The following is a 57671-nucleotide window of genomic DNA, read 5'->3' on the forward strand; positions in this document are numbered from 1 at the left end:
CTCTGGGATGAAGTCCGCCCGGCACACACCCGTCTGATCAACACCTATGGCCCGACCGAGGCAACGGTGTCCTGCACCGCCGCCTATGTCACCCACGATGCACTGGCCGGCAGCGAAGGCAGCGGCAACGCGACCATCGGCAAGCCGATGGCCAACACCCGGATCTACCTGCTCGATGCTCACCAACAGCCCGTACCTTACGGCGTGGCCGGTGAAATCTTCATCGGTGGCGACGGCGTGGCACGGGGTTATCTGAACCTTGAACAGGTCAACGCCGAGCGTTTCCTGATCGATCCATTCGGCACCAGCGCCGATGCGCGCATGTACAAGACCGGTGACCTGGCGCGCTATATGGCCGATGGTCGTATCGAATACCTGGGTCGTAACGACTTCCAGGTCAAGGTCCGTGGTTTCCGTATCGAACTGGGGGAAATCGAATCGCGTCTCGGCAATTGCGCCGGGGTCAAGGAAGCGGTGGTGATCGCCCGGGAAGATCGTCCGGGAGAAAAACGCCTGGTCGCCTATGTGGTCGCCCAGCCTGAAGCAAGTCTGGATGCCGCCGGCCTGCGCGCCGAGCTGGCGCCGCAACTGGCCGAGTACATGCTGCCAAGCGCCTTCGTGATTCTCGACGCGCTGCCGTTGACGCCCAACCGCAAACTCGACCGCAAGGCCTTGCCGGCCCCGGCCGACGATGCCTTTGCCAGTCGCACCTACGAGGCGCCGCACGGCAGGATCGAACAGATTGTCGCGGGTATCTGGCAAGACCTGCTGGGCATCGAACAGATCAGCCGTCACGACCGTTTCTTCGAACTCGGCGGCCACTCGCTGCTGGCCGTCAGCCTGATCGACCGCCTGCGCAAGCAGGGCCTGAACGCCAGTGTCCGCACCGTGTTCACCGCGCCCAGCGTGCAGGAAATGGCCCTGGCCATCAGCCTCGACAACCAGACCCTGTTCCAGGCGCCGGCCAACCGTATCCCGGCAGACTGCACGCACCTCACACCGGACCTGTTGCCGCTGGTGGAACTGAACGCCAGCCAGCTGGCACAGATCGTCAGCGCCGCTCCTGGCGGAGCGGCCAATATCCAGGACATCTACCCCCTGGCGCCCCTGCAACAGGGCATCCTGTTCCACTACCTGCTGGACAATGAGAGCGACACCTACGTGGTCCGCTCACTGATCGAGTTCGACGATCGCCAGCGCCTCGACGCCTTCCTCGACGCCCTGCAAGGGGTCATCAATCGTCACGACATCCTGCGCAGCTCGGTGCACTGGGTCGGCTTGCCGCAAGCGGTCCAGGTGGTCCATCGCCAGGCGCAACTGCCGGTACAGACCCTCACCCTGACGCCCGATGAAGATGCGTATACCCAGCTGGATCGCCTGACCGATCCGCAGCAGGTACGCCTGGACCTGCAACAGGCACCGCTGATGCGCGCCTGCATCGCCCGCGACCCGCACTCCGAGCGGTGGCTGCTGGCCCTGCTCGACCATCACATGATCAGCGATCACGTGACCCAGGAAATCGTCCTCGAAGAAATTCGCCTGCTGATGCAAGGCCAGGCGGCCGACCTGCCGGCCCCGCAACCTTATCGCGAGTTTGTCGCGCATATCCTCGCCGCCCCTTCCGAGATCCACGAAGACTACTTCAGCCGTCGCCTGGCCGACGTCGAGGAGCCGACTGCGCCTTTCGACCTGCTGGAAGTTCAGGGCGACGGCAATCACATCGACGAAGCCGAAGTGCAACTGAGTGACAGCCTCAGCCGACACATCCGTGACCTGGCGCGTGAGCGCGGGATGCCCGCAGCGGTGTTGTTCCATGTGGCCTGGGCCCAGGTACTGGCCCGTTGCACCGGTCGCAACGACGTGGTCTTCGGCACCGTGGTCGCCGGCCGCCTGCAAGGGTCGGCGGGGGCCGAACGGGCCCTCGGGGTATTTATCAACACCCTGCCGGTGCGCGTGCAACTGGCCGCGCAAGGCGCCCATGAACTGCTACTGGCGACCCACCGTGACCTCAGCGAACTGCTGGCCCACGAACAGGCGCCCCTGGCCCTGGCCCAGCGTTGCAGTGGCGTGGCTAGCGGCGTGCCGTTGTTCACCAGCCTGCTCAACTATCGCCACCAGGGGGCGGACAGCCGCTTGCAATGGCCGGGCATGCGCCTGCTGGAAAGCGCCGAGCGGACCAACTACCCGCTGGCCCTGGCGGTCAATGATTACGGCGATGCCTTCAGCTTGTTGATGCAAAGCGTACGGCCGCTGGACCCGCAACGCCTCTGCGCCTTGATGCAGCGCGCCCTGGAGCAATTGACCGAGGCACTGCTGCACACCCCGCAGATCGCGCTCAGCCAATTGGACGTGCTGCCGCTCTCCGAACGCACCCTGTTGCTGGAGACCTTCAACCAGACCGTGCAGGACTACCCGGCGGACGTTTGCATCCAGCACTTGTTCGAAGAGCAGGTCCGGCTACAACCCGAGGCCAGCGCCCTGGTCTTCCAGGCACAGCACCTGAGCTATGCCGAGTTGAATCGCCAGGCCAACCGTATCGCCCATCGCCTGATCGGCCTGGGCATCGGCCCGGATGATCGGGTGGCGATCTGTGTCGACCGCACCCTGGAAATGGTCGCGGGGCTGCTGGGGATTCTCAAGGCCGGCGCCGCCTATGTGCCGCTCGACCCGGCCTATCCGCTGGATCGCCTGACCTACATGCTGGAAAGCTGCACGCCGGCGCTGATCCTGACCCAGGAAGCCTTGAGTGGGGTGCTTCCGCAAAGCGCCGTGCCGGTGTTGCTGCTGGATCCCGAGCATGCACAAGGCGAAGGTTTCCTGGCCCAGTCCGAGGCCGATCCGGTACGGGCTGATCTGCGGGGTGAGCATCTGGCCTATGTGATTTACACCTCGGGCTCCACCGGCAATCCGAAGGGCGTGCAGATCCCCCATCAGGCCTTGAGCAACTTCCTGCGCTCGACGAGCCGCGAACCGGGGCTTTCGGCGCAGGATCGTTTGCTCGCCGTGACCACCATTTCCTTCGACATCGCCGCCCTTGAGCTGTACCTGCCGCTGGTCAACGGTGCCTGCGTGGTCATGGCCTCCCGCGAGGCGGCCATGGACGGCCTGCAATTGCAGCGCCTGCTCGACGAACAGCGGATCAGCGTGATGCAGGCCACCCCGGCCACCTGGCAAATGCTGGTGAGCAGCGGCTGGACCGGCAAGTCGGACCTGCGGGTTTTCTGTGGTGGCGAAGCACTGCCCCGCAGCCTGGCGCGCGAGCTGCAGTCGCGCAGCCGTGAACTGTGGAACCTCTATGGCCCGACGGAGACCACGATCTGGTCCTGTGTCGAACACGTCGAAGGCCAGGGCGAGTCGATTTTCGTGCCGATCGGCAAACCGATGGCCAATACCCGGACCTACCTGCTGGACGAGCATTACCAGCCAGTACCACTGGGGGTCGCGGGTGAGCTGTATATCGGTGGCGCGGGCGTGGCTCGCGGCTACCTGAACCGCGACGACCTGACCGCCGAACGCTTCCTCAACGACCCGTTCAGCCAGGACGCCGCGGCACGTATGTACCGCACTGGCGACCTCGCTCGCTACCTGCCGGACGGCACGCTCGAATACCTGGGGCGCAATGACAACCAGGTGAAGGTCCGTGGTTTCCGCATCGAACTGGGCGAAATCGAAGCCCGTCTCGCCGCCTACCCCGGGGTCAAGGAAAGCGTGGTGCTGGCACGGGAAGACCAGCCGGGCGAAAAACGCCTGGTGGCCTACTTCACCACACAGCAACCTGAAGCGCTGCTGGAGGCCGAAAGCCTGCGCAGCCATCTGCAAGAAACCCTGCCGGAGTACATGGTCCCGACGGCCTACATGCAGCTCGATGCCTTGCCCTTGACACCCAACCGCAAAGTCGACCGCAAGGCGCTGCCGGCACCGGAGGGCGCAGCCCTGGCCAGCCGCGAATACGTAGCACCGCAAGGCCGGACCGAAGAGCGCCTGGCCGCGATCTGGGCCGACCTGCTGCACCTGGACAGGATCGGTCGCAACGACAACTTCTTCGAACTCGGCGGCCACTCGCTGCTAACCGTGCAACTGCAGGCCCGCCTGCATCAGGACCTCGGCGTCGAGATCAACCTGCGCAGCCTGTTCGGCCTGAGCTCCCTGCCGGCCCTGGCCGAATGCGTGGACCAGACGGCGCGGTCACAGGTCCAGTCCATTGAAGTGATATCCCGCGATCAGGAGCTGCCGCTATCCCTGGCCCAGCAACGACTGTGGTTCCTCGACCAGTTGGACCACGCCGCCAGCGTCGCCTACCACATGCCGGCGGCCCTGCACTTGCGCGGCCAGCTCGACCGTGAGGCCCTGCAACGGACCCTGGACCGCATCGTTGCCCGTCACGAAAGCCTGCGCACCACCTTCGAACGGCAGGACGATAAAGTCCGCCAACACTTTGCTGGCGAAAACATCGGCTTTGCCCTGGTCGAGCACGACCTGCGTGCCCTGGCCGGCGAAGCCCGGCAACAGCAGGTCGAGCAACTGAGCCAGGCCGAGGTCCAGGCGCCTTTCGACCTGAGCCAGGGTCCGCTGATTCGCGGACGCCTGCTGCAACTGGCCGAGGATGAACACATCCTGCTGGTCACCCAGCACCACATCGTCTCCGATGGCTGGTCCGTGGCCGTGCTGATCGACGAGTTCAACCGCCTGTATAGCGCCTTCAGCCAAGGCCTCGACGACCCATTGCCAGCGCTGGCCCTGCAATACGCCGACTACGCGGCCTGGCAACAACAGCACCTGCAAGGCGAACGCCTGCAAACCCAGACCCGTTTCTGGAGCGAGCACCTCAGCGGTGCGCCAGCTTTGCTCGAACTGCCGAGCGATCATCCACGGCCGCAAGTGCAAAGCTACCGCGGCGCCACCTTGGCACTGGAACTGCCCGCAGCGCTCAGCCGCCGCTTGCGGCAGTTCAGCCAGCAACAGGGCCTGACCCCGTTCATGACCCTGCTGGCAGCCTGGTCGATCCTGCTCTCGCGCCTGAGCAACCAGTCGCAAGTCGTGGTCGGTACCCCGGTGGCCAACCGCCCACGCCAGGAAACCGAAGCGCTGATCGGCTTCTTCGTCAACACCCTGGCCCTGCGCGTCGATGTCCAAGCCCACAGTCGCGTGGACCAGTTGCTGGCACAGATCAAGGCCATCACCCTCGACGCCTACAGCCATCAGGACTTGCCTTTCGAACAGGTGGTTGAAGCCCTGCAGCCGGAACGCAGCCTGGCCCACAGCCCGCTGTTCCAGGCGATGCTGGTGCTCGGCGATACCCCACGCGACCAGGTGCTGGCCCTGCCCGGCCTGGAACTGACGCCACTGCCCCAGGCTACCGGCACCACCCAGGTCGACTTGAGCCTATCGCTCAACGACGACGGTGAAAGTATTCACGGCCAGTTCGAATACGCCACCGACCTGTTCGACGAGAGCACCATCCAGCGCTGGAGCCGCCACCTGTTGCAATTGCTCGACGCCCTGCTCGGCGATGTCGCACAACCGCTGGCAAGCCTGCCCTTGCTGGATGCAGAGCAGCGCCAACAACTGCTGGAGACCTTCAATCCAGCCCAGGCGCCTCTGGACGAAAGCCCACAGCGTCTGCCCCATCGGGTCTTCGAGGCACAGGCCGCACTCACTCCGGACGCCGTGGCGCTGGTCTGCGCCGGGCAAACCCTCGGTTACGCCGAACTCAATGCCCGGGCCAACCGGATCGCCCACCGTTTGATCGCCCTCGGGGTGCGTCCGGACGACACCGTGGGCCTGTGCGCTCGCCGCAGCCCGGAGATGGTCATCGGCCTGCTCGGTATCCTCAAAGCCGGTGCCGCCTACGTGCCACTGGACCCGCAATACCCGGCGCAACGCCTGGCCCATATGCTCGCCGACAGTGCACCACGGGCCCTGGTGTTCCAGCAGGAGCTGGACCAACTGCCACTGCCCGCGGGCCTGGCGACACTTGAACTGAGCGACCCGACGCTGCTCGACGTGGCCGATCACAACCCGCAGGTTCCGGCGCTGAACTTCAGCCATCTGGCCTACGTGATCTACACCTCGGGCTCCACCGGGCTGCCCAAGGGCGTGATGGTGGAACATCGCGGCCTGCGCAACCTGCTCGACTGGTACCTCGAGGACCTGGCGTTGCACGCCGGGGATGCGGTGTTACTGGCCTCCTCCTACAACTTCGACCTGACCCAGAAAAACATCCTCGCGCCGCTGATGATCGGTGCCGCGCTGCACCTCGCCGCAGAGCCGTTCAACCCGGATGCCATCGTCACGCAGATCGCCGAGGCCGGCCTGACCCACCTCAATATGTCACCCAGCGCTTTCCACGCCCTGGTGGAGTCGGATACCCGCCAAGCCCTGGCCTGCCTGAAACGCGTGGTGCTGGGCGGCGAACCGATCCAGATCGCCATGCTGGAAAAACTCGCTCAACCACGACCGGCGGTGATCAACAGCTACGGTCCGACCGAGTGCAGCGACGTGGTTGCCTGGCACCAGGCGGACAGCGACCTGGCGACCTACCAGGATCGCTCGATGCCGATCGGCAAACCGATCCGCAACATGCAACTGCATGTCTTGGATGAACACGGTCAACTGTTGCCGGTGGGGGTACGTGGAGAGATCCATATCGGTGGCGTCGGCGTCGCCCGTGGCTACCTGAACCGCGCGGACCTGAGTGCCGAGCGCTTTGTCGCCGACCCGTTCTCGGGCCAGGCCAACGCCCGCCTGTACAAGACCGGCGACGTTGGCCGCTGGTTGCCCGACGGCACGCTGGAATACCTCGGCCGCAACGACGACCAGGTGAAAATCCGTGGCCTGCGCGTCGAGCTGGGGGAAATCGAGGCGGTCCTCGCCGCCCTTCCCGGTGTCCGCGAAGCCGCCGTCATTGCTCGCGAACACAACGACGACAAGCGCCTGGTAGCCTATCTATGTGGTGAACCGGCAACGGCCGAACAACTGCGTGCCGAACTGCTGACCCGCCTGCCTGGGCATATGGTGCCGAGCGCCTTCGTGGTGCTGGAAGCCTTGCCCCTGACCCCGAACGGCAAGCTGGATCGCCGCGCCTTGCCCGAACCGGGCCAGGACGCCTACGCGAGCCGTGCCTACGAGGCGCCTCAAGGTCCGGTGGAACAGGTTATCGCCGACATCTGGCAGCAACTGCTGGGGCTTGAACGGGTCGGTCGTCACGACCGCTTCTTTGAACTCGGCGGCCACTCGCTGATGGCGGTGAGCCTGATCGACCGTCTGCGCAAGGAAGGTCTGAATGCCAGCGTGCGCACCGTGTTCACCGCGCCCAGCGTGCAGGAAATGGCCGAGGCCATCGGCCGCGACAAACAAGCCCTGTTCGAAGCGCCGGCCAACCGCATCCCGGCCGACTGCACACAGCTGACACCGGACATGTTGCCACTGGTGCAACTGAGCGCTGCCGAGCTTGAACGGATCGTCGCCGCCACGCCCGGCGGGGCCGCCAATATCCAGGACATCTACCCCCTGGCACCGCTGCAGGAAGGCATCCTGTTCCACCATCTGCTCGGCCAGGAAGGCGACGCTTACCTGTTGCGTTCGCTGATCGAGTTCGACAACCGCCAGCACCTCGACGCCTTTATCGGCGCCTTGCAGGTGGTGATCGAACGCCATGACATCCAGCGCACGGCCGTGCATTGGGAAGGCCTGCCCCAGGCGGTGCAAGTGGTCCATCGCCACGTCCACCTGCCGGTGCACAGTGTCACCCTCGACAGCGACAAGGACCCCGTGGAGCAGTTGCTCGCCCTGAACGATCCACGGCACTTGCGCCTGGACCTGCACCAGGCACCGCTGGCACGTGCCTGCATCGCCCGCGATCCGCACTCCGAGCGCTGGCTGCTGGTCCTGCTCAACCACCACATGACCAGCGACCATGTCACCCTGGAAATCGTCCTGGAAGAAATCCACGCGATCCTCCACGGCCAGGTCGACAGCCTCCCGGCGTCCCAGCCCTACCGCGACTTTATCGCCCTGACCCAGGCCACTCCGGTCGAAGTCCATGAAGCCTACTTCAGCCGCCGTCTGGCCGACGTCGACACCCCCACCGCGCCTTTCGACCTGCTGGAAGTCCAGGGCGACGGCCATCACATAGAAGAAGCCGAGGTGCACCTGAGCAACGCCCTCAGCCGGCGTATCCGAGCCCAGGCCCGCGAGCGCGGGATGCCTGCGGCGGTGCTGTTCCATGTGGCCTGGGCCCAGGTGCTGGCCCGCTGCACCGGTCGCGATGACGTGGTCTTCGGTACCGTGGTCGCCGGCCGCCTGCAAGGTTCGGCGGGTGCCGAACGTGCCCTCGGGGTGTTTATCAACACCCTGCCGGTGCGCGTGCAACTGGCTTCGCAAGGTGCCCATGAACTGGTGCTGGCGACCCACCGTGACCTCAGCGAGTTGCTCAGCCACGAACAGGCACCCCTGGCCCTGGCCCAGCGTTGCAGTGGCGTGGACAGCGCCGCACCGTTGTTCACCAGCCTGTTCAACTACCGGCACCAGGCCGATGACAGCCAACAACAATGGCCGGGCATGCGCCTGCTCGAAAGCGAAGAACGGACCAACTACCCGCTGTCCCTGTCGATCAACGATTACGGCGATGACTTCGGGCTGCTGATCCACAGCGTGCAGCCAGTGGAACCACAACGCCTCTGCGCCTTGATGCAGTGCGCTCTGGAGCAATTGACCCAGGCACTGATGTACACGCCAAAGATCCTGCTCACAGAACTGGATGTGCTGCCGCTCGCTGAGCGCACCCTGTTGCTGGAGACCTTCAACCAGAACGTGCAGGACTACCCGACCGAAGCGTGCATCCAGCACCTGTTCGAAGAGCAGGTCCGGGTACAACCCGAAGCCATCGCAGTGGCCTTCCAGGCACAACGCATGAGCTATGCCGAGCTGAACCGCCAGGCCAACCGCCTGGCCCATCACCTGATCGGCCTGGGCATCGGCCCGGACGATCGGGTAGCGATCTGCGTCGAACGTGGCGTCGAAATGATGGTCGGCCTGCTGGGCGTGCTCAAGGCCGGTGCCGCTTATGTGCCGCTGGACCCGGCCTACCCGGCCGAGCGCCTGGCCTACATGATCGAGGACAGTACGCCCTCGGCCTTGTTGACTCAGCGTGCCTTGCAGGATGGCTTGCCCCCACTGGCCTTGCCGCTGGTGCTGCTCGACGATGATCAACGCCAAGGCTTCAGCGAGCGTGACGACAATCCCGTGGTGCCAACCCTGGGTGCGCGCAACCTCGCCTACGTGATCTACACCTCCGGCTCCACCGGTAATCCGAAAGGGGTGATGATCGAACACCGTGGCCTGGTCAACTACAGCCTCGATGCGGCGCGTCTGTTCGGCCTGACTCCGGCGGACACCGTGCTGCAACAGAACACCCTGAACTTCGACCTGTCGGTGGAGGAAATCTTCCCGGCACTGCTGGCCGGGGCCACCCTGGCGCCGAGCCGGGAAGTCTTCGGCAGCGAGGGCTCGGAGAATCACGGCATTCGTCCGACCTTCCTGCATATGACGGCGGCCCACTGGCATACCCTGGTTGCCGAATGGCACAGCCAGCCGCAGGTCGCAGCACAGCGCCTGGCGGATGTGCGCCTGATCAACGTCACCGGCGACGCCCTGTCGGCGCAGAAGCTCAAACTCTGGGATGAAGTCCGCCCGGCCCACACCCGCCTGGTCAACACCTATGGCCCAACCGAGGCAACGGTGTCCTGCACCGCCGCCTACGTCACCCACGATGTCGTGGCCGGCAGCGAGGAAAGCGGCAACGCGACCATCGGCAAACCGATGGCCAACACCCGCATCTACCTGCTCGACGCTCAGCAACAGCCGGTGCCATACGGCGTGGCCGGTGAAATCTTTATCGGTGGCGACGGCGTGGCAAGGGGTTATCTGAACCTTGAGCAGGTCAACGCCGAACGCTTCCTCGCCGATCCGTTCAGCGCCAGCCCTGATGCCCGCATGTACAAGACCGGCGACCTGGCCCGCTACATGGCCGACGGCCGTATCGAGTACCTGGGCCGCAATGACTTCCAGGTCAAGGTTCGTGGTTTCCGTATCGAACTGGGGGAAATCGAGTCGCGCCTCGGCAGCTGTGCCGGGGTCAAGGAAGCGGTGGTGATCGCCCTGGAAGACCGTCCGGGGGAAAAACGCCTGGTGGCCTATGTGGTCGCCCAGCCGGAGACCCACCTGGATGCCGCCGGCTTGCGCGCCGAACTGGCGCCACAACTGGCCGAGTACATGCTGCCGAGTGCCTTCGTGCTCCTCGACGCGCTGCCGTTGACGCCGAACCGCAAGCTCGACCGCAAGGCCCTGCCAGTCCCGGGTGCCGAAGACTTTGCCCACCGCGAGTACGAAGTGCCCAGCGGTGAAACCGAAGAACAGTTGGCCGCTATCTGGGCCAACCTGCTGGGCATGGAAAGGATCGGTCGTCACGACAACTTCTTCGAACTCGGCGGCCATTCGCTGCTGGCGGTGCAAGTCATCCTGCGGGCCCGCGAGGCCTTTGACGTCGAAGTGCCCCTGCGGGGCCTGTTCGAACACCCGTCGCTGCAGGCCCTGGCCGACCTGATCACCACCCTGCAATTGGCCCAGTACGAGTTGGACGAGTTGCTCGACCTGCAACAAGAAATGGCTTCGCTGTCTGAAAGCGAACTGCTCGCTATCGTCTCCAAGGATGCTTGATAAATTGAACACTCATAACGATAGTCTCGACCAGTTGAAACGTGCCGCCCTGCTGCGCCTGCTCAAGCAGCGCGGCGCCACGCGGGTCGTCGAAACCACCCAGGACGACATGATTGCCGTGGACCGCGAAGGTCCGCTGGCGCTGTCGTTCGCCCAACAACGCCTGTGGTTCCTCGATCAACTGGACCCAACGGCCAGTGCCGCCTACCACATCCCGGCGTCGCTGGTGCTGCGCGGCGGGCTTGATCACAAAGCCCTCAAGGCCGCCCTGGATCGCCTGGTGGCGCGCCATGAAAGCCTGCGCACCACCTTCCGCCGTGACGGCGAGCAGCCGGTGCAAGTCATCGCCCCGGCCGACTGCGGTTTCAGCCTGGTGGAGCACGACCTGCGCCACCTGCCCCGGGAACAGGCCGAAGCCCAGGCCGCCGAACTGACCGAACAGGAAGCCGCGGCCCCCTTCGATCTACTGAACGGGCCGCTGATCCGTGGCAGCCTGCTGCGCCTGGCCGACGATGAGCACCGGCTGCTGATCACCCAGCACCACATCATCTCCGACGGCTGGTCCATCGACGTGCTGGTCAAGGAATTCGCCGCGCTGTACCAGGCGTTCAGCGCCGGCCAGGCCGATCCCCTGCCGGCCCTGGCCCTGCAATACGCCGACTACGCGGCCTGGCAACGCCGGCACCTGGAAGGCGAGCGCCTGAGCCAGCACGTGGAGTTCTGGCGCAGCCACCTGGCCGGTGCCCCGGCCTTGCTCGCGCTGCCCACCGACCGGCCACGCCCGGCGGTGCAGGACTACCGTGGCGAGACCCTGGGCTTTGACCTGCCCGTCGCGCTGTCCGAGGCCATTGCCAAGTTTGCCCAATCCCGCGCCGCCACCCCGTTCATGACCCTGATCGCCGCCTGGGCGGTGTTGCTGGGCCGGATCAGTGGCCAGCAGGACGTGGTGATCGGCACCGTGACCGCCAACCGCGACCGTCTGGACGTGCAAGGGCTGATCGGTTTCTTCGTCAACACCCTGGCCCTGCGCGTGCGCCTGGACGCCAATCCGAGCCTCGACCAGGTACTGCAACAGGTCAAGGAACTGCTGCTGGAATCCGCCAGCCACCAGGACACACCGTTCGAGCAGGTCGTCGAAGCCCTCAAGCCGCCGCGCAGTGCCAGCCACAGCCCGGTGTTCCAGACCATGCTCTACACCAACGCCGGCGGTGCTGGTGGGCAGTTGCAATTGGCGGGCTTGAACCTGGAGTTCCTGCCGTCGCACAAGGACAACACCCAGCACGACCTGTCGCTGCACATCGATGAAGGCAGTGCGAACCTGTCCTGCAGCCTGTCGTACTCCACCGCCTTGTTCGACGCCAGCACCATCGAACGCCTGACGACGCGCTTCGAGCGCCTGCTGCGCTGCTTTACCGAGGCGCCACAGACCCGCATCGGCGCCCTGGAACTGGACGCGGCCCTGGCCCTGCCCGAGGTCAGCGCACTGGCGCCGGTCCCGGCGCGGCTGCCACTGTCCTACCACCAGGAGCGGGTCTGGTTCGTCGACACCTTCGAAACCGGTTACTTGTACGAAGCCAATCCGATCTATCACAACGTCGCCCTGCTGCTGGAAATCTACGGCGAACTGCAGGTCCCGGCCCTGCAAACCGCCCTCGACGGGCTGTTGGCACGCCATGCCATTCTGCGCTGCCGCGTACATTCCGACGGCGCCAGTGCCTGGCAGAGCTTCGACGGTCCGGCCAGCCTCGCGCTGGAACAGCTGCAAAGCACCTCGGGCGAAATGAACGCCCGCGCCCTGGCCGAAACCCGCCGTCCGCTGGACATGAACGGCGGCAGCCTGGTGCGTGCCAGCCTGGTTCGCGCGGACGAGAAAAACGCCGTGCTGGCCCTGGCCGTGCATCACCTGCTGGCCGATCGCACGTCGATGCAACTGATCAAGCGCGACCTGCTGGCACTCTATGAAGCCGCCTGCGCCGAGCGCGAGGCCAACCTGCCGGCGCTGTCCCTGGGTTACGGCGATTTCGCCGCCTGGCAACGCCAACTGCCGGCCGCCGTGCGGGAAAACCTGCGGGCCTACTGGGCCTATCAGCTGCGCGGCAAACTGCAAGCCCTGGAACTGCCGCTCAACCGGCCACGGGCGGCGGTGCATGTCTTCAACGAAGCCACCCATGAATTCGCGATCGATGCGGCGCTGGTCAAACGCCTCGACGAACTGGCCCGGGAAGTCGGCGTCAGCGCCGACAGCCTGGCCCTGAGTGCCTTCACCGCCCTGCTGCGACGCTATGCCGGGCACGATGAACTGGTGATCGGCACCACCGCGGCCTGTCGCGAACCGGCTCTGCAAGAGGTGGTCGGCCCGCTGGACAACCTGCTGGTGATCCGTGGCGCCTGCGACAGCGATACCACCCTGCAAGCCTTGTTGGAACAGACCGCCGGCACCCTCGCCGACGCTCGCCGCCATCGCCATATGCAGTTCGACCAGCTGGTGCTGGCGCTCAATCCGGCCAAGGACATGAGCCGTACCGCGCTGTTCGACGTGCTGTTCAACTTCCAGCCTGCCGGCGACAGCCGCACCTTGATCGCCGGGCTGGAGGTCAACAGCCTGGAAACCAACCTGGGCTATGGCAAGAACGACCTGCACCTGCTGATCAGTGCTGGCGAGCAACACTGGAACGGTCACCTGGCCTACAACGCCGACTTCTTCGACCCTGAATTTATCCAGCAATTGATGCGCCATTACGTGCGCCTGTTGCAGGCCTTTGTCGACACCCCGCAACAGCGGGTCGACGATGTGGCCCTGCTTGATAGTCACGAACGCCAACGACAGGTTCTCGACTTCAACGATACCGAAGCCGCCTGGCCCGACAGCCTGACCCTGCAGCAGATCTTCGAGGAACAGGCGCGCCTGACCCCGGACAATATCGCCGTCAATCTCGGCGAAGAGCGCCTGAGCTATCGCCAGCTCAACGAGCAGGCCAACCGCCTGGCCCACAGCCTGCGTCACGCCGGTGTGCAGCCCCAGGAACTGGTGGCCATCGTCCTCGAGCGCTCGCTGGCGATGATCGTCGCCACCCTCGCAGTACTGAAGGCCGGCGCCGCCTATGTGCCGATCGACCCCGGCTCGCCAGCCGAGCGTATCGCCTATGTGTTGCGTGACAGCGGTGCCCGCAAGGCCGTCGCCGGCTCGGACATGCGCTCGGCCCTGCTGGCGCTCGACATCGAAGTCTTCGCCCCTGAGTCCCCTGACGCAGCGCGCCACAACGTCCAGGAATCGGCCAACCTGCCCAACGTCAACACCCCGGACCATCTCTGCTATGTGATCTACACCTCGGGCTCCACCGGCGAACCCAAGGGTGCGCTGCTGGAACACCGTAACGTCGTGCGGCTGATGCACAACAGCCGTTCGGAATTCGCCTTCAATGCCGAAGATGTCTGGTCGCTGTTCCACTCCAACGCCTTCGACTTCTCGGTCTGGGAAATGTACGGCGCCCTGCTCTATGGTGGCCGCCTGACCCTGGTCCCTGAAGCCCTGCGCCGCGACCCGGCGGAGCTGCTGGGCTTCCTTGAACGTGAACAGGTCAGCGTGCTCAACCAGACGCCGTCGGCCTTCCTGCAGCTCAGCGGCGCCGCCTTGGCCAACAGCGCAGTGCGCCTGGAACACTTGCGTTACGTGATCTTCGGCGGTGAAAGCCTGGAGCTGGGCAAGCTCGAAGCCTTCCATCAAGCCTTCGCCCATGTGGCGCTGGTGAACATGTACGGCATCACCGAAACCTGCGTACACGTGACCTACAAAGCCATCGGCGCCGCGGATATCGCCGCCGGTATCTCCAACGTCGGCCGGCCGATCCCGACCACCGTGGCCTATGTCCTCGACACCCAACAGCGGCTGCTGCCGATTGGCGTGGCCGGGGAAATCTGCGTCGGCGGCCTGGGTGTCGGTCGTGGTTACCTGAACCGCGAGCCACTCACCGCCGAACGTTTTATCGCCGACCCGCTGCGTCCCGGCGAGCGCCTGTACCGCTCCGGTGACCTGGGCAAGCTGCTGGACAACGGCGAGATCATTCACCTGGGCCGGATGGACGCCCAGGTGAAGATTCGCGGTTTCCGTATCGAACTGGGGGAAATCGAGGCCAAACTGCTGGCCTGTGATGGTGTGCGCGAAGCCAGGGTCCTGGCCCGCGATGACGCGAGCCAAGGTAAACGCCTGATTGCCTACCTGATCGCCAAGCCCTCGGTACGCCTGGAAGTGGCCGCCCTGCGCAAGCAACTGGGCGCCACCCTGCCCGACTACATGATCCCCAGCGCCTTTGTCAGCCTGGCGGCCTACCCGCTGACCGGCAACGGCAAGCTGGACCAGGACGCGCTACCGGCGCCGGACCTGGATGCCATGTCCGAACGCGGCTACACCGCCCCCGAAGGCGCCACCGAACTGGCCCTGGCGCAGATCTTCCAGGAACTGCTGGGCCTTGAACGCGTGGGCCGCCATGACGGTTTCTTCGAACTCGGCGGCCACTCCCTGCTAGCCGCGCAACTGGTTTCCCGGGTACGCCAGCAACTGGGCGGCGAGATGATGCTGCGCCAGCTGTTCAGCCACCCGACCGTCGCCGAACTGGCACGGGTGGTCGTTGGCCTGCAAACGAGCGAAACCGAGAGCATCGAGCCGATCGAGCGCAATGCGCCGTTGGCGCTGTCGTTCTCCCAGCAACGCCTGTGGTTCCTCGATCAGCTCGATCCGGGGGCCAGCAACGCCTATCACATGCCGATGTCGCTGCTGTTGCGTGGCGATCTCGACCGGAGCGCGCTCAAGGCCGCCCTCGACCGCCTGGTGGCACGTCACGAAAGCCTGCGCACCACCTTCGCACGCCACGGCGAACAGCCGGTGCAGATCATCGCCCCGGCAGACTGCGGTTTCAGCCTGGCCGAGCAGGACCTGCGCACACTGTCCTACGAACAGGCCAGCCTCAGCGCCTCGCGCATCGGCAACAGCGAAGCCACCGCGCCCTTCGACCTGCGCCAGGGTCCGCTGATTCGCGGGCGCCTGCTGCGCCTGGCGGATGACGAGCACATTCTGCTGATCACCCAGCACCACATCATCTCCGACGGTTGGTCGGTGGGGGTTCTGGTCAAGGAGTTCGCCGCTCTCTACCAGGCCTTCAGCCAGCAACAGGAAGACCCGCTGCCCGCCCTGTCGATCCAGTATGCCGACTACGCCGCGTGGCAGCGCCGCACCTTCACCGGCGAACGCCTGGCCGAACAGGCCGAGTTCTGGCGTGGACACCTGGGCGGCGCTCCGGCGCTGCTGGCGCTGCCCACCGACCGACCACGCCCGGCGGTGCAGAGCTATCGTGGCGGCGATGTACCGGTGCTGATCGATGCGGCGCTTTACCAGCGCCTGGAACGCTTCTGCCAAGCCCACAACATCACCCTGTTCATGGGCCTGCTCAGTGCCTGGTCGGTGCTGATGGCACGCCTGGGTAACGAACGCGACGTGGTGATCGGCGTACCGACCGCCAACCGTGGCCGAACCGAAACCGAAAACCTGATCGGCTTCTTCGTCAACACCCTGGCCCTGCGCGTCGACCTGGGGCAGAACCCGAGCGTGGCGCAGTTGCTGGAACAGGTCCGCCAGACCACCCTGGCGGCGCACGAGCACCAGGATATTCCGTTCGAGCAAGTGATCGAGGCCTTGCAGCCGCCGCGCTCCCTGAGCCACAACCCGCTGTGCCAGGTCGCCATGTCGCTGGACAATACCTCCACCGGCGGCGAACTGAGCCTGCCGGGACTGAGCCTGCTGCCCGTGGCCCAGGCCCTGGAAACCGCGCAATTCGACCTGATGCTGACACTGGCCAGCGAAGACGGCACCCTGCGTGGTGTCATCGAGTACGCCAGCGACCTGTTCGACCGCTCGACCGTCGAACGTTTCGCCCAGCACTTCCAGATCCTGATCGAAGCACTGGTCGCAGATGACACACAACCGGTACTCGGCTTGCCGTTGCTGACCCCTGCGCAGCGCCAGGCCTCGCCGGCGCTGCTGCCGCCGAAAGCGTCTTTCGCGGTCGAGCAACTGATTCACCAGCGCTTCGAAACCCAGGCGGCCAATCACCCGCAGCGCACCGCCCTGGTCTTCGGCGAACAAACCCTGACCTACCAGGCCCTCAACCGTCGCGCCAACGGCATTGCCCGCGCCCTGCTCGCCCAGGGGGTGCGCCCGGATGATCGGGTAGCGATCCTCGCCCTGCGCGGTGTCGATATGCTCTGCGCGGTACTGGCCGTGCTCAAGGCCGGCGCGGCGTATGTGCCGCTGGACCCGGCCTACCCGGCCGAACGCCTCGCCTACCTGCTGGACGACAGCGCACCGGTCGCCTTGCTGGCGCAATCGGCCTGCCTCGACGGCCTGCTGGCGCATAACGTGCCGGTGCTGAAACTCGACGAGTTGAACCGCGAAGACGCCGCCAGCGACAGCAGCCTGGACCTCAACCCCCAAGCCGACGAACTGGGCCTGGCGCCACAACACCTGGCCTACGTCATCTACACCTCGGGCTCCACCGGTTTGCCCAAAGGCGTGCTGGTGGAGCATGGCAACGTCGCGCGGTTGTTCGACACCACCGTCGGGCTGTTCGACTTCGATCACAACGACACCTGGACCCTGTTCCACTCCTTCGCCTTCGACTTCTCGGTCTGGGAAATCTGGGGTGCCCTGACTTACGGCGGCAAGCTGGTGATCGTGCCGAGCGACGTGGCCCGTTCGCCGGATGACTTCTATGCCCTGGTCTGCCAGCAGCAGGTCACGGTGCTGAACCAGACGCCGAGTGCCTTCCGCCAGTTCATCGAGGCACGCAACCGCAGCGAGGAAGAACACAGCCTGCGCGAAGTGGTCTTCGGCGGCGAAGCCCTGGACTTCCGCAGCCTGCGGCCATGGACCGCGACTACCCCGCTGTCGCGTACCCGTCTGGTGAACATGTACGGCATCACCGAGATCACCGTGCACGCCACCTATTATCCGGTCAGCCAGGCCGAGATCGACACCGCGGCACCGAGCCTGATCGGCCCGGCGCTGCCGGACCTGTGCCTGCGCATCCTCGACGACTACCAACAACCGGTGCCGGTGGGCGTCAATGGCGAGATCTACATCGGTGGCGCCGGGGTCGCCCGGCATTACCTGAACCGTGACGCGCTGAACGCCGAACGCTTTATCGCCGACCCGTACTCCAATGTACCGGGTGCCCGCCTCTATCGCACCGGCGACGTCGCCCGTTATCGAACCGATGGCGGCGTGGTCTACGTCGGCCGCAACGACTCGCAGATCAAGATCCGCGGTTTCCGTATCGAACTGGGTGAGATCGAAGCGCAACTGCTGGCCTGCGTCGATGTCCGCGAAGCCCTGGTGATCGTCCGTGAGGACCAACCCGGCGACAAACGCCTGGTGGCCTACCTGATCGCCGAAGACGGCAGCGCTCCCGAATCATCGGCACTGCGCAGCCAACTGGCCAGCGTGCTCGCCGAACATATGCTGCCGAGCGCCTTCGTGACCCTGGCGGCCTGGCCGCTGACCACCAACGGCAAGCTCGACCGCGCGGCCCTGCCGGCACCGGACCTGTCCGCCGCCGTCAGCCGTCATTACGAAGCTCCACTGGGGGCCATTGAAACCACCCTGGCCGCTGCCTGGCAGGAATTGCTCGGGGTTGAACGGGTCGGTCGCCAGGACCACTTCTTCGAACTCGGCGGTCACTCCTTCCTGGTCATCAGCTTGATCGAACGCCTGCGCCAGGCCGGCCTGCAACTGGATGTGCGCACGGTGTTCTCGGCGCCGACCCTGCAAGCCATGGCCACCGTCCTCGCCGGCGGCGGCAGTGCCGAGCGGGTGGTCCCGGCCAACCTGATCCCGGCCGACTGCACCGCATTGACCCCGGAAATGCTCCCGCTGGTGACGCTGAGCCAGCAGGAGATCGAGCAGATCGTCGCCGATGTTCCGGGCGGCGCGGCCAACGTGCAGGACATCTACCCACTGTCGTCCTTGCAGGAAGGCATCCTGTTCCACCACCTGTTGCAGTCCGAAGGTGATGCCTACCTGATGCGCACCGTGGTGATCTTCAACACCCGCACCTTGCTCGACGACTTCCTGAGCGCGGTGCAAGTGGTGATCAACCGCCATGACATCCTGCGCACCGCCCTGCGCTGGCAAGGCTTGCCACAACCGGTGCAGGTGGTCCACCGCCAGGCCCAGTTGCCGATCATCAACCTGGTCACAGAGCCCGGTGAAGACGCCCAGCAGATGCTGCGCGAGCGTACCGACACCTATCACCTGCGCCTGGACCTGCAACAGGCACCGCTGATCGCGGCGTACATCACCTACGATGCCCAGCGCGAACAGTGGCTGCTGGCGTTGCTCGACCATCACCTGATCAGCGACAACGTCACCTTGCGTCTGATCACCCGGGAGATCCAGGCCGTGATGGCCGGCCAGGCCGACGACCTGCCGGCGTCCCAGCCATATCGCAACTTCATCGCCCAGGCCGCCAACGTCTCCCAGGCCGAGCATGAGGCCTACTTCCGTCAGTTGCTGGCGGATGTCGACGCCACCACGGCACCTTATGGCGTACTGGATGTACGCGGCGGCGATGCCGGGATCCTGCGTTCAGTGCAACACTTGAGCGACGACCTCAGTGCCCGCGTGCATCACACCGCGCGGACCCAGGGCGTACCGACCTCGGTGCTGTTCCATGCGGCTTGGGGCCTGGTGGTCGCCGCGACCAGCGGACGCGACGACGGGATCTTCGGCACCGTGCTGTCGGGGCGCTCCCAGGGCACGGCCGGCGCCGACCATGCGCTGGGGATGTTCATCAATACCCTGCCGATGCGCATTCGCCTGCAGCAAAGCAGCGTGCGTGACATCGTCCAGAGCGCCTACCAGCAACTCAGTGAACTGCTGACCCACGAGCAGGCGCCCTTGGCCCTGGCCCAGCGTTGCAGTGCGGTGGATGCGTCGCTGCCGTTGTTCACGGTGATCCTCAACTGCCGTCACGGCGACCTGGTGAATGCCTCAGGGGAAAGCTTCGAGGACATGGACGACCAGGAAGGCATCCACTTCGTCGCCTCGGAAACCCGGACCAACTACCCGATCGAAATTGCCGTGGCGAACGTCGGCAGCGGCTTCTCCCTGACCGCGCAATCGATCACCGGCATCGACCCGCAGCGCATCGCCGCCTATCTGTATCAGGCCGTTGCCCAATTGGTCGAGGCCCTTGAACAGGACCCCACACGCCTGGCCGCCAGCCTGCAAGTGCTGCCTGAAGACGAACGGCAATTGCTGCTCAACGACTTCAACGCCACCACCAGCGCCTTCGCCCCGGCAGAACCGATCCATGCCCTGTTCGAAACCCAGGTTCGCGCCAATCCTGACGCCATCGCCCTAGTCTACGAAGATCGCCAACTGAGCTATCGCCAGCTCAATCGCCGTGCCAACCATCTGGCCCAACAACTGTTGGCCCTGGGTGTACAACCGGATGAACGCATCGCGATCTGCGCCGAACGTAGCCTGGAGATGATTGTCGGCCTGCTCGGGGTGCTCAAGGCCGGTGCCGCTTATGTACCGATCGACCCGGCTCACCCGGCCGACCGCATGGCGTACATGCTGCAAGACAGCCAGCCCCGTGCCCTGTTGACCCAGGCCGCACTCACCCTGCCGGCTGGCGACACGCCGTTGTTGCTGCTCGATACCGCCGAATCACTGCGTGCCGCAGACGACGAAGCCTTCGACAGCAACCCGACGGTTCCGGGGCTGACGCCTGAAAACCTGGCGTATGTCATCTACACCTCCGGTTCCACCGGCCAATCCAAAGGCGTGATGGTCGAGCACCGTTCGGTCTTCAACTTCTGGAATGTGCTGACCCGTACCACTCACAAACATTGCCCGACACCCGCGACCGTTGCCCTGAACGCCGGTTTCTTCTTCGACATGTCGATCAAGGGCATCTCGCAGCTGTTCTCCGGCCACAAGCTGGTAATCATTCCGCAACTGATCCGCGCCAGTGGCAGCGAACTGCTGGACTTCCTCGAAGCCCACCAGGTGCATGCCTTCGACTCGACCCCGTCGCAGCTCGATACCCTGCTCTCCGCCGGTCTGCTGGAACGCAACAGCTACCAGCCGGTCAGCGTGCTGCTGGGGGGTGAAGCGATCAACGCCAGCACCTGGGAGAAGTTGCGCAACTGCCAGACCATCCACTTCTACAACATGTACGGCCCGACCGAATGCACGGTGGACGCCACCATCGACCTGATCCGCGATCTCGGCGAAAAACCGAGCATCGGCCGACCGTTTGCCAACGTCCAGGTGCATGTCCTCGATGCCCGTGGCGAACCCGCGCCACTGGGTGTGGCCGGGGAAATCCATATCGGCGGGGTCGGTGTGGCCCGTGGTTACCTGAACCGTGACGAACTGAGTGCCGAGCGTTTTATCGCCGATCGCTTCTCCAGCGTCGCCAATGCCCGCCTCTACAAGACCGGCGACCTGGGCCGCTGGATGGCTGATGGCACCCTCGAATACATGGGCCGCAACGACTTCCAGGTGAAGATCCGCGGTTTCCGTATCGAACTCGGTGAAATCGAAGCCAAGCTGATGGCCTACCCGGGTATCCGCGAAGCCATCGTGATCGCGCGCAATGACAGCCAGGGCGAATCCGACGACCAGCGTCTGGTCGCCTATGTCTGTGGCGAGGCGGTACCGGCCGAGCTGCTGCGCGGCGAACTGCTCAAGCATCTGCCCGAGTACATGGTCCCCAGCGCCTTCGTGCACCTGGAAGCCCTGCCCCTGACCGCCAACGGCAAGCTCGACCGTCGCGCCCTGCCCGCTCCGGGCCAGGACGCCCTGGCGAGCAAGGTCTACGAGGCGCCGCAAGGCGATACCGAAGTGGCCATCGCCGACATCTGGAAAGGCTTGCTGCACCTGGATCAGGTCGGTCGCAACGACGGTTTCCTCGAACTCGGTGGGCATTCGCTGCTGGCGGTACAGTTGCTCTCGCGACTGCGGCGCAAGCTCGGCGCGCGGATCACCCTGCGCGAACTGTTCGACGCACCGACCGTGCGTGGCCTCGCCTCATTGGTCAACGCCAGCGCGCCAAGCGAAGCGCAGTCGATTCCCCTGGCCAACCGCTCGGGCCGCTTGCCGCTGTCGTTCTCCCAGCAACGCCTGTGGTTCCTCGATCACCTGGATCACGCCGCCGGTGCCGCCTACCACCTGCCGGTGGCCCTGCGCCTGAGTGGCCGCCTGGACAAGGCGGCCTTGCAGGCGACCCTGGATCGCCTGGTGGCGCGCCATGAAACCCTGCGCACCCGCTTTGAACTGGTGGACGGCGAGCCGCTGCAGAAAATTGCCCCGGCCGATACCCGCTTCCCACTGGCACAGGAAGACCTGCGTGCCCTGCCAGACGATGAACGTGCAGAGACCCTGGCCCGCCTCGGTCAGGACAATGCCACGCAACTCTTCGACCTGAACCAGGGCCCACTGCTGCGCGGCCTGCTGCTGCAAACCGCCGACGACGAGCATGTGTTGCTGATCACTTTGCATCACATCGTCTCCGACGGCTGGTCCAACAGTGTCCTGGCCCATGAAGTAAGCGTGCTGTACAGCGCCTTCAGCCAAGGCCACAAAGACCCGTTGCCGGCCCTGGCCCTGCAATACGTGGATTACGCCGCCTGGCAGCGCCAATCCCTCGACGGCCCGGCGCTGCAAGCCCAGGTCGACTTCTGGCGCAAACACCTGGAAGGTGCGCCGAGCCTGCTGAACCTGCCGCTGGATCGTCCGCGTCCGGCGATCCAGAGTTATGCCGGTGGGATCGTCAACTGCGCTTTCTCGCCGGCCCTGAGCGCCGACCTGCGAGCTTTCAGCCAGGCCCAGGGCAGCACGCTGTTCATGGTGCTGCTGGCCGGCTGGTCGGTGCTGATGAACCATCTCAGCGGCCAGGCCGATGTGGTGGTCGGCACCCCGGTCGCCAACCGTCAACGCCCGGAGCTGGAGCCGTTGATCGGCTTCTTCGCCAACACCCTGGCGTTGCGCGTTGCCAGCGGACCCGACACCCGTGTCGTCGAGCTGCTCGGGCGGATCAAGGACCTGACACTGGCGGCCTACAGCCATCAGGACCTGCCGTTCGAGCAGGTGGTCAGCGCCTTGCAGCCGACCCGCAGCATGAGCCACAGCCCGTTGTTCCAGGTGATGTTGAGCCTGGACAACACCCCGCCGGCGCCGCTGCAACTACCCGGCCTGCAGGTCGAGTCCATGGACAGCGCGCACCGCACCACGCAGTTCGACTTGTCCTTGTCACTGGTGGACACCGCCGAACGCATCGGCGGCAGCCTGCAATACGCCAGCGACCTGTTCGACACCGAAACCGTGGAGGCCATCGCCGGGCTGTTTGCCAAGGTCCTGGAGAACCTGGTGGTCGACGCGCAGCAGTCAATCGGCCAGGTACTGGAAAACACCCCGGCGTTGCCGCGCTCGGCCCATGCCGTGCTGGCACCCGCCACCGTCGAAGAGCCACAACCCGAAGCACGGCCTTACGAAGCCCCTCAAGGCGATACCGAGATCGCCATCGCCACGCTGTGGAAGGACCTGTTCAAGCGGGAGCAGATCAGCCGGCATGACGACTTCTTCAGCCTTGGCGGTATTTCGCTGATGGCGGTGCAGATGGCTTCGCGGTTGCGCAAGGTCCTCGGCAAGCCGATCGCGGTGCGTGACCTGTTTGTCGAGCCGACCATCGCCGGTTTCGCCCGGACCCTCGACGGCCAGGCGCGCCCCGGTCAGCACAGCAACCTGGTCCCGGTCCGTCGCACGGGCTCGCAACTGCCGCTGTTCCTGGTCCACCCCCTGGGCGGCGAAGTGCAATATGTCCGCGATCTGGCCCCGGTGCTCGATCCACAGGTACCGCTCTACGGCCTGGCCGCCAGTGGCCTGGTCGCCGGCGAAACACCGTTGTTCGAGGTGCCCGCCATGGCCGCGCGTTACCTGGCGGCGATTCGCCAGGTCCAGCCGCAAGGGCCTTACCGCATTGCCGGCTGGTCGGCCGGCGGCCTGATCGCCTATGAAATGGCCCGTCAGCTGCAAGCCGGCGGCGAGCAATTGGAGTTCCTCGGCATCATCGACGCCTCGGCACGCCCTGAACAGGCCGAGCCGGAGTCCTTGAGCGAAGGGCAATTCCTCATGGACTGGCTGCCCGAGCAGATCGATCCGCAGGTGCACCAGCGACTCACCGAATTGGCCCGGGAGAGCGCCATCGAGGCGATGTTGAGACTGTGCATGGAGCACCAACTGCTGCCGGAGGAACTGCCCCGGGATGTCGATGCCGGCTTGCTTCGCGGCTATCTCGCGGTGGCCTATGCGACACGCCTGGCCATCGGTGCCTATGTGAGCCCGCCGGCCCCGCTCAAGGTGGCGCTGTTTACCGCCAGCGGGCAGGAACGCAGTGATCCGCTGCTGGGCTGGGGCGCCTTGCTCGGGGCCTCGGTGAGCCTCACGGCGCTGCCCGGAACCCACGACACGCTGGTCAAGGCCCCTTATGTCAGCGCACTGGGCCAGGCGATTTCCCAGGCGTTGAAGGACGGTATCCGGCCATGATGCGTATTAGAGAAGGCTTTTCACTCGCAAAAGTGTCAGCGTCAACTAAACAGCGCCAGCTCGGCGGCGTAGGATGTCCCTGTTTTCCATTACAGACTTATCCTACGTAACTGAGCTTAATTATCACTATTGACTGAATCGTTTTTTGTGAAGGGATTCACGGGTGATACCTGAACTTCAGGGTATCAAGGCAAGAAATGGTTTGAGCGTCGCGGGGGGCGGATGGATTTCGTATCCCCCGACGACAGAATTGCAAGCTACTTCTGATATGCAGGATCAGCATATGAACCAACAGACGAATGCCAAAGATGTAGTGAAGGCCCACCTGTACCTGGAACTGGGGAAACTGGTTTCCAGCGTCGGCGACGAGAAATTCCTGAGCAACATGCACCAACTGATCAACGCCTCGGTGGCGGTCAGTCGGATCGAGCTCAGCGAATGGACCGTCGACGACAGCCAATCGTCGGTGGTCGATGTCCAACTGCTGGGCCACGCGGGGCTTGAGTTGAGCCCGCAGATGCAGGCGGTTTGCCCGACCAACGCCAAGCACCGCAACGACCATCCTCTGGTCAAGCGCGTGCTGGAAGTCGAAGACGCACTGCTGATTCATCTGAATGCACGGATGAAAAACGAGAAAGACAATAACTGCCTCGGCACGTCCCATCAGTGCAGCCTTATTTCACGCAAGGCCAATCGTTGCTGTGTGATTTCGCTGCACCGCCCACGGGTGGAACGCGACTTCTCCCTGCAAGAGCTGTCCTTCTTGAAATACCTCTCCGAGACCTTGTTGCCCCTGACGGAGCGACATGCCCGAGCCCATCGCCAATCCAGCGCAAAAAGCCCGGGTGGGTCAACCCCACGCAGCCTGGTTGCCCTGGAACAGACGCAATTGCAGCGCGAGTTCAACGAGCGTCTGAATGCTTGCGAGGTCGCGCTCTCGGTGCGGGAAAAAGAGGTTTGCCTGGGGTTGCTGGCCGGCGGCACCGTCCCTGAGATCGCAGAAAAACTCTGCGTCAAGAACAGTTCCATCGAGACCTACCTCAAACGTTCCGCGGCCAAGCTGGGTGTCAGCGGGCGACATGGGTTAGCCAAGTGGATGATAGGAGCATAATGAACAAATCCCTGAGCCCCTGGGTGGCCATGGCCTTTGCCCTGAGCGGCTGCTCGTTGATCCCGGACTATCAGCGCCCTGCCGCGCCGGTCGCCGCACAGTACCCGCAGACACCTGCCTACGCCCCGGCCCTCTCCGGACCGATGGCCGCAGATGTGGGCTGGCGCGATCTGTTCCGCGATCCGGCGCTGCAAAAGCTGATCGAAAGCGCGGTGCTCAACAACCGCGACTTGCGTGTGGCGGCCCTCAATGTCGAGGCCTACCAGGCGCAATACCGGATACAGCGCGCCGACCTGTTCCCGGCCATCAGCGCCAACGGCACCGGCACCCGCCAGCGCGTACCGGCCAGCGTGGGGCAAACCAGCAGCGCGGTGACCAGCGGCACCTACTCGGCGACGCTGGGGATCAGTTCCTACGAGCTGGACCTGTTCGGGCGTATCCGCAGCCTAAGTGAGCAGGCCTCGCTGACCTATCTGTCCAGCGAAGAAGCCCGCCGCAGCACCCAGTTGAGCCTGGTGGCGAGTGTCGCCAACGCCTACCTGACCTGGCGCGCCGACCAGGAACTGCTGGTCTTGACCCAGGACACGCTCAACTCCTACGAAAAGAGCCTGCGCCTGACCGAACGCAGCCAACAAGTCGGCACCACCTCGTCCCTGGCCCTTGCCCAGTCCCGCACCTCGGTGGAAAGCGCCAGGGCGAGCCTGGCGACCTTTCAGCGCCAAGTCGCCCAGGACCTCAACAGCCTGACCTTGCTGGTGGGCACCCCGGTGGCGGACAGCCCGCCGACCCGTCCACTGGCCGCCGACTGGTTCGCCGAAGTACCGGCGGGCCTGCCTTCGGATCTTCTGCAACGGCGCCCGGACATTCTCCAGGCCGAATACCAGTTGCAGTCGGCCAATGCCAGCATCGGTGCCGCCCGCGCGGCGTTCTTCCCGAGCATCACCCTGACCGCCAACGCCGGTACGTCGAGCAACGAGCTGTCCGGGCTGTTCAAGGGCGGTTCGGGGGGCTGGTTGTTTCAACCGCAGATCAATATCCCGATTTTCAACGCCGGCAGCCTGCAGGCGAGCCTGGATTACTCGAAGATCCAGAAGGACATCCGCGTCTCGCAGTATGAGAAGTCGATCCAGACCGCCTTCCAGGAAGTCTCCGATGGCCTGGCGGCACGCCAGACCTACAAGAATCAACTGAAGGCGCAGAACGATCTGGTGCAGGCCAACCAGGAGTATTACCGCCTGGCGGAACGTCGCTACCGTGTCGGCGTCGACAACAGCCTGACCTTCCTCGATGCCCAGCGCTCGCTGTTCAGCGCCCAGCAGACACTGATCACCGACCGGCTCTCGCAGTTGACCGCCGAGGTCAATCTGTACAAGGCGCTCGGCGGCGGCTGGACGGAGCGGACACCCAAAACCTTGTAACCTTGTGAGATCACGATGATGGGCACATTCGAACCTGGGTCACATGTACGCCTGCGCTCGGGCGGTAAGATAATGGTGGTCAAGCACGGCTCAACGGCCACCCATCTCCCGGACACCCTGCTCGTGCTCTGCGAGTACCGGGCCAAGAACCGCTTGGTGCAGGGTTTCTACTCCGCGCGGGATTTGATTCTTGCGCCCCGGGGGGCTGTGCCCAATCAGGGTTGAACACGGTTCACCTTGCAGGAGCGAGCTTGCTCGCGATGGACGTTAACGATAACGCAGCGTTTACTGGGTAAATGCGGCGCTCTCAGGTCTATCGCGAGCAAGCTCGCTCCTACAGGGTTTTTTGGGTGTTTTCAGGATCTCGTCAACTGGCCGGTATTGGCGTAGCTGCCGCCGGCGCGGCCTGCCGTACCGTACCGGTGCTGGCAACAAAATCCCCCTGGCGCAACAGCACCAGCGCAATCAGCGACACCACCCCCGTGCCGACGTAGAAGTACCAGGGCGATGTAATGTCCCCGGTCAGCTTGATCAGCCAGGTGGAAATCAGCGGTGCACTGCCACCGAATACCGCCACCGGAATGTTGTAGGCCACCGCGATGCCCGTGGAGCGGATACGCGTGGGCAGCAACTCGCTCATCAACGCGTAGGTCGACGAGGCATAGAGCCCGAACAGGATCGCCACCGCCATCAACGGCCAGAAAAACGACGCGGCCGTCGCCGTCGGCGCCGACTTGAACAGCCAGAACATCGCCAGGGTCGCCAGGGTGCCCACCACCAGCAGGAACGGCTTGCGCCCGTAACGGTCGGTGAACGCCCCACCGAACGGCATGACAAAGGCCGCCGAGAAGCTGGCAGTGAAGACATAGAGCAGGGTCGTGCCGCTGTCGAACTTGAGAATGCTCGACATGTAGGTCGAGGCAAAGGTCAGCACCAGGTAGAAGATCGAGCTGTGCAGGGTGATGATAAAGAACACCAGGGCAATCGCCCGCTTCCACTGCCAGACTTCCCGCAGCGGTGCCTTCGAGGTCTGCCCGGCCCGCAGCAAGGCGATGAACTCGGGGCTGTCTTCCAGCTTCAGGCGGATGTACATCGAGATCAGGCCCAGGGGCGCCGCCAGCAGGAAGGGAATGCGCCAGCCCCAGGCCTGCATCAACTCAGCCCCCAAGGTCCAGGTCATGCCGTTGGCCACCGCTCCGCCCAGCAACAGGCCGAGCACCGCCGTGACCATCAACCAGCAGGTGGCAAAACCACGCCGCCCTGGCCCGGCATACTCGGAAATAAAGCTGGTGATGGTGCCGATCTCGCCGCCGGCAGAGAAACCCTGCACACAACGAATCAACACCAGCAGGATCGGCGCGGCGATCCCCAGCGTGCCATAGGTCGGCAGCAACCCCAGCAGGCAAGTGGAGCCGGCCATCATCACCAGTACGGTGATCAGGGTCTTGCGCCGACCGATCTTGTCCGCCAACGGGCCGAAGAACAACCCGCCCAGCGGCCGGATAAAAAAGCTCAGGGCAAAGGCGGCGAAACTGGCGAGCAGGCTGGTGGTGGGGTCGTCGGAGACGAAGAACGACTTGCCGATATACACGGCGAGAAAGCCGTAGACGCCGTAGTCGTACCATTCGATCAAATGACCGGAGGTCGCACCGATAAATGCCCGGCGCCGTTGCCGGGCCGGGTCTGTGTGTGGCATTCCCATGGAAGGGACTCCTGTCTGATGGCTATCCGTAAAAAGGGGGGTCAAGGAACCAGGGTGTCATTGGCGCTGGTCTTCAACCACAGGCGCAGCTCGGTCTTGAGAATCTTGCCATAGCTGTTCCTGGGTAGTTCACTGCGAAACACGTATTTCTTCGGCTTCTTGAACGAGGCCATGCGCTCGGTAAACCAGGCATTGAGCGACGATTCGTCGAGCGTCCCGGCCATGCGCGCAACCACGAACGCTACCACCGATTCACCCCACTGTGCATTTGGTTCACCGACGACGCAAACTTCGAAGACCCCGGGGTGTTGCGCCAGCACCTCCTCGACTTCCCGGGGATAGACGTTGCAACCGCCGGAGATGATCACATCCTTGGAGCGGTCGGTCAGCGTCAGGTAGCCGGCGTCGTCGACAAAACCCACGTCACCGGTCAGCAGCCAGCCGTCCACCAGGGCCTGCTGCGTCGCGGCTTCGTTGCGCCAGTAGCCCTGCATGACGGTGGCACCGCGCACGGCGATTTCCCCCATCCGCCCGGGGGGCAGCGGCCGGTGTCCTGGATCGAGGATGCGGATTTCCACACACGACTGGGCCCGGCCCACGGACGCGGCCACCAAGGGCCAGTCAGGGTTCTGGCGATCCGCGATCAACTCCCGGGACAGGGCGCTGATGGTCATGGGGCTCTCGCCCTGGCCATAGATCTGCACCAGCCGCGGTCCGAAGGTGTCGAGGGCCTGCTCCAGGTCCGCCAGGTACATGGGCGCGCCGCCATAGACGATGGTCTTGATGCCCTCGCCGCCATAACCTTGCCGGCGAGCCTGCTCGACCATACGCTTGAGCATGGTCGGCGCGGCGAACAGGCTGACATTGCCCAACTCGCTCGCCAGCGCGAACAGTTCGTCGGCCTTGAAGCCACGGGATTCGGGAACCACATGGCGCGCGGCGCGGCGCACATGGATAAAGTTGTAGAGGCCGGCACCGTGGGACATCGGCGCCGCATAGACCACCGCATCCTCGGCGCCGACCGGATCGACATCGAGGGGATAACACAACGACATCGCCGCCAGGTTGCCGTGACTCAGCATCACGCCCTTGGAACGGCCGGTGGTGCCTGAGGTGTAAAACAGCCAGGCAATGTCATCGGCCTGCCGTGGAAAAGGCGTGACCGGCGTGACCAAAGCGATCGTGGCGAACGAGCCCATGTCCTCCCGGTCCAGCTCCAGGCAGCCCTGGGGCAGCAGCTCGGGCGCGAACACTTGGCCGCCATCGGTGAAAATCAACCGCGCCTGGGCGTTACCGACGATCCAGCCGGCTTCGGCAGGGTGCAACTTGCCATTGATCGGCACCGCCACCGCGCCGACCCACCAGATGGCGTAAAGCAGTTCGAGGTATTCGCAGCAGTTCTTCATGAACAGAGCGACACGGTCACCGGGGACAATCCCGTGCTGGTCCATCAGATACCCGGCGCGATGTCGGACCAGGGCGACAAAGGCGCCATAATTGGCCACTTGTCGCCGCCCTTCGAACAGGGCCGGTCGCTCCGGGCAACGCTGCCCGGCATCGTCCAGCCAGTTGGCGATATTCATGCTCAGCTCCTGCGTGCCTGAAGCACCGTGGCGTAGTTGGCGACGGCCATGCCGCCCATATTGAACACCAGGCCGAACTCCGGGTTCGCCGCGGCCAGGCCGATGGGTTCGCCGGTCAGTTGACGGAACGCCAGGGCATGCATCGAGACCCCGGTCGCCCCCACCGGATGCCCCTTGGCCTTGAGTCCACCGGACAGGTTCACCGGCAGGCGTCCGCCCGGACGCACGGTGCCGTCATCCAGGGCACGATGCCCTTCGCCCCTGGGCGCCAGGCCCATGGCTTCGTAGATCAGCAGTTCGGCGATGGTGAAACAGTCATGGACTTCGGCGAAACCGAGGTCGCCAAGGGTCACACTGGCACCCCGCAGGGCCGAGCGGATCGCCCGCTGCGGTCCTTCGAAGGCCAGGATGTCACGGCGCGAGATCGGCAGCACATCGTTGACCTGGGCCGTCGAGCGGATCCGTACCTCACGCCGGAACTGCTGCGCACGTCGGGACGACGCCAGCACGATGGCGGCGGCGCCGTCGCTGATCAGCGAACAATCGGTCAGGCGCAACGACGGCGCGACATAAGGATTGCTCTGGGAGACGTTGTTGCAGTGTTCGAAATCCATGACCCGGTGCATCTGCGCCAGGGGATTGGCCATGGCGTTGGCGTGATTCTTCGCGGCAATGGCGGCCATGGACGCCATCGGGCAGTGGTAGCGCTGGCGATACTGCTGCGCGGCGAGGCCGAACAATTGCGGAAAACTCAGGCCGGCCTCCTCGATATCGTTCTGGTAACCGGCACCGGCCAAGGCCCGGGTGACCTCGGCCGTGGAGTTGGACGTCATCTTCTCGGCGCCCACCACCAACACCAGTTCGGCGGAACCGGAAAGAATCGCGTTGATCCCGGCCTGAATTGCCGCCGAGCCCGACGCACAGGCATTTTCACAACGGGTGGCGGGTTTGAAGCGCAACCCCGGGTCGGCTTGCAGCAGCAAAGAACTGGCGAAACCATCCGGGACCATGCCCGAATTGAAATGCCCGAGAAACAATGCATCGATCTCAGAAGCGTCAATCGCGGCGTCCGTCAGCGCCTGGCGGGTCACTTGAACAACCAGATCTTCCAGGGTGGAACCGTCAAGGCGACCAAAACGTGAGTGGCCGGCCGCAACTATGGAGACACAATCATGGATCATGGTGATTTTCTTCTTGGAAAGGATCAGGCTGTGCTTACAATGGCGCAACGCCGGTATCGCTCGCCAGTTAGTACAATTACGTACCTGGGTACGTAGCGACCCCGGGTCTGAAATCGCCAGAATCGGACTTACCTTGAGGCAGGATGCCAATGACCGTCTTCACACAAGAACTGAAAGACCTTCAGCGCCTGGCATTCATGGTCTCGCCCGCAGCACAATTGATCACCGGCAACCGCGTGATGCTCGATTGCAACGAAGCCTTCCTGGAATTGTTCGGCTACCCGCGCGAAGAGCTGCTGGGGCAGCTGACCCTGCTGATCTACCCTTCCCAAGCGGATTACAAGACCATCGGCAATCGCAGCCGCAATTGGTTACGCCGCAGCAAGAACGGCTCCTACGCCGATGAACGTTTCATGCAGCACAAGAACGGTGAAGTGTTCTGGGCCAGGTCCCAGGGCTATACGCTGACCCCGGATGATCCGTTCAAGCTGATGGTCTGGCACTTCGAGCGCCTGGACCGGGCCCATCACGCCACGGTCGACCTCACGCCGCGCGAACGGGAAGTGTCGATGCACATCGTCAACGGCCTGACCTGCAAGGAAGTCGCGAGGAAACTGTCGATCTCGCACCGCACCGTGGAAGTCCACCGCGCCCGGCTGATGAAAAAAATGCAGGCCAAGAACAGTGCGGACCTGGTGTCGAAGATCATTTTTGTCGATTGAGCCGCCAGCCCCCTCCTCCTGTCGGTGCATTGAACTTCGGCTGATACCCAGCCTCAAAGATTACGACTACAATCATTAAATTCGACGACTCGTTATCGTCAACACCTGCCGAACAGATCCAGGGATTATCGACCCGGGCCTGTGCGGCAGCGGTGAATGTCGCAAGAGGTCCGCATGAAAGTCACCAAGGAACAAAGCAGCCTGAACAAGGAAAAAATCCTCTCGGCGGCGTCTCGGCTGTACCGGGAGCATGGCATCGGCGGTATCGGGATCGGCGAGTTGGCCAAATCCGCCGGGCTGACCCACGGCAGCTTTTATCGACAGTTTCCCAATGGCAAGGAAGAGTTTGTCGCGGCGGCGGTCAGTCGGATCTTCGAGGAGTATCAGGATTTCTGGAAGGGCACCCATACCACCGAGGATATCGTCAGGTCCTACGTCACGACCAAACATTGCCAGGACAAGCAGGCGGCCTGCCCGATTCCCACCCTCGCAGCGGATGTGTCACGGGTTGGCGGCGAGGCCAGCACGGCCTTTACCCAGGGTGTACAGCGTTTGCTGGGGACCTTGATGAGCAAGCAGGACGGTGACGCCGGCAACCTCTCGCAAGAGCGCGCCATGCAGGTGCTGTCATCGATAACCGGTGCGATGCTGATCGCCCGGGCCACTGACGACCCGGTCCTGGCAGACAAGATCATGACCTCGGTGATCAACCAGTGGTGCAACGAAACCGCCGATCGTTGATCGGCGGTTTAGCTTTCTTTGCTGGCTATTGCGGCTTGTCCGCAGCCACCACACTCGCACTGTCCCAGCCCCCGCCAATCGCCCGGAACAGCGTCACCGCCGCCCGTGCCGAATCGGCCTGGGTGCCGTTGAGGCTATCGCGGGCCACCAGCAACTCACGGTTGGCGTCCAGCACATCGGTCAGCGGTGTGGCACCGGCCTTGTAGGCGATCTGCGAAAGGTCACGGGCACGGGTCAGCGCGCTCACCTCCCCGGCCAGTTCCTCTCTTCTCTGCTCGGTCTGCGACAGCGAGACCAGGGCGTTCTCGACATCCTCGGCGGCCTTCAACACCGCCTGACGGTAGAGCGCCAGGGCTTCACGGTTGGCCCCCTTGGCCTGGGCCACTTCAGCGTCGATCTTGCCGAAGTCGAACAGGCGCCAGCGCACCAGCCCGGTGATCGACGGCTGGAACGAACGCTGGGTGAACAGGCCATTGCCCGTGCCACTGTCAAACCCGAGCGCGCCGGACAACGAGACACTGGGATAGTACTGCGCGATGGCTTCACCGATGCGTTCGTTGGAGGCCGCCAGGCGTCGTTCCGCCGCCATGATATCGGGGCGCCGACGCAGCACATCGGCCGTGGCAAGGCTGTCCTTGACCGCTGGCAAACCAGGAATCGCCGTGGCCTTGGACAACAATTGCGCGGCGCTGCCCGGCTGCTTGCCCATCAGCACGTCAAGGCGGTTGAGCTGCGCCTCCAGGGCAATGCGCAGCAGCGGTACGGTCGAACGGGCCTGCTTGAGCAATGCCTCGGCCTGGGCGACATCGCGCTCGGCCACATCGCCGACCCGCCGCCGCACATTGACCAGCTCCAGCAACTGCTCATCGGTACTGATCTGGTCGGTGGCGACCGCCAGGCGAGCCTGGTAGCCGCGGATCTGCACATAGGCATCGGCCGCCTCGGCCACCACGGTAATCCGCGTGCCCAGGTGTGTCGCCTCCGCCGCCTGCACTTCGTCCCGGGCCGCCGCCGCCCCTCGGTGCAGCCCCTGGGCCAGGTCGGCTTCCCAACTGGCGGACAGACCGGCAGTCAGTTCCTTCTGATTGCGGTCGTAGCCCGGCAGACCGCTGCCCAAGGCCCCCAATGGGCTTTGCAGGCTCTGCCGCTGACGGGTCGCCGAACCGTTGAAATCCACCGTCGGGTACAGCGCGGCGTCAGCCCCACCCGCCGCCGCCCGGGCCTGCTCGACCCTGGCCAGCGATGCTTCCAGGTCGAGGTTCTGGGCCACCACCTGATTGACGATATCCACCAGCAACGGGTCCTTGAAGCCGTACCACCAGGTCGACAGCTCAGGCGCCGGAAGCCGGCTTTCGGGCGTGCCGGCCAGGGTATTGTGAAAGGCCGCCAGGGCTATCTGTGGCGCCTGGTAGTCGGGACCGACCGAGCACCCCGCCAGTCCCAGGCCAAACAACAAGCCGCCGGCCAGGCGCCTCGATTGAGCGTGCAGGCCCAGGTTAAAAACAGTGTGAGCAGCCATCAGCGTCTCCCATGGAAGTATTTACGGATGAAGATTTAGAACGCCGGGGTGAACAACAGACCAAAGCAGGTCACCCCGAGCATGCCGAAGAACACCGTGGTACCCAGCGACTGACGCATCTCGGCGCCCGCGCCGCTGGCCACCGTCAGCGGTGCCACCCCGAGGATGAACGCCAGCGAGGTCATCAGGATCGGCCGCAGACGGGTCCGGGCGGCATGCACCGCCGCTTCCACCGCCGTGCCGCCTTCGTCCTGTTTCTGCTTGGCGAATTCGACGATCAGGATCGCGTTCTTCGCCGCCAGGCCGATCAGCACGATAAAGCCGATCTGGGCCAGGATATCGATCGGCATGCCGCGCCCGATCAACCCGCTGATGGCCGCCAGGATGCACATCGGCACGATCAGGATGATCGCCAACGGCAGGCGCCAGCTTTCGTATTGCGCCACCAGCACCAGGAAGCAGAACAGCGCCGCCGCGGCGAACACCAACAGGGTCGGCGTACCGTGCTGCTGTTGCTGGTAGGCCAGTTCGGTCCACTCGAAGCCGATGCCTTGCGGCAGGGTTTTCTGCGCCAGCTCTTCCATCTTGCGCAGGGCATCCCCGGTGGCGACGCCCGGCGCAGCCGCGCCCTGCACTTCCGCCGCCGGGTAGAGGTTGAAGCGCGGCACCCGGTAGGCAATGGTGTTGTGCTCGATGCTCGCCACACTGCCGATCGGGACCATCTCGCCGGCGGCGTTGCGCACCTTCAGACGGGTGATGTCCTCGGGTGTTGCCCTGAAGTTCGCATCCGCCTGGGCAACCACCTGGTAGGTCCGTCCCAGATAGTTGAAGTCGTTGATGTACTGCGAACCCAGGTAGACCTGCAGCGTCGAGAACACATCGGTGGGTTTGAGCCCGACCTTCTCGGCCTTGACCCGGTCGATATTGGTGAAGATCGACGGCGAGCCGGCGTTGAACAGCGTGAACATGCCGACAAAGGTCGGGTCCTTGCGGGCGGCGGCCACCAGCTTGTTGGCCGCCTCGGCCAAGGCCTTGGAGCCGAGCCCAGCGCGGTCCTCAAGCATCAGCTTGAAGCCGCCGGAACTGCCCAGGCCCTGCACCGGCGGCGGTGGGATGGTCAGGACATAGGCGTCCTTGATCACCGAGAGGCGGCGACGCAGATCAGCCAGCACCGATTTCGCGGTCAACCCCGGCATATCATGGCTGTACAACGACGGCAGCCCGGTGAACACGGTGCCGGCGTTGGACGCCACCGTGGAAGTGGTCGCATCCAGCCCGACAAAGGGCGCGGCGTGTTCGATACCAGGGGTGGCCAGGGCGATATCGATCACCTGGCGCACCACCGCCTCGGTACGCTCCAGCGAAGCCCCCGGCGGCAGTTGCACGATGGTGATGAGATAACCCTGATCCTGCTCGGGGATAAAGCCGGTGGGCGTGCTGTGGAACTCGAACCCGGTCAGGCCGATCAGGCCGACATAGACCGCCAGCACCAGGCCCAGTACCCGCGCCAGGCGCCGGGTCAGGTTGCCATAACCGAACGAGAGCTTGTCAAAGGCCCGGTTGAAGCGGCCAAAGCTGGCATCCAGGAGACGCCCGGCCCAGGAAAGATGTTCCGGCCCATGGGCACTCGCGGGTTTGAACAGCACGGCACACAACGCCGGGCTCAAGGTCAGCGAAACGATGCAGGAGATGATGGTCGAGGCGGCGATCGTCACCGCGAACTGTTTGAAGAACAACCCGGAAATGCCGCTAAGAAACGCCGCCGGCACAAACACCGCACACAAGGTCAGGGCAATCGACAGCAGCGCGCCACCCACTTCATCCATGGTGTGGTGCGCGGCCTCGCGGGGCGACATGCCGCCGTGGATATTGCGTTCGATGTTCTCCACCACCACGATGGCATCGTCGACCACAATCCCCACCGCCAGCACCAGGCCGAACAGCGACAGGTTGTTCAGGGAGATCCCGGTCAGGTAGAGCACGGTAAACGAGCCGAACAACGAGATCGGAATCGCCACCACCGGAATGATCGTCGCCCGCCAGTTCTGCAGGAACAGGAAGACCACCAGCACCACCAGCAGGATCGCCTCGAAAATGGTGGTGATCACCTCATGCACCGACTTGCCGATAAAGATGGTCGGGTCATAGATGATCTTGTAGGCCACCCCGGCGGGGAAATCCTGCTTCAGGGTTTCCATCTTGGCCAGCACGTCATGGTCGACATCCAGCGAGTTGGCGCCGGGTTGCGCATAGATCAGCAAGGCCGAGGCATCGCTGCGGTCCATGAACGCCGTGGAGCCATAGTCGACCGCACCGACCTCGACCCGACCGACATCGGCAATCCGGGTGATCCGGCCCGCGTCATCGGTCTTGAGGATGATCTGGGCAAACTCATCCGGGGTGGACAGGCGCCCCAGCGCCTCGATATTGATCTGATAGGCCTGGCTGTTCCGGGTCGGCGGCTGGTTGAGCACCCCGGCGGAGACTTGCAGGTTCTGCGCACGCAGCGCCGCCAGTACCTCACTGGCACTCAGGTTGTGCGCGGAGACCTTGTCGGGGTCGAGCCAGATACGCATGGCGTACTCGCGACCGCCCTGGAACTGCACATCGCCGACACCGGAGACGCGGGCCAGCACGTCCTTGATATGCAGCGTCGCGTAGTTGGACAGGTAGAGCGTGTCCTTGCTGTTGTCATCCGAATAGAGGTGCACGGCCAGAAGGATGCTCGGCGTGGCCTTGCGTACCTGCACGCCAAGGCGCTGGACATCCTCGGGCAAGCGCGGCAAGGCGTTCTGCACCCGGTTCTGGGTCAGGTTCTGGGCAATGTTCAGGTCCGTGCCGATCCGGAAGGTCACGGTGATGGTCAGCTTGCCGTCGCCGGTGGACTGACTGTTCATGTAGAGCATGTTCTCGACGCCGTTGATCTGCTGCTCCAACGGTGTCGCCACGGTATGCGCAATGGTTTCGGCCGAAGCTCCGGGGTAGGAGGTAATGACCTGTACCGTCGGCGGAACGATTTCCGGGTATTGCGCAACGGGCAGGACAAACAGCGCGCCGATGCCGATCAAGGTCAGGAAACAGCTGACCACCACGGCAAAACGCGGGCGATCGATAAAGAAATGGGCGATACGCATGATGTGGGCCTATTCCTTCGCTTGATCGTCGTCGGCTTTAAGGGTCGTGTCCTTGGCGTTGACCAGGGACCCCGGCGCGGCAAACGGCAGCCCACCGACAATCACCCGATCCTGCGCGGACAGCCCCGACGTGATGACCCGCAGGCCATGGCGCATATCGCCGACGCTGACTTGCTTGGGCGCGACCCGGCCGTCTTTGTCGACGGTGAGCACGTTGAAACGAGACTGATCGGGCAACACCACGGCATCCGGCAGCAACAGCGTCGGCGCACTGGCGGAGGTGACCACCCGCACTCGGGCGAACTCCCCTGGGGTCAGCCCACGGTCGCCGTTCTTGACGATGGCGCGGGCATGAATGGTGCCGCTGGAGCGGTTCAGGGCGTTGTCGATAAAGTCCAGGGTGCCCGGCGTCGAGTAGTCATGACCACCGTCGGCGGCGATCTGCACACTGTCCGCCGGGGCGCCCTGGCGGTTGCTTTTATAACGTTTGTATTGCTGGTAATCCGACTCGCTCATGTCGAAGTCGAGGTAGATCGGGTCCACCGAGACCAGGGTCGCCAGCAAGGTGGTCGGGCTGCCTGCGGCGCGGCTGCCGGCGATCAGGTTGCCGACCGACACCAGGTGGTTACTGATCCGCCCCGAGAAGGGCGCGACAATCTCGCAATGGTCGAGGTCGAACTGGGCGTCGCGGACCTGGGCATTGGCCTCGGCCACCGCCGCATCGGCCTGCTGCCATTCCGATTTGCGTTGTTCCAGGCTTTGCACGGAACCGGCGTCGTGGCGCACCAGCTCCTCGGCCCGCTGGAATTCATTTTTGGCGTAGGCCAGTTGTGCCGATGAGCGCTGCACTTGCGATTTGGCCTGGGCCAGGCGGATCTCGTAGGGCACCCGGTCCACGCTGAACAGTGGTGCGCCCTTCTGCACCAATTCGCCATCCTTGAAGTGGATGCCGGTGAGGGTGCCGCCGACCTGGGCCCTCAGTTCGACCCGGTCGACGGCGGAAAACTGGCCGAGAAAACCGAGCCGGGTGTCCAGTTGTTGCACCAGGGGCTGGCTGACCAGCACCTCGGGAAGCGCCGGTGCGGCACCCGCCGAAGCCGGGCGGCTATCGCCCCAGACCATGAACAGGCCGGCGCAGAGAGCCACTGACAACAGCCCTCCCCCCGCAGCTCCAACCACCTTGCGCTTATGGGAAAGCCGCGCCGACGGCGACGGCGACTGTTCCTCCATCCGTTCAGATTCCACTGGCACACCCTCAACTTGCGAACACAGACCTAAAGGGGCACCCACGCGCCCCACTCCCAGGCGCTGGACGCGGTGCCGCGGATGGCGGCAAACACTCATGCACCTGCCGCAATGATGATATCCATCATCATTGATGCCGTAAAGATGATGACCGAAATAATTAATCTCACCCCTCAAGCCGGCTCCGAGCGAGCCGCGCCGAACCTGGCCGATGGACAACCCCGTGCCTCTGCCCGCCAGACCGAGATAAACACCTTCCCACACCCGGACACGCCGACAGCTCGGCAGGGGCCACCTTCAATCACTTTTTATAAACAAGAAAAGAAGTACCGTTAGACACTTCAAACACTTTCTCCACCTGACAAACATATAAAACAGATACTGTAGACACGCTCCGTTTATTCCGTTGATCAATAAAGCCCCCAATACCTGGAGCCACTTCAATATCAATTTAATATCAAACAACCGCTCGTCGCACTTTCGAAAAATAATATTCAACTTTTCACAACGACCGATGATCCCAATCAGTGCTTGCTGCTATTGCAGGTAAAATTCAATTAACCAAGAGGTACTGAACCATGGCTAATACCGGAAATTCAAATCCTGGGAATTTTGCAAACGACCGTAATAAAGCGTCTGACGCCGGCAAGAAAGGCGGCCAGGCATCGGGTGGCAACGTTCCCCATGACCGGCAGAAAGCGCCGGACATGGGCAACAAGCCCGAAACAGGCAAAAAAGGTGGTCAGCACGGCGGCGGTGGCCGTAGCTGAGCATTGATTCAACCGTGAAGTCGTGCGGTCAGGCCGCTTTCCTCGATCTTCGGTGGAAAGCGGCCTTTTTCATTGATAAGGGCTGCTGAAAGTTCTGCTGTAACGTGCGCGAACAGAGAAAACGCTTGGAGAAGCCATTACCGAAGAAACCTTTACCCGGCTTTTGCACTCCATTCACTAGAGCCCGCGTTCATGCCTGAACCGTTCAGACTGGGAGATCCGCAATGACCGAGCACATCGTCCACTTTCATTGCCAGATTGATCAGAGCACCACTGAACGTTTTCGCGACTGTTGTCTGGAGGCCATTGAAGAAGGCGCCAGTTCGCTGCTGCTGAACCTGTCCACCACGGGCGGCAGTACCAACTTCGGTTTTTCCCTGTACACCTTTCTCAAGTCGCTGCCGGTGCCGCTGTGCGCGATCAATGCCGGCAACATCGAGTCCATGGGCATCATCATGTTCCTGGCGGCCACCCGACGCATCACCGCGCCCCATTCACGTTTCCTGATCCATCCGATGAACTGGTATTTCAGCCAGAGTTCGGTGGACCACCAGCGGCTGCGGGAATACTTGTCGAGTCTGGACAATGACCTGGCGCGTTACGTGAAGATCTACCAGATCGAAACCGCCGATGCGGCGACCCAGTTGGATATATTCAAATGCCTGTCGGCCGAGGAGAAGGTCATTGCGGCCCATGAATCACTGGCCTATGGCATCGCTCATGAGATGAAACAGATGATTTTTGCCGAGGATGTCAAACATTGGAAAGTGGGGGGTGGTTGAGTCATTCGGTGTGGTGACTCTCAGGTCCGACCTGAAAACGCGGTGCCTGCATGTCCCGTAGCAGTTCCTCGCTGGCGCGACTGAAGCGCTCCACGAGAAAATCCAGCAGCGCACGCACACGGGGCACCTGGTAACGATTGGCGTGCAAGACCGCATAGACGCCCGTCTCACTGACGCTGAAGTCCGGCAACAGGACTTTCAGTGTCCCGGCGCGGATATCCGCGGCAGCGTCCCAAATGGTTTTTCGGGCGATGCCGCGACCGGCCAGGACCCAGGCCCGGGCAAGCGCGCCATCGTTGGTTTCCCAGGCCTGATCCATCGGCACGGTATGGCTCCAGCCCTGCTCATCCACTACAAAGTGGAATTCATTCAAAGGCCCCGCCGAAGTCACCAGCACGATGAATTGATGACCGGACAGTTGTGCCGGAGTGAGAGGTTCACCCTGTCGCGCCAGATAGTCGGGCGAGGCACACAGCACCCGCCAATTGGGCGCCAACTGCCGGGCGACCAGCGAGCCGTCACTGGGCCGCCCGAAGCGGATCGCCAGATCCACATCGTCTTGCAGCAGGTTCGACAGCGAATCCGAGAGTGTCAGCGCGATGCTCAATTCGGGATGCAAGTCGCAGAACATCTCGAGCCAATCGTTCAGCAGGTTTCGACCGAAATCGGCGGACGCCGAGATCCGCACTTTGCCACGCACGCCCTGCTGGCTGGCTTGAAGCCCCGCCTGCGCCTCATCAATGGCGCGCAAGGCCACCCAACAGTGATGCAGGTAGAACCGGCCCTCGTCGGTCAGGCGCAATTGCCGAGTGGTGCGATCGAACAGTCGGGTCCGTAGCGCCGCCTCCAGCTTGATCAACCGTGCACTCGCGGCCGCCGGCGAAAGCCCGAGCTTGCGCCCAGCCGCGGACAAACTGCCGAGCCCCGCCGCCTCAGCGAATAAACGCATATCACCTAATCGATCAGTTGCCATTTTAAATACAGATTTGAAAGACTCTAAAATAGTACGCCAATTATCAAATACAAGGAAAGCCAGCAGACTTGCCTCTCTTCCAGTCATCGAGGCGCAGAGCATGACCGACAAACAACACAGTGCAGGGGGTATAACCACTCCCGAGCGCATGCCCCTGGCCGCCCTGCTGGCACTGACCATGGCCAGCTTTATCGCCACCGCCAACGAAACCACACCCGCCGGCCTGCTCCCGCAGATAGCCCAGGATCTTGGCGTCTCACAAGCCTGGGCCGGTCAGTTGGTGACCTTGTGTGCACTGGGTTCGGGGTTGGCGGCGATTCCCCTGACCATCGCCCTCGCCGGTTGGCGACGTCGACTCGTCTTGCTGCTGGCGGGCGGCGCCTTCCTGGTCTGCAACGCCGTGACCGCGTTGTCGCCTTACCTGGTATTGACCTTGTTGGCCCGCTTCGTGGTCGGCATCGCCACCGGCCTGGCCTGGAGCCTGCTGGCCGGTTATGCCCGGCGCATGGTGCCAGCCCCTTTACAGGGCCGGGCCATGGCGCTGGCCATGCTCGGCATCCCGCTGGCACTGGCGTTGGGTGTACCGCTCAGTGCCTGGCTTGGCGCCCAGTTCGGTTGGCGTGGCGTATTCGGTCTATTGTCCGGGCTCAGCCTGGTGCTGATGGTCTGGGTACTGTTCAAAGTGCCTGACTATCCCGGACAGACGAGCACCCGACGACTGCCGATGGGCAAGGTGCTGAGCACACCCGGCGTGCGCCCGGTACTGATGGTGGTGATGTTCTGGATCATGGCCCACTACACCCTTTACACCTACATCGCGCCGTTTCTGGCCTCCATTGGCTTGGCCGAGCATCTGGACTGGGCGTTGCTGACCTTCGGCCTCGCCGCCCTGGGCGGTATCTGGATGACCGGACTTTGGGTTGATCGCGGCTTGCGCGGGCTGGTCTTGCTCAGCCTGGGGGCTTTCGCGCTGGTATCGCTGATGCTGGGTTTCGGCGGGGCACCGACTGCCGTGACCTTCATCGGCATCGCGGTGTGGGGGCTGAGCTTCGGCGGCGCGCCGACGTTACTGCAGACCGCCCTGGCGGACACGGCCGGCGATGGCGCCGATGTGGCCCAGTCGATGCTGGTGACCGTCTTCAACCTCGCGTTCGCCGCCAGCGGCGTGCTGGGTGGGCTGTTACTGGAAACCCTGGGGGCCGGTGCCTTTCCCTGGGTGATCCTGGGTTTGGTGTCGATAGCCTGGGGTGTGGCCTCGGCCGCCAAGGCACATGGGTTCAGGGTTGGGCGAAGGGTATCAATGCAGTTGGAGCTTCAGTGATCGCACAGATCGTTCCCGGCTGTGCGGGAACGATCTGATAAAGCCAAGCCTTAGCGCTTGGCCAACTCCATGATCATCCGGCTCAGCAGATAAATCCGCGGGGACACGCTTTCCACCTCGGCGTATTCCTCGGGGGTGTGGATATTGCCGCCGACAATCCCGAAGCCGTCCAGCGTCGGCGTACCCACGCCCGCCGACAGGCTGGCATCCGCCGCCCCGCCGCTGCCTTCGATGGTGAGCTTGCGACCCAGTTCGCCATAGATCCCCTGGGCGATGGTCACCAGCGCGTCGGACTCGGCGGTTTGCGGCATCGGTGGCAGGCCGCGCAGCAGGCTGGTCTTGACCTCGGTGTCCGGAATCAGCTTGTTGGCCGAGACCCGTGCCAGGTCCTTCTCGATCCGATCGAACTCCTCCGGCAAGGCTGCCCGCACATCGGCCTTGGCGACGGCCTCGTCGGGGATCACATTGACCCGGTCTCCGGCCTTGAGCACGGTGAAGTTGATGGTGGTCTTCTTGTCTTCGTCGCCCAGCGTGCTCAGTTGCAGAATCTGGTGGGCCGCTTCCATCGCTGCGTTGCGCCCCAGCTCCGGTGCCACGCCGGCGTGTGCGGCCTTGCCTTTGACCTCGACCACCGCCGTGGCACTGCCCTTGCGCCAGACCACCAGGCCGTCGGCCGGACGACCGGGCTCCAGGTTCAGGGTCACGTCATGGGCCTTGGCGGTTTTGCGGATCAGTTCAGAGGCGATGTCCGAGCCGGTTTCCTCGCTGGCATCGAGCAGGAAGGTGATCTGCGCATAGTCGTTGAAGTTCTGCTGCTTCAGCACCTTGAGGGCATAGATCCCGGCGACGATGCCGCCTTTGTCATCCATCACGCCGGGGCCATAGGCGCGGCCATCCTTGATATGAAACGGGCGCTCGCTGGCCGAGCCTTCCTTGAACACGGTGTCCATATGCGCCATCAACAGGATTTTTGCCTTGCCGGTGCCCTTGAGGGTGGCGAGTACGTGACTGTTGTTGGCGTGGGCATCGGGCACCAGTTCGATGGTCGCGCCGAGTTTTTTCAGCTCATCGACGGCGATATCGCGCACCTGGGTCAGGCCGGGTTCATAACCAGAACCCGAATCGATATTCACCAGGCGCTCCAGCAGCTTCAAAGCCTCGGCCTTGTACTGTTCGGCGTCGGCCTGCATCTGTTTATGGGGTTCGGCGCTCCAGGCCGGGGCGGCAAAACCGCAGGCAAAGACCAGGCCGAGGGTGGTGGCCAGTAAGGTGCGAGGGAAATTGAGCGTCATGAAACCATCCTTGTTTTTTGTTGGCGAGTTGCACCTTACCGATGACTATCGCCGGGTACAACGCCGGCCGGAGGGTGCCGATCAGGGAAGTCCGATGGTTCGGCTAATGCCATCCGCTTGCGCCAGCTTATCCAGCCGACCACAAGTGACAATGTCGCCACAACGAGTGGCGGCACAGCGTGCCCGTATTCGCCGTGGATGATCACGGTCGCGAGGGCGGCAAACATGACAGCACAACCGAGCACCGAACCCAACAGGCGACTCGGCGCCCGGAAAAGCAGAATGGCAGCCGTGAGCTCCAGCGATCCGGTCACGAAGTGGAACCAGCGCGGATACCCCCATTTCAGGTATTCCTCGTAGATAGATCCCGAGGCGAAGATGTTGCTCAGTGAACCCACAACGAAGAAAGCGGCAAGGGCCAAGGGTAAGACTTGGCGCCAGGAAATTTTAGACATTTGTCCGACCTTGGGTGATGAGTTTGCTGTCGAGGAATGGTGTGATTGCCTGACCGACAAGCTGGATGATTTCCGACGAATGCCTGAGCCGGAACAGCTGACCCAGGAGACTCGCCCTCACCACAGAAGGACGGGCGCCTGCTTCAACCAGGTGTCAGCCGCCAGTTGCTCCACCACGAACCGAGCGACATCGGCGCGGGCTATTTTTCCGCCATTGACGCCGGCGAGGTCGGTAACGGCCCTGAAACTTCCGCGAGCCGAGTCGTTGGTGAGCATGCCGGGGCGAGCGATGACCCAATCCAGTGAGCTGGCGCGGATCGCGGCTTCCTGACGCCCCTTGTCCTTATAGGCATGGCGAAGCAGCAAGGGCATGAAGAGCCGGTCGAATACGAAGCCGCCGTGGCCACGGCTGTCTCCAACTCCCAGAGCGGAGATGCAGACCAGACGGCGGACACCACTGCGCTTCATCGCCGGGACCAGCGCGTGTGTCGCTTCGGTCAGCAGGCTGACCTCGCTGAAAGGACTAAGGCCGCTCCCCAGCGAGCTGACGACCGCATCGCAGCCATCCAGGGCGCGCATGAGGGCGCCTTCGTCGCAAGCATCGCCCTCGATGAGGTCTGCCCCCGAAAGATCGGGCGCGCGCGCCTTCGAGCGAATCAGCGCCACGACGGAATGCCCCTTCTCCAAGGCGTCCTGAACGATCAGCCGCCCGGTTCCACCCGTTGCACCTAAAACAAGAACCTTCATATTCGACCTCGATCGTTTCGGAGCTGTGCTATAGCGGCCTTCTGGGCCGACCTTTCCCGTAATGCCCATGGCTAAAAACATGAGCGTTCTCCTGATCTTCAGGACTTATTACTTGGGGTAGGTCTACTATAGAGACCGCTGCCGTGAGCCGTAAGGAGGCACTTTTTTGTAACCAGCAGATCTCGAGGAGTTGCGCATGAGCAACGCATTGAGCGTCATCGAAAGATTTAGCCAATATCCGTTGGGTGAGTCCCAGTCCGTGCACTGCCCGGTGCGCGACGTGCTCGACCGTATCGGCGACAAATGGAGCATGCTCATCATCATGGCGCTCGCGATGCGACCTTACCGCTTCAGCGAGCTTCACCGGGCGGTCCATGACATTTCCAAGCGCATGCTCACCCAGACCTTGCGCGATTTGGAGCGCGATGGACTGATTACCCGCCATGTCTTTGCGACCAAGCCGCCGGGTGTTGAATATCGCTTGGCGCCGTTGGGCCAATCGCTGCTGGAACCGATGGCGGGCCTCGTCGATTGGGCAGATCGTTGCTATGGCGACATCCATGTCGCACGCGCCCGCTATGACGGAACACCCGGTGATGCCCAAAGTCAGGCTTCTCCTGCTTGATCGAAGGTGCTGCTTCACAGCACCCACCGGCAAGACTGACTGTCGACTTGAGCACGGAAGAATGGTGTACGTTGCCTAGACCGGTTGAGCCCGCCGTCCCCTTTTCGGCATTTTTCGACAAATGTTTGCCTGCGGGCCATCCAGACAGTGGCCTTATCCCTGCTACGTCTTGATCCCTGTCAGGGTGTAACACATCGGGATGTCCCAATAGCCTGCTTCATAGACGTCATAAATTTCTTCTCTATTGGAGTGCGGATACTCCGAGAAATGACTGAGGCGCAAACCGGCATTGATAGCGCCGGTGATGATTTCGCCGAGGCCATGGGGGTGCCAGTAGCTACTGACGCCGTTGGTCTCTGCCTGGCCTTCGTAGACGATGGCTTTGTCTTCAACGATGGGACCGGCCTGGAAGTAGGATCTGGTGATTTTCCAGGGATCAGCCGATTCGGGGTCCAACATTTCCAGGAAGGGATGGGTTTCGTAAATCACCAGCGTGCCGCCGGGTCTGAGGGTCTTGGCCGCGTGCACGAAGAACGCCTTGATGTCCGGCATCCAGTTCAGGACGCCAATGGTGATCAGGGCGACATCGAAACTTTCGTGAAGATCAGCGGGTAACTCATGCACATCGGACTCGACGAATCTCGGCGCATGTGGCGAGCGCGCGGTCAGTTCGCGGGCCTGATCCAGAAAGGCAGAGGCCTGGTCCACACCCACGACTGTCCGTGCGCCCAGCGCAAACAGGGAAAGTGATTCGCGGCCGTTGTTGCAGCCCAGTTGGATAACGTCCTTGCCGGCGATACCGACCTCACGCAAGCACTCAGTCAGGGTTGCATCCAGGCATGAAAAGTCGGGCAAGCCGACAGACTCGAGGAGAGTCCCCCAGGCGCGGCTGTTTTTGTGCTGTTCAGCGGAAGCGTTCCAGGCGTCTCGATTGCTGGCAATGACGCTCTTGACGGATGACATGTTCTATTTCCCTTAGAGTGATTCTTCGTTTACGGCAAATCCTGATCAGGCGCTGTGGCCTGGGTCATACGCAATGGTCGCTGTGCCTAATGGGGGGTTGAAAGATCGTCGGAGCGTACGTCAATTGTCAGATGCAAGGAAGGCAGTAAGGTCACGACGCTATTACGTTTTGCGCCGCCTCTAAACGAAAAAGAGATCAAGCCGCCCAATGCTTGATCTCTCCAAGTGGAGAACCGGGAACAGATTTATTTGTTCACGGTCTCAATCAATCGGCTGATTGCCCACTACGGGAAGACAGCTGATTTGACGGGGCCGATCCCTCAAGCAGCGCATCCACCACCGCACGCGCCACTTCCACTGAATGCAGCATGCCCCAGAACAACGCCCGTTCGACGGGATTGGTATGCAGGCTGATTTCGTCACCATTGAGTTCCGCCGTTTCGAGCAGATTGGAAACGTAGGTCAGTGCGTCCTGGGCGTTGATGCCCGGTTGGATGGCGAACAGCGTGGGTTTGTAGGGGGCTTCGGGGGTGACGGGTTTGGAGCAGGTGAATGCGAGAGTATCTAGCAAGCGGGGCGTGTTTGCCGGAGCCGTCTCGGATTCGCTGGATGAGGTGTCAGGGAGTTTACGCAAGTACATCGCCCTGTCAGAGGTGCTGAGAGCTTTGCAAACTGGAGGCGGATCGGGGGTGATTTTCTTAGCCATGGTGACGCTCCTTTTCATGAATGGAGGTTCGTCACCCACGCTGCAAAACGAAAGGTGGCGAGCCGTACACAGGTTTGCAGACCGGGAAAAGGAACCGGCAGGCCGAAGCCTCCTGCGCACAGCTCGCCATAACACGAGCAAAAAAATACCGCTTACGCGGCGCTGTGCGCCTTTTCGATCCGGGCTGCAAAACCCGCGTCGCTGAATTTGCAGCGACAGCCGAACTGTAGCCCTGGCGTTTGGCGCACGCAATATTCTCCCACGCCTGAAGCATGTGGGAAATATGAGTTTTTTCGGAACGATATTTCGCGTACTGATTGAAGACTGCGGAGCTGCGCCAGGGGTAGAAAAAGCTGTCGACTCACGGTCCGACGATGCCATCGACTTAGTCGACGAAACGCCAAGCCTTACCCGTCCCCTGAACTTTAAACCACGGAAACCGGACAAATACCCAAACGACTTGTAAAGACGTAGGACTCCAGTCCATTTTTTTCGGGAATAACAGTTAGTCGCCCCACATCAAACTGCAACGCCAAAACCCCATCAGCGCCAAGCAAAACCCGCTCCACCCGATGATTTAAAAATTGAAACAGCGGTAAGCTGTCGCTCACTTTTTCACCATGACCCCACTGAACCCCATCCACTCCTTCACATTTAAAAGGGCACTGAATCAAAATGGTTACACCCCCTCTAAAAATTAAAACTTGCGAGCCCACGCCCACTGTAACACCAGTAAACAATGATGATTGCAGCTCTTCCAAATCAGATTCTTCAATATCAATCATAATTTTTCCCTTATCGCGCTGGTGGAAACGTATTAAGTGGCAATGGCACATGGGTTTCACCTTTCGTCCCCGTTCCACCTGTCGCAGGATTAATTGGCTGCCCCTCTTTCATCGATACCCAATAACCATTCTCCAATCCTGGAATAGGAGTTGAACCAGCAGGCATCACACGAATAAATGTGCTACCTGCATCACTTGGATTAGTACCCGGAGGGTAATAAATCACGCTGCCTGGAGTCCTACCTGGGCGGCTTACCCAGCTTGCAGGAATCACCGGCCCTTGAGGAGGGTTTGTGAACGCCTGCAATACAGGTGGCACCTTAGGCCCGCCCGATAATGCTTTACCAACAAGGATGGAAGCAAGCGCAAATATAGAACCGCTTACCCGTGGATTAGACGGATCGAGTCCCAGAGCTTCAGCAAACGCCTCTACCGAAGGCATCGCTATCTTAGCAGTAGGGGCCGCACTTGCGTCTAAGTTGAGTTCATGGAATGCCTCAAAGGTACGCTTGAGCTCTGGAGACAAATCATCAATATCGTAGTCACCCTGCTGAAAGCCTAGCACTGAATTGTAAATATCGAGTACGGCTACTTGGCAGCCCTTTGTATCGACATCACAAATCGCCTTAAGCGCCTCCTTATTGGCCAGATGCTTTTGTAGATATTTATCAGATACTCCGTCACAAGTATTGGTTTGCTTACAGGTATTAAGCTCCTCCGCAAGCTTTTCCATATCCGCATGATTCAAATAATTGTAAAGCGTTCCGTTCGCCGATACGGCGGCTGCGACTGAGGCATCCCCTCCTGTCACAGCGGCTGTTAGCACTCCAATCAACTGGGAGGCTGCCAAGAGTTTATTCACACCCTGCTGGTACGCATCACTGTCACTACTGCCTTCTGCCGGAAGTAGTTTTCCCGCCAGAAAATCCACCAAAGCTGCGTTGGCGCCAGCGGCCAGAGCCCCAGTACGGAAGTCTCCCCCCATGGCCTCGGCCATTATCCCACCCAGGGCAGCATGCAACGCGACTTGAGTCAGCTTGCCATTTTCAAACGCGGTGACATCGCCAATCTTGTTGGCGCCGATGGCCCCAGCAACGCTGATCCCCGTCCCCACTGCTGATTCAAGCAGGTTATCGGTCAAGCTACCGCCCATGATTGCGGTTTTGGCCAAAGCGTTAGCTGCCACGTTAGTCGCGACAGTTTGAGCACTGGGCAGGTCGAACTTCAAATCGGTGGGAGTAAAACCAAACTGGGAAGCTATGCCCGCCGTGACACCGGAAAGTACGGCTCCCTTGAGGCTGTCCGAAGAGAATGTGTCACTTAACACCGCCCCAAGATTGCCTTTGTTATTAATTGCACTGACCGCTGTCTGCGCAACGACTGTCGAGAAACCAGCGACCGCGGCAGCCGAGGCCGCTGCCCCAACAGAAGCAGCGGTCGCGGTCGATGCTCCGACAGCTACCGCCGCCGAGGAGGCCGTGGCACCTGCGGAAGCCCCGACAGTAGCCGCTGTAGCGGTTCCCGCCGTCAGCACCGTGACAATGATAATGATCGCCAGCATCGCCCCAGCTCCAAGGCCGGAATGGCTGTAGCTGTAGGAGTCATGCAGTTCCTTGATCTGCCGCCAATCCACATCCCCGCGCTTCTCGGCATCCTTGAGCCAGGCCAGTTGCGGGTCGGCCTGGACCATCGCATCAATGGCCTGGCTCACCGTCTGTTCGTTGACCTGCTTGACGTCGATATGCAACCCATCGACCGCCTTGATCACCACCTGCCCCTTGGCCGTCATCTCGGTCTGTTTCAGGGTTTCGTCGGTGCTGCCGTGACCGCTCATGCTGGTCCAGGCCAGGCTGTTGTCACTCTTGGCGTGGTCTTCCTTATGCAGGTCCTTCACACCTTCGAAGGTGATGTCCCCGCCGCTCTGCAGAGTGAGGTCCTTGCCACTCGCAAGCTTCGCGGCCTGATAGAGTTGGTCGCTGCCGCTGATCAAGCTGACATCAGCACCGGCCTTGATCTCACTGCCGACATTGGTGATCTGCGTGACTTCATCGTGCCGACTGCTGCTACTGCCCCAACCACCGCTGTCTTTCTTGTCGTACAGCGTGTAATCGGTATTTTGCGCGGCAAGTACGTTCAGTTTGCCGCCGGCCACCAGGTCCGCCTCATTCCCGGCAGTGACCTTGCTTGAGACAACCGTCATGTCCTGGCCTGAGCTAAGCCGGACATCACCACCTGCACTGACACTGGTCGCCACCTGGGCGACATGATCCCCCTGGTAAGTTCTATGGTTACCTTCGGTGTGGGTGTGAGACTCATTGGCCGCCGAAGCCAGCACCAGGTTCTCCTTGGCGGACAGTGTGGCGTCACGGGCAGCATCGAGCTGACTGGCAATGGCCGAAAGATCACGCCCCGCGCTGACCGAAAGGTCACGACCGGCAGTCACCGTCCCAGTCAGTTGCGTGACGGTGTCGGCGAGGAAGTCCTTGCCGCCAGCGAGTTTGTTATCGGTCTGCACCGCCACCAGGTTTACATCACGCCCCGCCGTGATGCTGGTGTCGCGACCGGCTTGCAGCACACTGCCGGCATTGCTGACATCACGCCCGGCGTTGAGAGTGAGGTCGTTGGCGGCCTCGATACGCGCTGCCGCGTCGGCATAGGCGTAGCTGGAGGACGTGTAGCCGTCGGAGCCGGCGGAAGTGGTCACCGGGCGGTTGTTGAGCACGTCGCCGCTGACTGCGGTCAACGTCACGTCCCGCCCGGCAATAATGCCGCCCGCCGTGTTGGTCAGGTTGTTACCGGCCAGCATGTCCAGACGCGCATAGGCCTGGGTCAGGCCGCTGTTGACCAGGTCGTTGCCCGCCGCCGCCGACAAGGTGTTGTTGGCATGCAGGGTGCCGCTATTGCTCAGGTCCTGGCCGGCAATCAGGGTGACATCGTTGCCCTCGATCAACGCGCCATTGGGGGCTAGGCGATTGTTGGCCTGGGCCAGGTAGAGCACTGGCACCATGACCTCTTGACCATCCACCACCTGCTTTTCCATCCAGACGATGTCGTGGGTCAGGGCCGCGACCTGCTCGTTGGTCAGGCCAACACCGTAGCTGAGGTTGAGCTGCTTCTGGCTGCTGATGGCGTTGTCCATCAGGTATTTGAACTGAGCGTCGTCCGAGGTCTGGCCGTCGATAAAACGTTGCCCCGTACGGGCCGCCACGGCCTGGTCGATCAGGCGTTCCTCGTAGAGTCCGTCCCCCAGGCGCTTGGCGCTGTCATCCGGGTTGTAACCCAGGTTGGACAGCAGGTAGTCCGAACTCATGAACTGCTTGAGGTCGGTGAGCACCGGGTTGGTTTCGATCAGGTATTTCTGCGGATTGGACTTCACCGAGGTATCGGGCAGGCCCTGCACGCGAGGAATACTTAGGACCGGAACCACCTGAGTCACGGCGTCGTTAGCCGCGACGCCGAGGTTGATCGCCGCACCGATATTTGCCGGCTGACTGGCCGCATTGCCCGGGTTGACGCTGCTGGCGGTGAGCTGGGAAGCATTGACCGGCGCAATATCCTGGGCCTGAATAACCGGCGAAACGGGCTGGCGTTGCGCAGCACCCAGGCTGCTACCGCCGAGGCTCCAGGTTTGTGGGGCCGAGCTGGTCGAAGTACTGCCCTGCCCGCTCAGACGGAACAGGCCGTTTTGACCACTCGGTAGGGTGAATCCGGGCAAGGTGACCGGGTTGACCTGTTGCTGGGCCAGATCAGGTCGAAGTTGCGCATTGAGGCTGACCACGGTGGGCGCAGGAAGGCTACTGACCTGGGTTGAACCGACTCGCGAAGCCCCACTGTTCAGGGTAACGCCTTGGCGAACTACGCTGTTGGTGAGGTTCTGCGTGGCGGTGATATTGACCGCGCCGCCGGCCTGCACGATGGCGTTCGCGTAGGTCGATGGGGTGTTGTAGGTCAGGGTGTTTCCAAAGAAAGCGGCGTTCTGGACAGCGGCTGGGGCGGCGGCTCGTGGCTCGTCCGGGTTGTAGTGAGGAGAGGTAAAAACTTCATAGCCGCCAGCATAATCAAGACTAATCGGGCCAAAATAAATCGTGGCGTTATCTGATCGCCCTCCGCTATGCTCCATGACACGGGCCAGGGACTCAACATTGTCGCTGGTCCAGAGATGTAAACCGGGGTGAGTAAATGGACCGCCCCCACCCGCCTCGGCATGCCCCAAAATTCCGTTGTCATAAGCAGGGTCATTGGCAGCGTTGTAGTCCATCAACGAGTGCCAATAAGCCAAACTCTGCCTTCCCGGATCAAATGAACGCCGTACGCTGTAGTCACCTACAGACGCGCCCTGGTTAGTGAACGTCTGCAAATTGAGGGTCAAGTTGCTGCCAGCACTAACCGTCGAAGCCTGATTGAGAAACTCCCCTCCGCTGGCTAGAAAGTTGCGCCCTGCCGTCATACTGGCAGACGCCGAGTCCTGTACGATTTGCGACTTGTAGTTCTCCACCCAAACTAGATAAGAACTGCCCGAGAGCCCATCAAATGACGAACAGGAGTAGCACTGCACCCCGATGTAACCCGAAACCAAGCCGCCAGTCGTCTCAAACACATCCTTGCGATTCTCGATATGCGCAGCCGACAAACTCATGTCGCCAACACTTTCCATCGTCGAGGAAATGTTGTTGATCGATGCACTCGCCCCGTTGTTGTCATCCTTGGCAATGCTGATATTTCCAAGGCTGTAGAGGTCGGCGTAACGGTTGGTGAAGTTATTGCCGCGCAGCGCCATATCGCCGCCGCTGAAGATCAGGCCGTTCTGGTTGAGCACGGTGTCGGCATTGACCCGCAGATTCGCCGAGCTGCCCAGGGTGCCCTGGTTGGTCAGGTTCGCGGTATTGACGGTCAGGTCGCCCACGGCCGTCACCCGACCATTGTTGGTCAGGCTGCCGAGGCTGCTGACCAGACCGGTGGTGCCCGCCGTAATACCCGCCGCCGAACCCAGATCAATTTGCGCCGCGCTCAGCCCCAGGCTACCCAAACTGCTGACCTTGCCGTTACCGCTGTAGTTGCCGCTCAGATTCAACGCCAGGCTGCCGCTACTGGCGATCAAGCCATCGTTGCTCCAGTTGCCACCGGTGCCGGTAAGGCTGTCGGTGGCCAACAACTGGCCGCTGGCGGTCTGGGTCAGGTTGTTGATATTCAAGGTCAAACGACCAACCTGAAGCACGCTGCTGTTGGTCCAGCTGTCGGCGGTCAAGGTCAGGCCGCCGCGGGTGACCAGGTTGCCGGCCCCGGCGTTGAAGATATTGGCCGTCGACATGTCCAGGGTACCGGTCCCCAGGTGCAGCAGGCTGCCGCCCTGGTTCAGGAAGCTGCCGGCATTGAGCGTCAGGTCGGTGTTGGCGGTTTCCAGCTTGCCGTTGCTGTTGTCGAACAGCCCGCCGATCTGGAATTCGGTCTTGCCGCTGGTTCCCAGGGAGCGCAATTGGCCGGTCTGGTTGTCCAGGCTCGCCGCGCTGATCGCCAGGGTGCTGCCACTTTCGATAATGCCCAACCGGTTGTTCAGGGCCCCGCCCAGGGTCAGGGCAATCTGATTGCCGCTGATCTGCCCGTCGTTGTCACCGCTGTTATCGAAGTTTTGGCCGGTGACCTGGACCAGGCCCTTGGCATACACACCGCCGTTGCGGTTGTCGAAATCCCCCGCCCCGGTGGCGATCAAGGCGTCACCGGTTTGCGCGACCAGATGCCCGCCATCGTTGTCAATACCGCCCCAGGCCTGCAGGTCCAGGCGCTGGGCCTGCAACGTGCCGCCCTGGCTGTTGTTGTTGAGGTCGTAGCCGTTTTTCAGCACGCCGACGACGCGAGCCTGTAGCGCCCCGGCGATGCTGGACAACAAGCCGCCACGGCTGTCGAGGTTCGCCGCATTAAGGGTCAAGTCGCCATTCTGGGCAATGACCTGGCCGCTCTGGTTGTCGATATCGCCGCTGACATCGAGGCTGACCGCGCCTTTGCCTTGCAGCGAACCTTTACCGTTACCAAGGCTGGCAGCGCTCAGTTGCAGGTCGCCATTGCGACTGGCGAGCAAACCGCCATTGCCGTTCTGTAGCGTGCCGGAGGAAGTGATCAGCAGCGTGTCGCCAGCACCGACGGTACCGCCATTGCTGTTGTCCAGGCCACCAGTGAGCAAGGTCAACAGACCCTGGCTGGAGAGCTGACCGCCCTGGTTGTTGATCTGAGTGGAACGATTGACCATCAGCGGGCCGACTGCGGAGAGTTTGCCGTGGGTGTTGGTCAGGGCACCGAGCAGATCGAGGCTGACAGCTGCGCCGCCATTCAGGCTGCCGTTGCTGTTATCAAGGTCGGTGCCGGTGAACGTCAGGGCTTGCTGGGCGTTGATCGTGCCGCTGTTGGTCAGGGCCATGGCGTTCAGGACCAGGGCTGCGCCGCTGTCGATCAGGCCGCCCTGGGCGTTGTTCAGCAAACCGCTGGTGGTCAGCGATTGTCCCGCACCACTGGAAAGGATGCCGTTGTTGCTGTTGTCGATACTGGCCGCGTTGACCGTCAAGGTTTGCTGGCTGGCCAGTGCCCCTGCATTGCTGTTGAGCAGCGCACCACTGAGGGTCACGGCGACGTTGCCGCTGCGACTGGAGACCGTGGCGTTGTTGCGGTTATCGAACGTGCCGGCGTTGATCGTCACGCCCTGCCAACCCGAAAGCAGGCCGCCGCTCTGGTTGATCAGGCTTTCAGCAGTGAGGCCTAGCTGGTTGTTGCTGATCAACTGGCCCGCGTTGCTGTTATCCAAGGTCCGAGCGGTCAGATTGAGGCTTTGCGCACTGCTGAGTACACCGCCCTGGTTGTTCAGGTCACGCAGGTGGTTGAGGGTCAGGTTGCCAGCGGTGGTGATCTGGCCGGCGGCGTTGTTCAAGTCGCCCGTTGCCGTGCCGAAGTCGAGAGCGATGGCGCTGCCCAACAGGCTGCCGCCCTGGTTGTTGATACCGGCGCTGTTGAGGGTCAGGTTGTTGGTGGCGTTGATCAGGCCCAGGTTCTGATTGATCAGTTGGCCGTCAACGGTCAGGCCCAGGTCGGCGCGGCTGGTCAGGGTGCCGCCCGTGTTATCCAGGCTGCCGACGTGTGCATCAACCGTAGCCGCCGCGATCATGCCCTTGATATTGCTCAGGGCCTGATCGATACGCAGGGTCAGGGCCTGGTTGCTCAGCAACTTGCCGTTGTCGTTGCTCAGGCTCTCAGCCGCCAGGGTGAACGCCTGGGCACTGGAGATTTCGCCGCCCTGGTTGTTCACGCCCTTGAGGTTGTTCAGCACCAGCAGCGGTGCGTTGATCAGGCCGCCCTGGTTGTTCAGTTGCCCATGGTTGAGGTCCAGGGTCAGCGACGCATCGCCCTTCAGCGAACCGCCTTGCTGGTCCAGGCCAGTGACGCTGGCGCTCAGGTCCTTGGCGCCGATACGGCCGCCGTCCTGGTTGGTCAGTTGCGCGGTGGTCAGGTTCAGATGGTCCGCACTGCTAAGGAAACCACCGTGGCTGTTGTCGAAATTACCCGTGGTGATCGAAACCGGGCCTCGCCCACTGATCGTGCCCTGCTGGCGGTTGTCGAGACTGGCGCTGTGCAGGTCGATGCCGCCGTCGGTCACCAGTCGGCCACCCTGGTTATCGAGCAACCCGAGCCCGGACAAGCTCAACTGACCGGCGCTCGACAGGCTGCCCAGGCGGTTGGCCAGGCTGGCCGCACTGACCGCCAGCAGCCCTTCGCTGCTGATGGTGCCGGCGCTATTGTTCAAATCGGCACTGAGTGTCAGTTGCTGATTACCCTGGCTACGCAGGCTGCCCGAGCTGTTGTCCAGGCTGGCGCCCAGCAGAGTCAGGCCGGTTTTGGCCGAGAGCAGGCCATTGTTGCTATTGAGCACGCTGCCTACGCTCAGGCTCAATGCCTGGTCGGTCACGACGCGGCCACCGCCGCTGTTATCGAGCTGGCTGCCGCTCAGGCTCAGGCCGGTCTTGCCCGACAGTTCACCGCCGCGGTTGTCGACCTGATCGACCGCAAGCGTCAACCCCTGCGTCGACCCCAGCAGCCCGCCCAGGCGATTGTCCAGGCGGGTCCCGGTCAGGCCCAGCGCCCCTTGGGCGATCAGTTGACCGCCTTGGTTGTTGAGGCTGGCAATCGTCCCGTGCACGTCGCTTTTGCCGGAAATCCGTCCCTGGGTGTTGTCGAGGCTGGCGGCGCTCAACAGCACTGCACCGTCGCCAATCAGCAGGCCGTTCTGATTGACCATCGCGCTGTCGGTGGTCAGCCCGAGGCTGCCATCACTGCTGATCAGGCCATGGCTGTTGTCCAGGCTGACGCTATGGCTATCGATCCCGTTGGCGGAGATCTTGCCATTGAGGTTGCTCAACGCCTGGGCAATGCTCAGGGTCAGGCCCTGGTGACTGATGAGTGTTCCCTGGCTGTTGTCCAGGCTCGTGGCGGCCAGGGTAAAGGCCTGGCCGCTGGAGATCTCGCCGCCCTGGTTGTTTACGCCCTTGAGGTTCTTCAGCATCAGCAGCGGCGCGTTGATCAGGCCGCCCTGGTTGTTCAACTGGCCCTGGTTGAGGTCCAGACTCAAGGAAGTCTGGCTGCCGAGGCTACCGCCCTGCTGGTCGAAACCACTGACACTGGCCGTCAGGGCGCCGTCGCTGGCAATGCGACTGGTGCCGCTGTTGCTGACCTGGCCGGCGCTCAGGTCAAGGGTGGCGTGACTGGTCAGTTGACCGCCCAGGCGGTTGTCCAGGAGGCCGGTACTGATAACACTGACGCCCTGGCTATTGATCACTCCTGCCAGGCTGTTGTCCAGACTTTGGCTGGTCAGGGTCAAGCTGTCGCCACTGGTGATCGAACCACCCTGGTTGATCACCTGGGCCACGGTCAGGCCCAGGTGAGTGGTCGCCAGGACTTTACCGAGATTGCTGTTATCGAGACTTGAGCCGCTCAGGCTGACGTCGGCGTTGCTGGAGAGTTCGCCGGCACGGTTGTCGATGGCGTCGACAGTGAGGGTCAGCGCTTTTGTCGAGGACACCACACCGCCATTGCGGTTATCCAGGTAGGCGCCGCTCAGGCCCAGGGTGCCGGCCGCAAGCAGTTGGCCCTGCTGGTTGTTCAGTTGGGCGATCCGGGCATCGAGGCCGCTTTGGCTGGAAATGCGCCCACCGCCATTGAGGGCACTGATCAGATCCAGCTGCAGTGGACCGATGGCACTCAGCAGGCCTCCCGCCTGGTTGTCCAGGCTCGCGGCAGACAGGGTGAAAGCCTGGTTGCTGGCGATCTTGCCGCCCTGGCTGTTGTCGACGGTCCCCGCCTGGAGATCAAGAGTACCCAGGCCGGTGATCTGCCCGCCCTGGTTGTTCAGGGCTCCCGTGCTACTCAGGTGCAGGGCCTGCCCGGCGGAAACCAGCCCGGCGACGTTGTCCAGCGAGGTCATCTGTACGGTCAGGGCGTCGAGGCTCGACAGTTCGCCTGCGTGATTGCTCAAGGCCCCCAACTGGGCATTCAGTGCTCCACTGCTATGGACCAGACCGCCCTGGGCATTGAGCAGTTG

The 57671-nt window shown here is 62.8% G+C and carries 25 protein-coding genes and 1 pseudogene (1 of these 26 running past the window's edge); 12 read left to right on the forward strand and 14 right to left on the reverse strand.

Annotation, left to right across the window (positions count from 1 at the left end; translation table 11 throughout):
* From HX866_RS34985 to HX866_RS32690, 5 genes and pseudogenes are all read left to right on the forward strand, one after another.
* Nucleotides 1-864 (forward strand): annotated as a pseudogene (locus HX866_RS34985) (non-ribosomal peptide synthetase); the annotation flags it as partial.
* A gap of 51 nt (nucleotides 865-915) precedes the next feature.
* Nucleotides 916-10716, forward strand: a complete 9801-nt coding sequence (locus HX866_RS32675) for a non-ribosomal peptide synthetase (RefSeq protein WP_371319312.1) — start codon at nucleotides 916-918, stop codon at nucleotides 10714-10716.
* Between the two features lie 4 nt (nucleotides 10717-10720).
* Entirely contained in the window at nucleotides 10721-24322 is a 13602-nt protein-coding gene (locus tag HX866_RS32680; protein WP_177141171.1) for a non-ribosomal peptide synthetase, read from the forward strand.
* A gap of 283 nt (nucleotides 24323-24605) precedes the next feature.
* Entirely contained in the window at nucleotides 24606-25433 is an 828-nt protein-coding gene (locus HX866_RS32685) for a helix-turn-helix transcriptional regulator (protein WP_177097018.1), read from the forward strand.
* Nucleotides 25433-26851: an efflux transporter outer membrane subunit gene (locus HX866_RS32690; RefSeq protein ID WP_177097020.1), complete on the forward strand. Its 1419-nt coding sequence runs from the start codon at nucleotides 25433-25435 to the stop codon at nucleotides 26849-26851. Before HX866_RS32685 ends, HX866_RS32690 begins: the two co-directional genes overlap by 1 nt.
* A gap of 367 nt (nucleotides 26852-27218) precedes the next feature.
* On the opposite strand, the gene HX866_RS32695 is transcribed toward HX866_RS32690, so the two are convergent.
* Genes HX866_RS32695 through HX866_RS32705 form a run of 3 tightly spaced genes read right to left on the reverse strand, consistent with a single transcriptional unit; the run spans nucleotide 27219 to nucleotide 31317 of the window.
* Nucleotides 27219-28553, reverse strand: a complete 1335-nt coding sequence (locus tag HX866_RS32695) for an MFS transporter (protein WP_177097021.1) — start codon at nucleotides 28551-28553, stop codon at nucleotides 27219-27221.
* Nucleotides 28554-28594: 41 nt separating this feature from the next.
* The gene (locus tag HX866_RS32700) at nucleotides 28595-30136 is read right to left on the reverse strand and encodes a class I adenylate-forming enzyme family protein (RefSeq protein WP_177141172.1); all 1542 of its coding nucleotides are present in this window, start codon (nucleotides 30134-30136) and stop codon (nucleotides 28595-28597) included.
* 2 nt (nucleotides 30137-30138) lie between these two features.
* The gene (locus tag HX866_RS32705; protein ID WP_177141173.1) at nucleotides 30139-31317 is read right to left on the reverse strand and encodes an acetyl-CoA acetyltransferase; all 1179 of its coding nucleotides are present in this window, start codon (nucleotides 31315-31317) and stop codon (nucleotides 30139-30141) included.
* Nucleotides 31318-31466: 149 nt separating this feature from the next.
* On the opposite strand from HX866_RS32705, the gene HX866_RS32710 reads away from it, so the two are divergent.
* Nucleotides 31467-32039 carry a LuxR C-terminal-related transcriptional regulator gene (locus HX866_RS32710; protein WP_177097027.1) on the forward strand — a complete coding sequence of 191 codons (573 nt, stop codon included), beginning with the start codon at nucleotides 31467-31469 and terminating at the stop codon, nucleotides 32037-32039.
* Between the two features lie 174 nt (nucleotides 32040-32213).
* Nucleotides 32214-32780 (forward strand): TetR/AcrR family transcriptional regulator, encoded by a 567-nt coding sequence (locus HX866_RS32715; RefSeq protein WP_177097029.1) that lies wholly within the window; start codon nucleotides 32214-32216, stop codon nucleotides 32778-32780.
* Nucleotides 32781-32805: 25 nt separating this feature from the next.
* Here the strand turns inward: HX866_RS32715 and HX866_RS32720 are convergent, their stop codons facing one another.
* Genes HX866_RS32720 through HX866_RS32730 form a run of 3 tightly spaced genes read right to left on the reverse strand, consistent with a single transcriptional unit; the run spans nucleotide 32806 to nucleotide 38579 of the window.
* Entirely contained in the window at nucleotides 32806-34299 is a 1494-nt protein-coding gene (locus HX866_RS32720) for an efflux transporter outer membrane subunit (protein WP_177141174.1), read from the reverse strand.
* 35 nt (nucleotides 34300-34334) lie between these two features.
* Nucleotides 34335-37433: an efflux RND transporter permease subunit gene (locus HX866_RS32725; protein WP_177141175.1), complete on the reverse strand. Its 3099-nt coding sequence runs from the start codon at nucleotides 37431-37433 to the stop codon at nucleotides 34335-34337.
* 9 nt (nucleotides 37434-37442) lie between these two features.
* Complete coding sequence (locus HX866_RS32730) at nucleotides 37443-38579, reverse strand: efflux RND transporter periplasmic adaptor subunit (protein WP_371318745.1); 1137 nt, start codon at nucleotides 38577-38579, stop codon at nucleotides 37443-37445.
* A 180-nt stretch (nucleotides 38580-38759) separates the two neighbouring features.
* Between HX866_RS32730 and HX866_RS32735 the strand changes: the two genes are divergently transcribed.
* From HX866_RS32735 to HX866_RS32745, 3 genes are all read left to right on the forward strand, one after another.
* Nucleotides 38760-39014: a hypothetical protein gene (locus HX866_RS32735; protein ID WP_177141176.1), complete on the forward strand. Its 255-nt coding sequence runs from the start codon at nucleotides 38760-38762 to the stop codon at nucleotides 39012-39014.
* A 242-nt stretch (nucleotides 39015-39256) separates the two neighbouring features.
* Entirely contained in the window at nucleotides 39257-39448 is a 192-nt protein-coding gene (locus tag HX866_RS32740; protein ID WP_177124442.1) for a general stress protein, read from the forward strand.
* A 224-nt stretch (nucleotides 39449-39672) separates the two neighbouring features.
* On the forward strand, nucleotides 39673-40230 hold the full coding sequence (locus HX866_RS32745) for an ATP-dependent Clp protease proteolytic subunit (protein ID WP_177097037.1): 558 nt from the start codon (nucleotides 39673-39675) through the stop codon (nucleotides 40228-40230).
* A 1-nt stretch (nucleotide 40231) separates the two neighbouring features.
* Here the strand turns inward: HX866_RS32745 and HX866_RS32750 are convergent, their stop codons facing one another.
* Nucleotides 40232-41203, reverse strand: coding sequence for a LysR family transcriptional regulator (locus tag HX866_RS32750; RefSeq protein WP_177141177.1), 972 nt, complete (start codon nucleotides 41201-41203; stop codon nucleotides 40232-40234).
* A 100-nt stretch (nucleotides 41204-41303) separates the two neighbouring features.
* Between HX866_RS32750 and HX866_RS32755 the strand changes: the two genes are divergently transcribed.
* Entirely contained in the window at nucleotides 41304-42524 is a 1221-nt protein-coding gene (locus tag HX866_RS32755; protein WP_177141178.1) for an MFS transporter, read from the forward strand.
* Between the two features lie 50 nt (nucleotides 42525-42574).
* Here HX866_RS32755 and HX866_RS32760 read toward each other — a convergent pair whose 3' ends face one another.
* The 3 genes from HX866_RS32760 to HX866_RS32770 all read right to left on the reverse strand — a co-directional run bounded on the left by HX866_RS32760 (nucleotide 42575) and on the right by HX866_RS32770 (nucleotide 45099).
* Nucleotides 42575-43816, reverse strand: a complete 1242-nt coding sequence (locus HX866_RS32760; protein ID WP_177141179.1) for a M20/M25/M40 family metallo-hydrolase — start codon at nucleotides 43814-43816, stop codon at nucleotides 42575-42577.
* A 35-nt stretch (nucleotides 43817-43851) separates the two neighbouring features.
* The gene (locus HX866_RS32765) at nucleotides 43852-44271 is read right to left on the reverse strand and encodes a DoxX family protein (protein WP_218179826.1); all 420 of its coding nucleotides are present in this window, start codon (nucleotides 44269-44271) and stop codon (nucleotides 43852-43854) included.
* Between the two features lie 117 nt (nucleotides 44272-44388).
* Entirely contained in the window at nucleotides 44389-45099 is a 711-nt protein-coding gene (locus tag HX866_RS32770) for an NAD(P)-dependent oxidoreductase (protein ID WP_218179827.1), read from the reverse strand.
* A gap of 115 nt (nucleotides 45100-45214) precedes the next feature.
* Here HX866_RS32770 and HX866_RS32775 point away from each other — a divergent pair, with 115 nt between their 5' ends.
* A complete protein-coding gene (locus HX866_RS32775) occupies nucleotides 45215-45643 on the forward strand; it encodes a winged helix-turn-helix transcriptional regulator (RefSeq protein WP_177141180.1) in 429 nt (142 codons plus the stop codon).
* A gap of 162 nt (nucleotides 45644-45805) precedes the next feature.
* Here HX866_RS32775 and HX866_RS32780 read toward each other — a convergent pair whose 3' ends face one another.
* The 4 genes from HX866_RS32780 to HX866_RS32795 form a co-directional block, all read right to left on the reverse strand.
* Nucleotides 45806-46606, reverse strand: a complete 801-nt coding sequence (locus HX866_RS32780; RefSeq protein ID WP_177097052.1) for a class I SAM-dependent methyltransferase — start codon at nucleotides 46604-46606, stop codon at nucleotides 45806-45808.
* A gap of 265 nt (nucleotides 46607-46871) precedes the next feature.
* Nucleotides 46872-47312: a hypothetical protein gene (locus HX866_RS32785; protein WP_177141181.1), complete on the reverse strand. Its 441-nt coding sequence runs from the start codon at nucleotides 47310-47312 to the stop codon at nucleotides 46872-46874.
* A 425-nt stretch (nucleotides 47313-47737) separates the two neighbouring features.
* Nucleotides 47738-48097 carry a hypothetical protein gene (locus HX866_RS32790; protein WP_218179828.1) on the reverse strand — a complete coding sequence of 120 codons (360 nt, stop codon included), beginning with the start codon at nucleotides 48095-48097 and terminating at the stop codon, nucleotides 47738-47740.
* A gap of 10 nt (nucleotides 48098-48107) precedes the next feature.
* Nucleotides 48108-57671, reverse strand: partial view of a two-partner secretion domain-containing protein gene (locus HX866_RS32795; RefSeq protein ID WP_177141182.1) — the 3' portion only. It continues 1359 nt past the right edge of the window; only the last 9564 of its 10923 coding nucleotides appear in the window; its start codon lies off the right edge, out of view — the gene reads right to left on this strand; its stop codon occupies nucleotides 48108-48110.

The sequence above is a fragment of the Pseudomonas gingeri genome, from assembly GCF_013386165.1.
GTDB lineage: Bacteria > Pseudomonadota > Gammaproteobacteria > Pseudomonadales > Pseudomonadaceae > Aquipseudomonas > Aquipseudomonas gingeri_C.

What these genes read in the sequence shown, in the direction of transcription:
- HX866_RS32770 (WP_218179827.1), bottom strand. Translation starts at nt 45,099, where the DNA reads ATGTTTTTAGCCATGGGCATTACGGGAAAGGTCGGCCCAGAAGGCCGC.
- HX866_RS32675 (WP_371319312.1), top strand. Translation starts at nt 916, where the DNA reads ATGGCCCTGGCCATCAGCCTCGACAACCAGACCCTGTTCCAGGCGCCG.
- HX866_RS32715 (WP_177097029.1), top strand. Translation starts at nt 32,214, where the DNA reads ATGAAAGTCACCAAGGAACAAAGCAGCCTGAACAAGGAAAAAATCCTC.
- HX866_RS32720 (WP_177141174.1), bottom strand. Translation starts at nt 34,299, where the DNA reads ATGGCTGCTCACACTGTTTTTAACCTGGGCCTGCACGCTCAATCGAGG.
- HX866_RS32755 (WP_177141178.1), top strand. Translation starts at nt 41,304, where the DNA reads ATGACCGACAAACAACACAGTGCAGGGGGTATAACCACTCCCGAGCGC.
- HX866_RS32725 (WP_177141175.1), bottom strand. Translation starts at nt 37,433, where the DNA reads ATGCGTATCGCCCATTTCTTTATCGATCGCCCGCGTTTTGCCGTGGTG.
- HX866_RS32785 (WP_177141181.1), bottom strand. Translation starts at nt 47,312, where the DNA reads ATGGCTAAGAAAATCACCCCCGATCCGCCTCCAGTTTGCAAAGCTCTC.
- HX866_RS32685 (WP_177097018.1), top strand. Translation starts at nt 24,606, where the DNA reads ATGAACCAACAGACGAATGCCAAAGATGTAGTGAAGGCCCACCTGTAC.
- HX866_RS32735 (WP_177141176.1), top strand. Translation starts at nt 38,760, where the DNA reads ATGGCGGCAAACACTCATGCACCTGCCGCAATGATGATATCCATCATC.
- HX866_RS32780 (WP_177097052.1), bottom strand. Translation starts at nt 46,606, where the DNA reads ATGTCATCCGTCAAGAGCGTCATTGCCAGCAATCGAGACGCCTGGAAC.
- HX866_RS32765 (WP_218179826.1), bottom strand. Translation starts at nt 44,271, where the DNA reads ATGTCTAAAATTTCCTGGCGCCAAGTCTTACCCTTGGCCCTTGCCGCT.
- HX866_RS32705 (WP_177141173.1), bottom strand. Translation starts at nt 31,317, where the DNA reads ATGATCCATGATTGTGTCTCCATAGTTGCGGCCGGCCACTCACGTTTT.
- HX866_RS32750 (WP_177141177.1), bottom strand. Translation starts at nt 41,203, where the DNA reads ATGGCAACTGATCGATTAGGTGATATGCGTTTATTCGCTGAGGCGGCG.
- HX866_RS32790 (WP_218179828.1), bottom strand. Translation starts at nt 48,097, where the DNA reads ATGATTGATATTGAAGAATCTGATTTGGAAGAGCTGCAATCATCATTG.
- HX866_RS32745 (WP_177097037.1), top strand. Translation starts at nt 39,673, where the DNA reads ATGACCGAGCACATCGTCCACTTTCATTGCCAGATTGATCAGAGCACC.
- HX866_RS32690 (WP_177097020.1), top strand. Translation starts at nt 25,433, where the DNA reads ATGAACAAATCCCTGAGCCCCTGGGTGGCCATGGCCTTTGCCCTGAGC.
- HX866_RS32700 (WP_177141172.1), bottom strand. Translation starts at nt 30,136, where the DNA reads ATGAATATCGCCAACTGGCTGGACGATGCCGGGCAGCGTTGCCCGGAG.
- HX866_RS32760 (WP_177141179.1), bottom strand. Translation starts at nt 43,816, where the DNA reads ATGACGCTCAATTTCCCTCGCACCTTACTGGCCACCACCCTCGGCCTG.
- HX866_RS32740 (WP_177124442.1), top strand. Translation starts at nt 39,257, where the DNA reads ATGGCTAATACCGGAAATTCAAATCCTGGGAATTTTGCAAACGACCGT.
- HX866_RS32710 (WP_177097027.1), top strand. Translation starts at nt 31,467, where the DNA reads ATGACCGTCTTCACACAAGAACTGAAAGACCTTCAGCGCCTGGCATTC.
- HX866_RS32695 (WP_177097021.1), bottom strand. Translation starts at nt 28,553, where the DNA reads ATGGGAATGCCACACACAGACCCGGCCCGGCAACGGCGCCGGGCATTT.
- HX866_RS32775 (WP_177141180.1), top strand. Translation starts at nt 45,215, where the DNA reads ATGAGCAACGCATTGAGCGTCATCGAAAGATTTAGCCAATATCCGTTG.